We start from the raw sequence: 56,134 nt of genomic DNA, 5'->3' as shown, positions 1-56,134 counted from the left end.
GCCCTGCGGTGGGCGGCCAACCACAGGCAGATGGTGTGGGCGATGGACTCGGGAACATCCAAAGTGGCAGGATAGGACAGCACGCGGGGACCCCCTGGTAGCGGATTCATTGGTCAGAACACACTATCCCGGGCGGCCCCCGCGCGCACCACCCCCACCCCCCGCCCAATCCCCCCCGCACCACCGCGCCGATCCCCGCCAGTCCGGGGGCTTTCCTGGTGAGAAAGGCTCATTGTATGCAACGTTCTTTAATTCCTTCCAACTGCTCCGAGTCGACGCCGTAGCGGCGAACATCCAAAGGCGTCACCCGACGCACGGCCTCCAGCTGCTGGGCGAACATACCCGTCTCGAAGCCAGGGTCGCGCTCGGTGACAGCGTTCACCAGCTCCTCGTCAGTGAACTGCCCCCACCTGCGTATCGCGTCGACATCGAGGTAATCGCGCGGCTCACCGCGCGAATACAGCGCGGAAACCTTGCTGCCGACCGCGTCCTCCACACTCAACACCGGCCCAACTCCGAGAACCACCGGGGCGCTTCTGCGCCAGTCAACTCCCAGATCGACCTCCAACCGCGTCTCATCGGCGGCGCGCACCCGCAGTCTGGCGAACCATGTCGCTCGGCGGACCTCCCCGACCTCGTAACCGCGTTCCCTTAGATCCTTCGAGACTCGTTCGATGGCTCTCACGAACTCCACGGGATCCCGGGTCGTGGTGAACAGATCGACGTCCTCCGTGGGACGGTCGATCACACCGTGCTCACGGATGGCGCCGGAACCCGCCAGGGCGAAACCGAACCCGGCAATGCCCGACAGGGCGATACGGGTCACCTCACGCTGCGCATCACGCTTCTCACTCATGCGCCCGCCCTGTCTCGAAGACGCGGGAAACGGGTCTCCCACAATTCACGGGCGCGCCGCGGCAGGAGCAGTTCCGGCCACACCTCCACGAGACGATCGCGATTGAGGATGGCCGCCTGATCGGCGACCGCGCCCTCAGCCACCACCGCTCGGTAGACCAGGCCGACACCGCCCTTCTCATCAAGATCGATGCGACCGTCTCCCGGCGCCCACAGCAGCGTATGGGGCAGTTCGACGACGCCGCCCGAAGGTCCCCTGAGATCGTCCAGACTCTCGGGAACCTCGTAGGGTTTCACATCACGAATGAACATCCGACGCTCGGCCTGCACCGTGCACCGCGCATCCTCGCACCGATCACCGCCGGTACTCTCGACCATGGTGAGGACCTCCCCGGCACTCCGAATCTCATGATACCAAAACGGCATGGACGCAGGAGAAGCGGAAAGGCTCCCGAACCGCGTCTACTGCGTGGAGAGCTCGAACCGTGCTCCGGTTCCGGTGAGAAAGATCCCTCGCACCGTCTCGCGGCCCTGCCCGGGCGGGCGGGGGTGGGGACGCCCCGCCTCACCCGGCGCCCCTCACACGGTGCGGCGCAGGATGACCGAGTCCCAGCCCCCGAGCCGCTCGGGCGCGCCCGTGCCGGAGCCGGCCGCCTCGTCGGCGGGCAGCGAGGCCATCAGCACGCGCTCGGCGTCGGACCACTCCCCCAGGTCCAGCCCCTCATCGGCCAGGCGCGCGGCCAGCGGCGAGCCGGGGGCGAGGTCGAGCCCGTCCCGCCCCCAGCAGGCCAGGAGCAGGACCTGCTCGCGCCCGCCGTCGGGCTGCCGGTCCCCGCCGTCCTGACCGCGCCCGCCGTCGGCCCGGCCCCCGTCCCGGCCGCCCTGCAGGCTCTCGCGCAGGATCACCCAGGCGGCCGGGTCGTCGGCGGCCAGGAGCCGGAAGGAGCCGAGGGCGACGGCGTCGTCGTCGTGGCGCAGCGCAATAAGGGCGCGGTAGTGCTCGAAGACGGACCCGGGCGCGCCCACCTGGTCGGCGGCGTTGATCTCGGTGTAGTTGGGGGTCACGGGGATCCACGGCTCGCCGGTGGTGAAACCGGCGTTCGCGGTCGCGTCCCACTGCACGGGGGTGCGGGCGTTGTCCCGGGAGACGCGGGCCAGGGCCGCCAGGACCCGGGCGGGGTCGTCGCCGACGCCGGTGCGCTCGTGGAAGTGGTTGATGGACTCCAGGTCCCGGTAGTCCTCCAGGCCGCGGAAGACCGTGTTGGTCTGGCCGAGCTCCTCGCCCTGGTAGACGTAGGGCGTGCCCCGGTGCAGGTGGAGGATCGAGGCCAGCGTCTTGGCGCTGAGCACCCGCCAGGCCGGGTCGTCGTCGCCGAAGCGGGAGACGGCGCGGGGCTGATCGTGGTTGTCCCAGTAGGAGGAGTTCCAGCCGCGCTCGACGCCGTCGACCGGGGCCAGGCCCTCCTGCCAGCGGGCGAGGTTCTCCTTGAGGGCGACGAAAGGCACGGGCCGCGGGTCGAACTTGCCGCCGGGACCGGCGTCCAGGCCGGTGTGCTCGAACTGGAAGACCATGTCGAGCTCGGGGGCGTCGAGGTTCGTGTAGCGCTGAGCCTGGGCGAGGGTGACGTTCGCAGTCTCGCCGACCGTGAGGATGTGGCGGGAGCGGGGCGCGAAGACGGTCCGCCACATCTCGTGGAGGAACTCGTGGACGCGCGGGCCGTTGGCGACGGCGGAGAAGCCGTCGCCGAACAGGTCGCCGTCGCGCTTGACGCCGTCGACCAGCGGGTGGGTCTTGGAGATGAGGGAGATGACGTCCATGCGGAAGCCGTCGACGCCGCGGTCGAGCCAGCGGCCCATCATGGCGTGCACGGCGCGGCGGACGTCGTCGTTCTCCCAGTTGAGGTCGGGCTGCTTGGGGGAGAACAGGTGGAGGTAGAACTCGCCGGTGGCCTCGTCCCAGGCCCAGGCGGAGCCGGAGAAGGCCGAGCCCCAGTTGGTGGGCTCGGTGCCGGGGCTGCCGGGCTCCAGGCCGGGCACGTCGCGGGCCGGCCGCCAGATGTACCAGTCGCGCTTGGGGTCGTCCCGGCGGGAGCGGGAGGCGGCGAACCAGGGGTGCTCGTCGCTCGTGTGGTTGACCACCAGGTCCATGACCAGGCGCATGCCGCGCCCGTGCAGTGCGGCGATGAGCTCGTCGAGGTCGGCGAGCGACCCGAAGAGCGGGTCGACGTCCTCGTAGTCGGAGATGTCGTAGCCGTTGTCGTCCTGCGGGGAGCGGTAGACGGGGCTGAGCCACACGACGTCGACCCCGAGCCGGTCGAGGTGGTCGAGGCGGGCGGTGATGCCGGGGATGTCGCCCACGCCGTCGCCGTCGGTGTCCTGGAAGGAGCGCGGGTAGACCTGGTAGACGACGGCGCGGCGCCACCAGTCGGGGTCGTCGCCGACGTGGCGGGGGCTGGTGATGAGGGCGGGGCGGCTCATGGGAGGACCTTCCGGTGCGGTGCTGGTTGCGGTGGACGACGGCGGTGGTGGGCTCCGGCCGATCCCGCCCCGGCCGCCCCGGCCGGTCCGGGCGGCGGACTCGATTCGGCCTTGCGGCGCAGTGCGGCGCGACGGCGGGCGGGATGTGACCGGGGCGGGGCCGAGCCGGCCCCGCCCCGCGGATCTCACTTCTGCGACCCCCGCATGACGCCGGAGATGACCCAGCGCTGGGCGAAGACGTAGACGAGGAACATGGGGGCGATCGCCATGAGGTAGGAGGCGAAGGACACCGGGTAGTTCGTGTTGAACTGCCCCTGGAAGACGTACTGGGCCAGCGGCAGCGTCGCCTTGGTCTGGTCGGTGAGGATGACCAGCGGCAGCAGGAAGTCGTTCCAGGCCCACAGGCAGGTGAGGATCCCGACCGTGGCGTTCATGGGCGACAGCAGCGGGAAGATGATCCTCCAGAAGATCTGCCAGCGCGAGGCGCCGTCGATCGCCGCCGCCTCCTCGAGCTCCTCGGGGATCGCCTTGATGAAGGAGGTGTACATGAGGATGTTGAAGGCCAGGCCGTAGACGACGTAGAGCAGGATGAGGCCCGCCTCGTTGTCCAGGTGCAGCAGGGCGGTCTCCTTGACCACCGGCAGCATGATGATGGGGAAGGGCACGAACAGGGCCGCCACGAAGTAGTAGTACATGCGGCGGAACCAGGGCCGGTGCATATTGCGCCCCAGCGCGTAGGCGACCATCGAGTTGGTCAGCAGCGTGAAGACGGTGGCCCCCACGGTGATGATCGAGGTGGTCAGCAGCCGCTTGGGGTAGGAGGTCGTCTCCCAGGCGGTGCGGAAGTTGTCCAGGCTCCAGTGCTCGGGCAGCGCCCAGCCGGAGGCAGCCAGCTCCTCGGTGGTCTTGAAGGAGGTGACGACGGTGAAGTAGAGCGGCACCAGGATCGTCAGGCTCAGGACGACCGCCAGGGCGGTGCCCCACCAGTTGGTGCGGCCGAAGGTACCCCTGGAGTGACGGCGGACCCGGTAGACCTCGGGGGCGCCGGCGCCCAGGCGCGACGCGGGGGCGGTGGTGGTGGTCATCGCGGATCAGACCCTTTCCTGGCTCTGGGTGAAGCGGAGCTGGGCGAAGGACAGCAGCACCACGATGAGGAAGTAGATGATGCCGTTCGCCGTCTGGTAGGCGTACTCGCCGCCCTGGAAGCCGTTGGTGAAGATGAGGTAGGAGATGGACTGGGTCGCGGTGCCCGGGCCGCCGCTGGTCAGGGCGACGATCTGGTCGAACACGCCCAGGAAGCCCTTGAAGGACAGCACCATGTTGATGCCCATGTAGGGGATGATGAGCGGCAGGGTCATGGACCACAGTCGCCGCACGGGTCCGGCGCCGTCGAGCGCGGAGGCCTCGTAGATCTCATCGGGCACGGTCTGCAGCCCGGCCAGGTAGATGATCGTGTTGTAGGCGACCGCCTGCCACACTCCCACGAGCACGATGGCGAGCCAGGCCAGGTCCTCGTTGGCCAGCAGCGAGGTGCTCAGCCACTCCCACCCCAGGGCCTGGCCGATCGCCGGCAGGTTGTTGGTGAACAGGTAGCTGAAGATGTAGGAGACGACCAGCACCGGCAGGACGTAGGGGACGAAGAAGACCCCGCGCAGCAGGCTCTGCGCCTTGATCCTGGAGTTGAGCAGCAGCGCCAGGCCCAGGGCGATGAGGTTGGTCAGGAGCGAGGCGACGATCGCGTACTTGAAGGTGAACAGGTACGAGCCCCAGATGATGTCGTCGGTGAAGAGGTTCTTGTAGTTGGTCAGCCCGACGAAGTGCCAGTCGCCGTAGCCCTTGGAGTTGGTGAAGGTGTAGAAGAACCCGGTCAGCAGCGGGATCGTCAGCAGCACGGTGAAGACGGCGGCCGCGGGCACGGTCATCCAGATGAAGGCCGGGTCGATCCTCCTGCCCCGGCCGCCCCGGTCCTTCCGGCGGTCCGACGGCGTCGCGGCCCTGGCCCCGGAGTCGGTGGTCGTGGTGGTCATCATGCGTTCGCCTTTCTCACGCCGTCTCGTTGATGCGGCGGATGACCTTGTCCCACCGGCTGTCCAGGGTGGTGATGAGCTGGTCGAGGTCGCCGCTGAAGAAGTACTGCTGGAGGTAGGAGTTGAGCGTGATGGCCGGCGGGAAGTTGTGGTCCGAGTAGGTCGCCACGCGCCCGGAGTCGAAGTAGGGCTGGAGGCCCTCCAGCGCGGGGTCGGTGGTGGACAGCGCCGTCAGGGTCGGGTAGGCGACCTGCTCGTCGCAGTAGGACTTCATATTGGCCTCGCTCATGAGGTACTCGAAGAAGCGCAGGCTCTCCTCGGGGTGCGCCGGGTCCTTGCCCATGGTCAGGGCGACGTCGACGCCGGAGACGACCCTGGTGTCGGCGGCGGTGTCGGCCGGGGTGGCGAAGGTGCCCAGGTTGATGTCGGAGTTGTAGGAGCGGATGGCGGGGATGGCGTAGGTGCCGTGCCAGTACATGGCCCCCTTGCCCTGGGCGAAGCCCTGGTTGCCGTCGTTGTAGCCCAGGCCCGCCTTGTCGGGGTTGCCGTAGCCGTAGGCCTGGAGCATCTTCTCGAACACGGGGGTGAGCTCGGCGAAGGAGGTCCCCGAGGACAGGTCGGCGCGCTTGGCGTACCAGGCGGCGACGCCGTCGGTGAGGAAGGAGCCGGACAGGGAGGAGAAGGCCGGCGCGCCGGTCCAGTTGTCCTTGGTCGCCCAGTAGAAGGGGTTGATGCCCCGCCCGGTGAGCTCGTCGCAGATGCCGATGAGCTCGTTCCAGGTGGTGGGCGGCTCCAGGCCCGCCTCGGCGAAGATGTCCTTGTTGTAGATGATGCCCGAGCCGTTGTCGGCGAAGGCGAGGCCGTTGGTCTGCCCCTCCCCGCCCTGGCCGAGGGTGTTGAGGATGGAGGCGAAGGCGGGGTTGACGCCGTCGAGCAGGGCGGTCCGGCCGAAGTCGTAGAAGATGCTGGTCCTGGTCAGCGCCCCGTAGTTGTAGTCGCCGTTGATGGTGATGAGGTCCGGCATGTCGCCCTTGACCAGGCGGGCCCGCAGGGAGGTGATGTTGTTGGCCTGGAAGTTCTGGGTGACGACGATGTCGGGGTTGGCCTCGTTGAAGTCGGTGCAGATCCGGTCGAAGAGGTTGATGGCCTCGCTCTTGAACTGGAAGAGCTCGAGATGGACCTTGCCGTCGCCGGACGAGCATCCGGCGAGTCCGCCGGCGGCCGCGAGCGCCGCCGTCCCCGCCGCGGCGGCGAGGAAGGAGCGCCTGCTCAGTGCTGTCATGGAGGGACCTCCGTGCATCCTTGCTTGAGGTGGGTGAGTGGGGTCTGGTCGCGGTTCCGGGGGCCGGGGCCGCGACCCGAGATTATTTTGCTACAAAATAAACGACGTGACAAGCCCCCGCCGTCGGGCATGATGGCCCCATGCCCGCTCAGAACGCGCCGCCCGCGGGCGGGGGCCCGACGGCCCCCGCCTCCCCGTGGGCGGAGCTGAGCGGGACCCAGCGGGCGATCGTCCTCGCCCTCCTGCGCCACGGGCGCCTGTCGCGCCCGCAGATCATGAGCCTGGTCGGCATCTCGCCGGGGTCGGTCACGCGGCTGACCGCCCCCCTCGTCGAGCGGGGTCTGCTGGTCACCCGCCCCGAGCGGGCCTCGGGCGCGGGCCGGCCCCCCTCCCCCCTGGAGGTGCGGGCCGACGCCGAAAGCCTCGTGGGTGTCTCCGTGTCGGCGCGCACCCTCACGGCCGTGCTGACCGACCTGCGCCTGAACGTGCTGGAGACGGCTCGCCGCCCGCTGCCGGGCCACGACCCGCGGCGGGTGACGGACTTGCTGGCCGACGTCGTCGGCGAGCTGCTCGCCCGCCGCCCGGCGGCGCCCGCGCCCAGCTGCCTGGGCCTCAGTCTGGGGGGCACGAGCCGCGACGGACGCACCGTCGACGAGGCGGTCTTCCTCGGATGGCGCGGCGTGCCGCTGGCCGCGGCGATCGAGGCGCGCACCGGCCTGCCGACCAGGGTCGGCAACGACCTGACCGCCCTGACCCAGCACGAGGCGTGGTTCGGGGCGGGCCGGGACCATGGGCGCTTCGCACTGGTCACGGTGGGAGTGGGCGTGGGCTACGGGCTGGTCGTCGACGGCGGGGTGATCACCTCGCCCGACGCCGAGCTCGGCCTCCTGGGCACCATCCCGGTTCCCGACGGCGCCCGCCCGCCGGTCGCCTCCCCGGCCATGGACTGTCTGACGGACACCGCCCTGGAGCGGGCCTGGACGGCGGCGGGCGGCGGACGGGCGCGGGCCGGGGCGATCGTGCGGCGCGCGGCCGACGGCGACCGGGCGGCCGTGGCCGTGTGCGCCTCCTTCGCCCGGCGCCTGGGGCGCCTGATCGGAATGCTCGCCGCCTTCACCCTGCCGGAGGTCGTCGTCGTGGCCGGTGAGCGCGCGACGATCGCCTCGCTGTTCGAGGAGCAGGTGATGGTGGGCATCGCGGCGGTGCGGCGCGCGAGCGCGCAGAGCCCGACGATCGCGGTGCGCGAGCACGAGCGGGTCGACTGGGCGCGGGGCGCGGCCTGCCTGGCCCTGAGGTCCCGGGTCATGGGCGAGCTGTGACGGGCGCGCCGCCCCGCCGCCCGCCGGCGAAGACGGGCCCCAGAGCCCCCCACCGCTCCGCCCTGACCAGCACCGGCACCTCGCCGAGGGGGTAGTCCCGCTCGTGGACGGCGCCCCCGTCCACCCGCTCTCCGGTCCACGGATCGATCCAGCTCCCGGCGGGCGCGTAGGTCCTCCAGGGGCCGCGCCCCGGCTCGGTCACGGGGTTGACCACGATGTCGTCGCCCAGCAGGTACTCGGTCTCGTAGTCCCAGATCGCCGGGTCGGAGGTCTCGAAGAACAGGGCCCGCATGAGCGGCTTGCCGCCGCGCAGGGCCCGCGCGGCCTGCTCCACCAGGTAGGGGCGCAGGCCCTGGCGCACCGCGACGAGCTCTCGCGCGAGATCCACGAGCCGCGGGCAGGACCGGCGCTCGGCGACGTTCCAGGGCGTCCTGTCGCGGCACGGGGCGCGGTGCCCGTTGAACTCCGAGTGGTACTGCATCAGGGGCATGAAGACGGACGCGCCCCAGGCCCGCAGGTAGAGCTCGGCCTCGGGCACGTCGCCGGAGAACCCGGCGATGTCCCACCCCCAGTAGACGACGCCGCAGGCCGAGGCCGTCAGCCCTGCCCGGATCGCGGCCCGGAAGGCCTCCCAGGTCGAGTCCTCGTCGCCCGCCCAGAAGGCGCCGTGGGCCTGGGAGCCGGTGAATCCGGAGCGGGAGAAGGTGACGGGGGCCCGGCCCTCGCGGCGCAGGAGGTCCCCGTAGGCGCGCGCGTAGGCCACCGGGTAGAGGTTGGCCCCCGCCTCCCCGGCGCTGCCGTCGCCGAAGCGCAGGTCCCGCCCCCAGGCGTGCTCGCCGCCGTCGGTCTTGAACCCGTCGACGCCCACGTCCGCGACGAGGTAGCGCCGCCAGCTCGTCCACCACCGCGCCCCCTGCGCGGTGGTCAGGTCCGGCATGAGCGCGCCGGGGAACCACCAGCCGCGGTTGGCGTAGGGGCGCCCGTCCGCCCGGCGGACGACGTGCCCGGACTCCAGCAGGGCGTCGCGCTGGGCGGCGGCCGGCGCGCCCAGGCCCGGCTCGTCCTTCTGCAGGGGGACCTGCCACAGGATGACGCGCACGCCCCGGTCGTGGAGTTCGGCGACCATTCCAGCGGGGTCGGGCCAGGCGCCGTCGGCCGGGAACTCGAAGTGCTCGTAGGAGTAGGGCCGGGAGGGGTCCCCGCGGTAGCGCGAGTCGCGGAAGATGCAGAACCCCTCCTCGTCGCTCCACGCCTCGATGACCACCACCGACACGGGGATCCCCTCCCGCTCGTGGCGCTCGACCTGCTCCATGACCCTGTCGCGGGTGTTCCACTCGTTGCCGGAGGCCCACAGCCCGAAGACCCACTCGGGCAGCTCCTCGCCGCGCCCCGTGCGCGCCGTGTAGGCCGCCAGGACCTCCTGGGGGGAGCCGTCCCACACGGGCGCCTCCACCTCGGGGCACGGCTCGGCCCGCCCCAGGTCGATCTCGACGATGAGCGCGTCGGGGTCGTCGGAGGCGATGGCCAGGCGGGTGCGGCCCGCGGCGGCCACGTGGAACCCCCATCCCGCCGCGCCGACGACGTGGGCGAAGGGCACGGGGAAGTAGGTGAAGGGCGTGCGCCACTGCCCCTTGTACTGCTCGAAGACGCGCAGGTCGACGTCGTGCCCGCGCTGGTCGATCGCGTCGTAGCGCTCCCCGAGCCCGACGACGTGCTCGCCGCGCTCCAGCCGCATGGCGAAGCGCACGCCGTGGGTGCCGGCCGACGAGGTCAGCCAGGCGATCGAGTCCCCGAGCGCCCGGCGGCACCGCAGCCGCCCCGCCTCCCCCCGGGCGGGGCCGGGCGTCCACCGCGCCGACTCCACCGGGAACCAGTCGGTGCGCGACTCCCGCCCGGAGGGATCGGTGACGAGGAAGCGGTAGCGCCACGGCCCCTCGGGCGCCCGGGGGATCGTCGCCGTCCAGCCGGTCGGGCCGACGGCGGCCGCCTGCGCGGAGGCGAGGTGCCCCTCTGCCCCGATGACCGGCCCCGCGGCGTCGGAGGGCGCCAGGGCGAGGCGCTCGCGCGCGCCGGCGCGCGTCTCGATCTCGACGACGGCCCCGGCCGGCGGGCGCCCCGGGACGATCCCGAGCCTGACGGGCTCCCCCGCGATCGGCAGCAGGGGGACGCGCTCCTCGTCGCCGTGGTCGTAGGGGTGGCCCCTGCCCTCGGGCACGTGGAGCGGGTCGGGTGCGGTCATGGCGCTGCTCCTTCACGGGTCGTCGCGGGGGCGGGCGGGGCCCCGAGGGTCTCGCCGGGGATCCAGGTCACGGGCAGGATCGTCCCGCGGGGGGCCAGCTCGTCCGCCGCAATGGCCCCGACGAGGTAGTCCACGGCCGTCGTGGCCTTGTCCCTCACCGACTGGCGCACGGTCGTCAGCCGCGGGACGGCGAACGCGGACATCTCCAGGCCGTCGAAGCCGACGACGGACACGTCCCCGGGGACGTCGAGGCCGCACTGCCTCAGCCCGGCGACGATCCCCAGCGCCAGGATGTCGCCGGAGGCGAAGACGGCCGTGATCTCCCTGCGCCCCTCCGCCAGGCGGTGGGCGAGGGCCTGCCCCTGCCCGAAGTCGACCTCCGCGAGGAAGACGTTGCGCCGCTCGAGGGTCGCGCCGTGCTCGGCGAGCCCCCGCCTGAGGCCGTCGAGCCTGGCGCGCACCACTCCCGGCCTGGCGGTGGAGGGGCCGGCGAAGGCGATGTTCCGATGCCCGGCCGCGGCCAGCTTCTCGCCGGCGATCCGCGCGCCGCCGACGTCGTCGATATTGACGTGGGAGACCTCGCCCAGGTCCTCGTACGCGTCGACGAACACCGACGGCGCGGCGACGCGGCGCGCGAAGTCGCGGGGGGCCATGGCGGTGGTCGCCATGACGACCGCCCCGGACACGTTCCAGGAGCGCAGCTGGGAGACCGTCTCCGCCACCCGCGTGGCGCCGCACAGCATGAGCGCGAAGCCGGCGCCGCGGGCCCGCTCCTCGCAGGCGCCCACGAAGAGCGACTCGTAGGGCGAGTCCAGGGCCGCGCGGCCCGGGACGGCGCCGTAGACCAGGGCGATGATCCGCGAGGAGCAGGACGCCAGGGAGCGGGCCGAGGCGTTGGGGACGTAGCCGATCTCCTCGACGGCGGCCCGCACCTTCTCGACGGTCGCCGCGGAGACCCTGCCCTCCCTCCCGTTGATGACGTTGGACACGGTCATGGCGCTGACCCCGGCGAGCCGGGCGACGTCCCGAAGCGTGGCCATGTCGTTCCTCCCGGGTCCGGCTGCGGTGTTGACCATCTTACAGACAGAGGTGTACCGTTAAACTAGGTTTAGCGCAACACCTTGTGCTGGACCGGCACCTCCGCCTCAGACACAGGAGTCCCCATGGCACCCGCCCCGCACCCCTCCCGCCGCTCGTTCCTCCTCGGCGCCGCCTCCCTCGCCGCCCTGATCCCGCTCGCCTCCTGCTCGGGCGGCTCGGGCGGCCCCACCAAGGACACGACGGCGGACAAGGGCCTGCCCGTCCAGGGGACCACCCTGACCTACGACCCCAACACCCTGGTCAACAACGGCGAGCCCATCACCCTGGAGTGGTGGCTGTGGGACGGCGAGGAGCAGTTCACCGCCTTCGCCGACGCCTACCGGAAGATCCACCCCAACGTCGAGATCAAGATCGTCAACCAGCCCTGGGACGACTACTGGACCAAGCTGCCCCTCGCCCTCCAGGGGGACAAGGGCCCCGCGATCTTCAACATCCACAACTCCCACCACGAGAACATCCTGCCGTACTGCGCCGCCTACGACATCGACCTGGATGCGGCCCGCACGGACTTCGTCGGCGTGAACGGGCACGTCATCGACGGCCGGGTGTACTACCTGGACTACGGCCTCATGACGGGGCTCATCTACTACAACAAGGCCATGTGGTCCGCCGCGGGGCTGACGGAGGCGGACATCCCCAAGACCTGGGAGGAGTTCCGCGCGGTGGCCAAGAAGCTGACCATCAACGAGGGCGGCTCGCTGAGCCAGGCCGGCTTCAACTTCAACACCTCCGCCTACGTCCTCCTGCTCGGCAAGCACTACCAGTCGGGCGCCAACCTGTTCGACAAGGAGGGCAAGAAGGTCCAGCTCGACACCGACGTCGTCAAGGCCGACCTCGCCTTCCTCACCGACCTGTACGGCGTCGACAAGGTCGGCTCGCCCGACTTCGGCAGCGACTCCGACGAGGCCTTCGGCCAGGGGCTGTCCGCCATGACCTACAACTGGGGCCACTACTACGGCACCCTGAAGGACAAGTACCCCTCCATCGACTTCGGCACCTTCCAGACGCCGGTCGGCGCCGCGGGCGCCGCGCCCTACGCCTACGACCGCTGCAACGGCGAGTCCACCCCGGGCATCAACAAGAACGCCCCGGCCGGAGCCCAGGAGGCCGCCCAGGACTTCCTGAAGTTCTTCCTCACCAGCGACGAGCTGCTCAAGAACCTGTGCCTGCGCTACAGCCTGTTCCCCGCGTCGGCCTCCCTGGCGGACAACGACGAGATCGCCGCCCACCCCGTCATGAAGGCGCTGGGCTCGATCGACCGCTACATCTGGCCGGGCCCCATGCCCGCCACCGTGGAGGACAACGCGAAGACCGCCGTCGCCGACGTCCTGTACAACGGCGCCGCGGCGCCCGCGGCGCTCTCCGCGGCGCAGTCCGCGATCGACGCCGACCTGGCCAAGACCTCCTTCGTGTCGGTGGAGGGCGACTACGCCCACGCCGACGAGGCCAAGTAGAGCGGCCGAGCCGAGCAGAAGCAGCCGAGTAGAACAGGAGTCCGGCGGTGGGCGGCCCCGACCGCCCACCGCCCCGATCATGAGCACCACCACCATCCCCACCGGGGGCGGAGACCCCGCCACCAGACCCAGGACCCCCGCCGCGGGCGGAGCCCCCGCCGCCGGCCGCAGGCGCGCGTACGCCGGCGAGCGATCGCTGCGCAACGGCGTCGTGGCGCTGATCGTCATCTTCAACGCCGTCCTGCTCGTCTACCCGATCGTCCAGGCCCTCCTGGGCTCCTTCCACCAGTGGAACCCCCTCAACGGCACCTACCGGTGGGTCGGCCTGGAGAACTACTCCGACCTCGCGGCGGACCCGACGTTCTGGACGTCCCTGACCAACACGGCCTACTTCTCGGTCGTCGTCATCGCGCTGCGGGTCGTCCTCGGCCTGGCGCTGGCCTACGCGATCTGGTCCCGGGTCACGCGGCACAAGACCTTCTTCCGCGCCGTCTTCTACATGCCGACCGTCACCCCCATGGTGGCCATCGCCTACGTGTGGAAGCTCATGTACAACCCGCAGATCGGCGTCTTCCACAGCCTCCTGGGGATCGACCTCAACTGGCTGCACAACTCCCGCTGGGCCCTGCCCGCCGTCATGGCCATGACCGTCTGGAAGGACTTCGGCTACGCCGTCATCCTCTTCCTGTCGGCCCTGCACTCCCTGCCCGAGGACGCCCTGGAGGCGGCGAGCGTGGACGGGGCGTCGGCGTGGCAGAGGTTCCGCTACGTCATCAACCCGCTGCTGCGGCCCATGACGGTCTTCGTCGTCATCACCTCCCTCATCAGCTACGTGCAGGCCTACGTCCAGATCCTCATCATGACCGAGGGCGGGCCCGGCAAGTCCACCTACCTCATCTCCTACATCATCTTCGACGAGGCCTTCCAGAAGTACGACTTCGGCTACGCCTCGGCGATCGCCTTCGTGCTCCTGGTCATCACCGCGGCCCTCACCGCGCTGTCCTTCTCCGTGTCCTACCGCCGCAGCGGGGGTGCACGATGAGCCGGCGCATTCAGACCATCGTCCTGGAGGGCGTCCTGGCGGTGCTGGGGATCACCACGGTGTTCCCCTTCGTGTGGATGCTCTTCTCGGCCTTCAAGCCCAACCGGGAGATCGTCAGCCTCCGCCAGTCCCTCCTCCCGCAGGAGTGGACCCTGGAGAACTTCACCGGATTGCAGGACAAGTTCGACTTCCTCCGCTTCTTCCTCAACAGCCTCGGGGTCGCCCTGGTCATCACCGCGGTGACCATCTACACCAGCTGCCTGTGCGGCTACGTCCTGGCCAAGTACCGCTTCCGGGGGCGCAACGCCGTCTTCGGCTTCATCCTGGGCACCATGATGATCCCCTGGGCCGTGACCATCATCCCGCGCTACAGCATGTTCGCGTCCTGGGGGCTGCGCGACCACTACATCGCGCTGATCCTGCCGGCCGCCCTGTCCGGGTTCGGCATCTTCATGTTCCGCCAGTCGATGAGCGACATCCCCGACGCCATCCTCGAGGCGGCCCGCATCGACGGCGCCGGCGAGATCTACATCTTCCACCGCATCGTGCTGCCCATGAGCCGCAACCCCATCTCGGCCCTGGCCATCTTCCAGTTCCTGTGGTCCTGGGAGGACTACCTGTGGCCCTACCTCATGATGGACAGCGAGGACAAGCAGGTCCTGGCCGTGGGTCTGACCACCTTCAACGGCCGCTACGGAACCGACTACGGTGGTCTTTTCGCCGCCACGACGATCTCCGTCATCCCGGTCCTCGTCGTCTACCTCATCTTCCAGAAGCGCTTCATCGCAGGCGCCGCCGCCGCCGCAGTCAAGGGCTGATCCATGACCTCACCGCTGTCCCCCGCCCCCGCCGGGCTCCGCCCCGCCCCGGCCCGCCCCGACGCCGTCGTCACGGCGGACGGAGCCCGCTTCACCGTCCTGACCGACCGGCTCATCCGCATGGAGCACTCGCGCACCGGCGACTTCGTCGACGCCGCCACCCAGCTGGTGGTCTCGCGCGACCTGGGCCCGGCGCCCGACTTCGAGGTGCGCCGCGGGGAGGACCGGGTCGAGATCCTCACCGCCCACCTCCACCTGACCTACCAGCCCTCCCGGGGCTTCTCCCGCTCGGGCCTGACCGTGAGCCTGCGCACCGCCGTCATCAGCCCCCACGGCGGCGCCTGGCGCCACGGCGATACCTGGGACCCCGAGGAGACCTACCCCACCAACCTCGGCGGCACCCGCCGCACCCTGGACGAGGTCGACGGGCGGGCCCGCCTGGACCCCGGCCTGCTCGCCACCCACGGCATCGCCGTCGTCGACGACTCCGCCTCGCTCCTGCTCCAGCGCGACGAATGGGTCCGCCCGCGCCCCGGCGCCGACCCCGTGGACGGGCGCACGCCGGACGAGGACCTGTACCTGTTCGGGTACGGCCAGGACTACCGGGGGGCGCTGCGCGACTTCTTCGCCCTGACCGGCCCCACGCCCCTCATCCCGCGCGCGCTGCTGGGCAACTGGTGGAGCCGCTTCCACAAGTACTCCCAGACCTCCTACCTGGCTCTCATAGACCGGTTCGCGGCCGAGGAGCTGCCCTTCTCCGTGGCCGTGATCGACATGGACTGGCACCTGGTGGACATCGACCCGGCGATCGGCAACGGCTGGACCGGCTACACCTGGAACACCGACCTGTTCCCCGATCCGGAGCGCTTCCTGGCCGCCCTGCACTCCCGCGGCCTGCAGGTCGCCCTCAACCTGCACCCCGCCGCGGGCATCCGCCGCCACGAGGCCGCCTACGAGCCCATGATGCGCCGGCTCGGCCTGGACCCCGCCTCCGGCGACGAGATCCCCTTCAACATCGGGGACAAGGACTTCACCGCCGCCTACCTCGACCACGCCCACCACCCCCTGGAGGAGCAGGGCGTGGACTTCTGGTGGCTGGACTGGCAGCAGGGCGGCGTCACCGACATCCCGGGGCTGGACCCGCTGTGGATGCTCAACCACGTCCACTACCTCGACTCCGGGCGCGAGCGCACCCGCACCGGGGCCGACGGCCGGGTCGAGCGCTACCGCCGTCGGCCCATCACCTTCTCCCGCTTCGCCGACGCCTCCAGTCACCGCACGCCCATCGGCTTCTCCGGGGACACGGTGATCACCTGGGACTCCCTGCGCTTCCAGCCCGAATTCACCGCCACCGCCGCCAATATCGGCTACTACTGGTGGTCCAACGACATCGGCGGGCACATGTTCGGCCGTTGCGACGACGAGATGGCGGCCCGCTGGGTCCAGCTGGGCTGCTTCTCCCCCATCAACCGGCTCCACTCGACGGACTCGGTGTTCAACTCCAAGGAGCCGTGGCGCTTCTCCCGCGACGCCCGGGCCACCATGAACGCCCACCTGCGGCTGCGCCACCGGCTCGTGCCCTACCTGTACACGTGGGCGCGCCGGGCCCGCACCGAGGGCGTCGGCCCCGTCCGACCGCTCTACCACGACTTCCCCACGCAGATGGGCGCCTACGCCCACCGCACCCAGTTCCTCTTCGGCGACCTCGTGATCGTCCCCGTCGTCCACCCCGCGGACCCGGTCAGCACCCTGGCGCGCGAGGACGCGTGGCTGCCCCGGGGCACCTGGTTCGACGTCGTCACCGGCCGTCGCTACGAGTGCCCCGACGCCGCCGGGCGCGACCTGACCCTCTCGCGCCCGCTGGACCGCCTGCCGGTCCTGGCGCGCGCGGGCGCCGTCGTCGTCGGCGCTGAGGACCTGGGCGAGGCGGCCGGGGACAATCCGCGCCGCCTGTCCGTCATCGTCGTGCCGGGGGCCGACGGCGAGTTCGTCCTGGAGGAGGACGACGGCTCGCCCGACCCGGGCGAGGACGCCATCGTGCGCACCCGCTTCGCCCTCGCCTGGGACGAGGCGGGCGGGGCCTGCGACGGGGCCGGGGGCCGAGCCGGGGGCACGGCCCGCCTGACCATTGAGCAGACCGGGCCCGACGGCGTCGTCCCCGCCGAAAGGGAGATCACCGTCCACCTGCTGTGCGTGGACGACGCGTCGCTGCGGGCCGACCGGGTCGGGATCGGCAGCGGGGCCGGTGGGCGGGAGCCGGTGGTGACGGCGCGCGCGGCCGACGGCTTCGCGCTGGGCCCCGGCGTCGACATCGCCCTGGGCGCCGTCCGACCGGCCGACGGCGTCGAGCTGGTGCTCACCGGGGTGCGCACGCGGCCGCCGTCGTTGAAGGAGGAGGCTCTGCCCATCCTCGAGGCGGCGCAGATCGCCTACAGCGCCAAGGACCGGGCGTGGGGGGTGATCGCCTCCGGGGCCACCGGCGGGGCGCTGCTGGGCGGGTTGCGGGCGGCGGGACTGCCCGACGAGATTCTGGCCGCCTTCGCCGAGATCGGGTGAAACGGCTCCGGTGGGGGCGGCGGGGCCGGCTCGGCCGTCGTGCCGGCGCGTCAGCCGCCGTTCGGGCCCACCGGCCCGGACGCCGGGCGGTCGCGAACCCCGACCCACCCGACCTGCCGGGCGGCGCCCGGGGCCGAAGTCGGTCACCCGCGGGTCCCGACCCGCCCAAGCCGGCCCCCGGCGGACACGTGCGCTCCGGGCCTGCATCACCGCGGAGCCCGACCCGCCCCCATGGGCCACACGCGCCTCACCGGACACGGATTCCCCTCCCGGAAGCGGGGTCTGAAGCGCAAAATGGCGCCCTGGGAGGATCGTTCCGCCCCGCACCCGGCATCGGACTCACAAGAACCGCGGAATCACGCGGAAGTCGCCGAACGCACCCGACGTGCCGGCGCGAACGATCCTCCCAGGGCGCCAAATCTCCTCCGAAGACGCATCAGGACCGTCCCCGCGACCTCCGCTGCGGACAACGAGCACGGAAAGCGCGTGTCGGAACCTCGGGTCGTCCCCGTGACACCCGCCGCGAGCCGGCGTGGCGCGGGACCGGCGGGCCCCGCACGATATTCCGCGAGCACGTCACTTAACCCGCGAGAACGTCTGCTAGAGGTACGTGCTCGCGGGTTAAGTGACGATCTCGCGGATTAAGTGACGTGCTCGAACAACGATCCCGTACGCCGCATCCCCGGGCGCGGACGGCGACTCGGAGAAGGCGACTCCCGCGTACTTTTACGGGTGCACGACCGCGCCGTGCGCACGGGGAATGACATCATTGAGCCTTTCTCACCAGGAAGCCCTCAGGACTGGCCGGGATCGGCGTGATGGTGCGGGTGGGGCTCCTGGGGCGGTCCGGGGCGGGGACGTGTCCAAATCTGTTGCGAAGGCGCCCCGGGCCGGTAAGAACTCGCAATAGACGTCAGAATCGGGAGACGAAAATTCGCCTCCATAGAAACCGTCATCATATTCGATATTCTTGAAATAGAAGTTGACGTAAAAACCGCTCATCTTTTCTAGCTCACCCAGCAATGAATGCCTTCCGGAACTCATCCTCACTTACCCTCATTTGCTGGACGAACGCATCATAGTTTTGTGCATCAAGCGGAATTTTCAACCCGTGCTTGGTGACGCTGACGTCACCTCGTGCCGTGACGTTCGCCTCATAGGTGGATCCCTTGTTCATCCAAAGGAGCAGGTCGTCGGTTCCGGTCGCCTCTGGATACAAGTAATAACCGGCCTTGGCATCGAACCGGAACATGTAGGCAAGCACCTGCAGATAATCGCGGTTTCCGATGTTGTCGATTGGCTTGTACTTGGCATCGGCAATAATTCTCGTCTCGTTATTCCTGCTGATGAAATCCGGGTAGATCAACCCGATATTCCCGTCAAAGAGCCTCTGTGCTCCCTTGCCGCCCTTGTTCATCGGATGGTAGAAGGCATCTTCAATCAGGGAATTGACGTATTCCTCCCATAGCCACGCTCCGTCGAACAGGATGCCGTATATCTGCCGCAAGCCCGAACCTATCTGATGCTTCTGGTGCTGAAGAATCAAAAGGCACAGCCTCTGGAGTGCGAAATATTCTCGGAAGTATGCATGTCGTATGGAGTTCTTCTTGTTCGCCTCTACTATCTTCTGGCGATCATACAGCTCGTAGGAAGGGGTCGCCTCGATGACGAGCTTCACTTCGTCTTTCACTCTGGTGAGTAGATGACCGCCGTATGGCTTTCTCTTAATGAACTCGATCGTATGGCGCACCAGCTCCATCAAGATATTGTCGTAGGAGAATTCTCTTTGGCTGTATGCGACATTCCCGGTAAAGGGCGTGTTCAGCTCGATATGCCTTGCGATGTCGACGGTTCCCTTCACATTTCCGTCGTTATACCAGTTGCGGACATATCTCTTGAAGAGCCCTTTTCTCATGGCCGTCTTCAAATAGTACGGGAAGAGAAAGAGCAGGAAATTGAAAAGACGGTTGTTCTGGTCTGCGTCAGATTCTAAATCCACGATGTTGGGAAAGTCCAGCACGCGGTCGAGGAGGTATTCGAAAAAGTAGTCCTCCTCTTCAGAACTGAACCGGGATTCGATGATCAGCCGCTCGTTTCCGCAGCCGAGAAAGCCCATCACGTTCCCTGCCCGGTAAGAGCCATTGACGCTTTGGAGGATCATCTGATCTTTCGTTAGATCCTCCGCTTCGACGATGAATTCGGGGAACACAAACACACCCTCGCGCTCCAGTTGCTCGAGTGTCTTATCAGCAATCCGGCGCGTAAGGACTTCGATGCTTGAGAAAGCGTATTTCTTTACTTGTGTGTTGTCCTTAATTTTGAGCAGCTTCATCGGCATCTCCGTCGGTCGGCTTATGGTACCCATAGGCCTTAGCAAGCCGATTCATAATGCTTTCCTCGTCATACATCCCCTGAATGTATTCCTGAAGCAGCGGGTGCAAATAGTCCGTCCAGAGCTGGTCGAACGTCAGCGTCTTCAGCTTCAGGAAATAGGAAGCACCGATCTGGTAATTCTCGTTAAGATCCTCGACGGCGGCAATCTCTCTGTTCAGCGCCGACATGCGCCTGATTGCCTCTGCCTCAAGCTCCTCATCCTCCAGATTTGCCAGCATTTCAAGCCGCTCGTCTGCCCTCAGCTCAACAAAACGGAAACGGCGTCTCATGGCAAAATCGAAGTTGTCGACAGAGCGATCAATGTCATTCATCGTGCCGATTATGTAGACGTTCTCTGGGATGTAGAACTTCTCGTCTGGATCGGCGTGGAGGTTCGCATACTGCGTCGAGATCTCTCCGGCGCGACCGCGATATCCCGGATCGATGGCGAAGAACAGTTCGCCGAAAATTTTAGAAATCTCACCGCGATTGATCTCGTCGATGATGAATATGTATTTCTTCAATTCGGTCTGCTCGGTCTTTCCCTTTGCGCTGGACGCCTTCTTCGACTTGATCGCTTTGTAAATGGCGAAATCATAGGAATAAGCCTGTGTAGCGAAGGTCTTACCGAAAAACGCGGTGATGTCTTTAATCTTCGTGAATTTAACGTCAGACTCAAGCATCCGCCGAATCTCGTCAACGTTCAGCGCCAGCTTATTAACTGTGGCATTTCCGGGTATCGAAATATTGATATGGCTTTCGTCCACACTCGTGATAGTGAACTCGTTACCATTTATGGTCTTGAATGTGTCAACACCGAGCTCGATGCCGGAGAAGAAATCTGTCATGGATTCTTGAACAGATACTTCTCTCTCGATAGCCTCTTCTGATTTCTGGGAGTCCTCGTAGTTCTTGCGGGCACGGGCAATGAACTTCTTGAAGATGCCATCCTGCAGCTCGAAGCCCATCGTCCCGTCATCATTCACTTTGGGGCGCAGTCCCTCCACGAAATTGGAGTAGTCATAGCTCGGGTGGAACTGGACGAACTCGACTTGCTTTCTCTGTTCTTCGGAGAGCTGGGTGAACTTTTCATAGTATCCGTTGCTGATGATATCGGCGGCTATTTCCTTAGCAAGGTATGACTTGCCCGTGCCCGGAGCGCCCCGGAAAATCAAATTCTTCGACTCTATCAGCATGGACGAGAAGGGATTCTGATATCCCTTGAACTGCTGAACAAGCTCCTCCTGAGCAGCCGCCTCTGCTGTGGCTTCCTGCTCTTCCTGCTCGTCCTTTTTACGATAAGTCAGGATCATCTTATCGCCCGGTTCGCCGAATCGCTTCAGACACTCTTGAACGAAGATGATGGTCGAGAATACATTCCAGCAATACAGCACGAACTGTCTGCCGTTGTCGTAACTGTAGGTGAGGTACTCTATGGTCTTACGATGCTGCCTGAATTCCTCCACGCTCGTGTAAATGCCGCAGATTGTTTCGCTGGAGGGATTGTACTTGCATACAGGAAAACTCTCCCGACCTTCAACCGAAAGGGATGCAATCTGCTTCTCGAAAACCTGACATGCAATTCGGGGCATGGTCTGATTGGAATTGCGTCTTTCGCCTTTGCTGTAGGTGCGCTTAATAACCTCACCGTCAGATTTCTGGAGATAAGCATTCAACGGCTTGTAGTTGTCACCAAGGGAGAGGTTGTCCATCGTGAAGCGTTCGTCTGTAGAGGTCACGCTATCGGCTGTGATTGTCATCTCGAACTTTTCTTGCTTGACCTCGATATTGAAGCCCTGCCCCTGCAGGTAGGACTTCGCCTCGACGGCATTAAATCCCTCAGTGTCGACTTCTTCTCCCGTAGCTATATGTGCAGCAACGGCAATCACATATTTCGGCGGGTATTTCTTCCCATCCTCAGTAACAAGTTCATATTTCGTGCTCTGATTATGGAAAGGCGCACCCTTTTCATCGATGTATTTCAGAGCATCGGCAATGTTTTGTTCACTAATCTTTGGGATAGCCATGCTACGCCTCCTTCCATATTTCTCTTCTGGTTCCAGATATTTTCTCCATGCTGTAGTGTCTCTTTCGCGGTAATCTCCCGATTACGGAGTCCCCGTGTTATTTAAGCCATCGGACTGCCTTTTGACACTCGGGAATCTCCTCAGCAGAATCGCTCCGAGTGATTCATTTCCTTCCTATTGAGTCAATTCATGCACGATGACATAGAAGGTTATTCAGTGGACGTCTGCGCACATTTCCGGGAATCGATATTATGATGACCGGTTCCCATTGAGGCATGATGGCTGGCGAACAACGTCAACAACCTCGTGAGGAACGGGCTATCGTCATGGAGTATACCACGGGGCTGCCTACCGCCAAGTTCGCCGATTTGCTCACCCTCATCCGCCTGCGCGAGGAGTGGGTCGAGAGGTATCCGCCGAGCCTGGGGCTGAGGACTCGCTGAGGGCGGTGCTGATCTACATGCGTCACAATGTGATACAGGCGGTGATCGGAGAGCAGCTGGGTGTGTCCCAGTCCACGATCTCGCGGGCCATCGGGGCCGTGACCGATGCGATCGTGGCCCTGAAGGACGTGCTGCTCACGGCCGAGGAGGTGCCCCAGGGGTGCGATTACGTGGTGGACGGCACTCTCTTCCCCTGCTGGAGTTGGCGCAATCACCGCGAATTGTGGTCGGGCAAACACAAGACGACCGGCGTGAACGTCCAGATCCTGATCCTGCCGGACGGCCGCCTGGTGCAGGCTTCCGATCCTTATCCGGGGTCCATGCACGGCGTGGCCGCCCCAGGCTCCTCCGGACTGCTCGAGGGAATCGACCCCTCCAGGTGGATCGCCGACAAGGGCCATATCGGAAGGGGAATGATCACGCCCCATAAGAAGCCCCCCAACGACGAACTGAGCGAGGCGGCGAAAGAGGCCAACAAGAGCATCAACCGGATCCGCCGGGCCGAAAGAGCGGGACATCGCCCACATCAAGGCCTGGAGAATCCTCCACACCGACTACCGGCGCCCCCTGACACATTCGAGCAGACCATCACCGCCGCACTCTCACTCTATATTCCTTCAAAACCGCCCCCTGAATAACCTTCCCGGGCGCCGAGACGTGCACTTCGCACTCGAAAGTGCAGTTCCAACCGTCGTTCTCGAGTGCAAAACGCACATCTCGAGGGCGAAATGCACCTCTTGAGAGCAGAATGCACATCTCGACGAGCACAGGATCGACCCGCCTCCCACTATCTCGGACGGCCCCGCCCACGCCGCCCCGCACCGGTCCCGGTCCGCGGACCACGACTCCCGGCGAGAAAGGCTCATTGCGCCCCTCTCGTCCCGAGGGGGCGCGGGGCGGGGCCGCGCGCTCGGCCAGCACATCCGGGTCGACGGTCTCGTCCCGAGGGGGCGCGGGGCGGGGGATCAAAACCACGCGCCAGCCACCTTTTTCGTCACCGGACCTCCCACCACCGATCCGCCCGAGCCCGCGGGAGTCGCAAGCGGCGACGCTCCGCCCAGCGAGGAGGAGAATGAGGGGCGTGAGCAGCACCCCGTACTCCCGCCCGCCGCTGGCCGGGCGCGTCGTCGTCGTGACCGGCGTGAGCAGGCGCGCCGGCATCGGCCACGCCATCGCCTGCCGGGCCGCCGACCTCGGCGCCTCACTCGTCTGCCACCACTACTCCCTGCACGACGCCGAGCAGCCCTGGGGCGCCGACTGCGTGGAGGCGACCCTGGACTCCGTGCGCGCTCACCTGACGCCCGGCGCGCGCCTGACCGGCATCGAGGCCGACTTCCGCGATCCGACGGCGCCCCGGGCCGTCATCGAGCACGCCGTCGCCGAGCTCGGACGCGTCGACGCCCTCGTGTGCAACCAGGCCTCCTCCGGGCGCGACGGCGGCCTGGAGGAGATCACGGCCGCGGACCTGGACCACCACTGGGCCGTCGACGCCCGCGCCGGCCTCCTCTTCGTCCAGGCCTACGCCGAGCGCTTCCGCCCCGACCCGGACCGGGATGCCCCCGCCCTGGCCGGCTCGGCGGTTCTCATGACCTCCGGCCAGGGCCTGGGGCCGATGCCGCGCGAGATCGCCTACTGCACGGCCAAGGCGGCCCTGGCGGGGATCACACCCTCGCTGGCCGCGGGACTCGCCGAACGGGGCATCCGCCTCAACACGGTCAACCCCGGCCCGGTGGACACCGGTTACATGGACGCCCCGACGCTGCGCGCGGTCGATGCCATGTTCCCCTCGGGCCGCACGGCCCGGCCGCAGGACCCGGCCCGGCTCATCTGCTGGCTCCTGACCGACGACGCCTCCTGGGTCACCGGCCAGGTCATCTCCACCGAGGGAGGATTCCGGCGCTGAGCCGCCCGTGAGAAGGATGATGAACAACACCACCGCGCCCGCCGCCCCGGCCCCCGTCCCCGCTCCCGAGCCGACCGGAGCCGCGCCGACCGGGACCGGATCAACCGGGGCCGCGCCCGCCGCCCCGGGGACGATCGAGGGCATGACCTTCCGGCCCGACGGCCGCTTCTGGATCGTCTACGCCTGCCTCATGACGGTCCAGTTCCTCGCCGCCATGTACCACACGGTCGTGGCGACGGCCCTGCCCACCATCATCGGCGACCTCGGCGGGGTCGCCCACATGTCGTGGGCCGTCACCGCCTACACCCTGGGCCAGACCCTCGCCATGCCCGTGTACGGCAAGGTCGGCGACGCCCTGGGCCGCAAGCCCCTCTACCTGCTGGCGATCGCCCTGTTCGTGGGCGGCTCCGCGCTGTGCGGGACGGCCGCCGGCATGCTCGGCTTCACCGTCTTCCGCTTCCTCCAGGGCCTGGGTGGAGCCGGCCTCATGATCTGCTCCCAGGCCATCGCCGGCGATCTCATCCCGCCGCGGGTGCGCGGGAAGTACCTGGCCCCCATGGGCGCCATGTTCGGCATCGCGGCGATCCTGGGCCCGCTGCTGGGCGGCTGGCTCACGGACTGGCTCGGCTGGCGCTCCATCTTCTGGTTCTTCCTGCCCTTCGGCGCCTTCGCCTGGATCGCCGTCGCCCTGGCGCTGACCATGCCGCGCCGCCGGGTGCGGCTGAGCATCGACTGGGCGGGGCTGGCCCTGGCCGGCGTCGGCGCCACCGGCATCGTCCTGCTGGCCACCTGGGGCGGAACGGCCTACCCGTGGAGCCATCCGCTCATCGTGTGCCTGCTCGTGGTCACGACCGGCTCGTGGGCGGCGCTGGTCCCGGTGGAAAGGCGCGTGCGGGACCCGCTCATACCCCCGCGGATCCTGGCCGACCGCACCTTCGTCGTCGCCACGATCGTCTCGGTGCTCATGTGCGCCTGCCTGTTCGGCATGAACGGCTACCTGCCCACCTACCTGCAGATGGTCCACGGCGTGAGCGCCACGGTCTCCGGGCTGGTCCTCGTGCCCGGGGCGGCCGCCATGTTCGCCGGCTCCCTCGTCTCCGGGTGGCTGGTCAGCCGCACGGGCCGCTACCGGATCTACCCGGTCGTCGGCTCTCTGCTGGCCGCCGCCGGCATGGCGGTCCTGGGCGCCGTCCCCGCGGGGGCGTCGGTGTGGTGGTTCGGGGTCGGCGTCTTCGTCCTCCAGCTGGGGGTGGGCATGTTCCTCCAGCTGAGCGTTCTGATCATCCAGAACGCCCTGCCCGCGCGGATGCTGGGGACGGCGACGAGCACGAACAACTTCTTCCGGGAGATCGGGGTGTCCATCGGCAATACGGTGGTGGGCGTGCTGTTCACCGGCCGTCTGACCGTCTCGCTGCTGGGCATGGGGATGAGCGAGGACGCGGCCGCCTCCATCACGCCGGCCGTCCTGCGGGACCTGGACGGGACGACCCGCGCCGCCGTCGTCGGCGCCTACCAGCACGCCCTGGCGCCCGTCCTGCTCGGCCTGGTCCCGGTCCTGCTCGTCGCCGCCGTGGCGGCGCTGGCGTTCAAGCCGATCCCGCTGTCGGTGAAGACGGGCCTGGAGCAGATCGAGGACGAACTCGCGGCGCAAGATGGGCGGCGGAGCGGGCGGGCCGACGGCGCTGACGGCGCCGACGACGCCGGTGCCGGGGGCGCCGGGAGCCCCGGGGACGCGCCGTCGTCGGCCCGCCGAGAGCGCCCGAGCCGATAGCCTCGGTCCATGAGCCAGACCGAATCCGCCGCCGACTCCTCCAGCGCTCCCCCCGCCGCCGACTCCTCCGGCACCGGCGTCCAGCCCGCCGAGCGCTTCGCCGCCGCCCAGCGCTATTTCGCGGGCGACCCGCGCTCCAACCGCGAGCGCATGCTCGCCCGTGACTGGTACGTCGCCAACGACCCCGACAACGCCCGCATCGCCGCCCGCGCCCGACGCGAACTGGGCCGCTACGAGCGGGCCTTCGCCGAGGGCGAGCCCGACGCCCAGGCCCACCTGCGCGCCGCGATCCCGCACCTGGGGGCCGGTGCGATCCTCCTGCCGCCGGTGCGCGTGGACTACGGGGAGAACATCATTGTCGGCGAGGGCAGCTTCGCCAACTACGGGCTCACCGCCCTGGACGTCGCCACCATCACCATCGGGGTGCACTGCCAGTTCGGCCCGAACGTCCAGCTGCTCACCCCGATCCACCCCCTGGAGCCGACGCCGCGCAGGGCCGGGCTGGAGAGCGCCGACCCCATTGTCATCGGGGACAACGTGTGGCTGGGCGGCGGCGTCATCGTCTGCCCGGGCGTGACGATCGGCGACGACTGCGTCATCGGCGCGGGCGCCGTCGTCACCCGCGACATCCCGGCCCGTTCCCTGGCCGTGGGCTCCCCCGCCCGGGTCATCCGCACGCTGGACGACTCCACCTTCGTCCCCCGGCGCCGGTCGTAGAGTCCGGGGCGGCCCCGACCGCCGGCACCATCACCTCTCCAAAGGAGCCACCGCCGTGAACCCCGAAGCCTTCTCCGATTTGGCCTCCGCCCGGCACTCCGTGCGCGACTTCCGGCCCGACCCGGTGCCGGGCGAGGTCCTCGACGCGATCCTCGACGACGCCCGCCAGGCCCCGAGCTGGTCGAACACCCGGCCCTTCATGGTGGCGCTGGCCACCGGGGAGCGGGCGGACCGCCTGCGCGCCGCCTACGTCGCCGAGTTCGACGCGACCCTCCCGGTCCAGCACAAGGAGCGCGGCGCCATGGCCCGCCTGGTCCTGAGCGGCAGGGCGCCCGACGGCGACTACCGCACCTGGGCGCCCTATCCCGCGGAGCTGCTGCCCCACTCCCAGGCCGTCGGCGGCCGGCTGTACGCGCACATGGGCATCGCCCGGCAGGACCGCCAGGCCCGCGACGCGGCCGCCCGGCGCAATTGCGAGGCCTTCGGCGCGCCGGTCATCGGCTTCGTCCTGATCCACAAGAGATTCATGCCCTTCGCCGCGCTCGACGCCGGGCTCATGCTCCAAACCCTGTTCCTGTCCGCCAAGGCCCGCGGCGTCGACTCCTGCCCCCTCGGGGTCCTGGCCACCTGGCGCCGCCCCTTCGACGCCGAGTTCGAGGCGCCGGCCGACTACGGTCTCATCACGGGCTTCGCCCTGGGCTACGCCTCCGACGCCCCGGTCAACGACTTCCGGGCCGAGCGGCGGGCCGTGCGCCTGGTGCCGGCCCGGTCGTGAACCGGGCGGGGCGGGCCCGACCAGGTCCGGCTCGCGACCCCGATGGCCCCGTGAGCCGGGCGGATCGTCACCGGCCTCCGCTGTCCGCGGTGCTCGACGCCGCTCGTCGTCGTCCGCCAGCGTCCGACGGCGCGGCGCCCGCCCGCACCCGCCGCCGTCACCGCCGCTCGACGGCGTCGCCGTCCGCCGGCGCCGGACGCCGCCATCGCGGCGCCAGCAGCATTCCCCGGCGTCGGGCCGCCAGGAGGATCACCGCGGCCGCCGTCGCGCACACGACCACGGTGACGACGGAGCCCTCCACGCCCATGTGGCCGCCGGTGAGCCAGTCGGGCCCGTGGAAGGTCGCTTCGAACAGGCCCCGTTTGATCATTCCGGTTCCCGAGACGTCGGAGCCGAAGACGCCGCCCTGGATGAAGTTCCAGGACGCGTGCACCCCGATGGCCAGCCACAGGCGCCGGGTGAGCAGGTAGCAGGCCCCGAGCAGCGGCGCGGCCGTGAGGGCGATGATGAGGCAGCCGGACAGGGTCGCTCCGGGGTTGGTCAGGTGCAGCAGACCGAAGATGACGGAGATGGTTCCGAGCGCCCACCAGCTGCCCAGTCTGGTCTCGATGAGTCGCTGGAGGAATCCGCGGAACATCATCTCCTCGTTGAATCCTCCGAGGACTCCGGCCAGCAGGCCGACGACGATGCCCTCCGACCAGCCGACCCCGGTAATGCGGTAGGCCCCCGCCAGGGCGAGGACTGCGAAGACGGCGCAGATGAGCGCGCCGCCCAGCGCTAGCCCCGCGGCGAGTTCGCGCAGTGCGCCGGGGCCGCCCATCTCGGGCGCTTCACGGCAACCGATTCGTCGGACGATGAGGCGGTACCCCGCCACGACCGTGATCACGCACGTCGCCGAGACGAGGAGCGCGGTCGTCAGGTAGGCCATGGGTTGCGGCATGACGGATGTCAGCAGGTGCGTGCCGCCCCGCGCCACGACGATGATCAGGGTCTGGGTGAGGAGGAAGAGTCCCGCTCCGGCGAGCCCCTGGAGCCAGGGGCGTCGCTCGCGCGAGCCCGGAGCGGCGGGCTCCGCGGAAACGGCGGGGGCGGCGGAGTCCGCAGGAGCGGCGGGCTCCGCGGAAACGGCGGGGGCGGCGGAGTCCGCGGGAACGGAGGGAGGACGAGGATGCTGTGCCATGCGGCAATGACACCATGAGCCGCCCCGCCCCTCCATGGGGCCAGCACCAGGGACCGGGGCGGAGCCGGTGGGGCAAGGTGGAGCCGGCACCACCCCGGGCGCCGCGGACACCGTCTACTGCGCCCCTTCACCCTCCGCCACGCTCCTTTTTCTCGTACAGTGAAGGGTCAAGAGGCGTAGCAGAGACAAAAGGGCGTAGCGGACGCCTCGGCCAGGTCCGAGCCGGCGCGGACCCCTCAGATCCTGGCGATCGGCGCCAGGCGCAGTATGAGGCGCTTGGTGTTCTTCGCGCCGTCAACGGTGAAGGTGACGCGGGCGACGGTCGAGCGCCCCGTGCCCTCCAGGGCGACGACGTCCCCCTCGCCGTAGGCGTCGTGGCGGACGCGGTCCCCGACCTTCAGGCCGGCGACGGCGGCGGGCAGCGCCCCGCCGTCGGCCCCATCGGCCCCGGCGCTCGAGCCGTCGAGCCGCGTGGGCCTGCCCCGCTTGGCCATGCGCTCGGCCCGCCGCGCCTCGAAGCGGTCCTTGGGGGTCTCGACCCGGCCGAGCCGCCCCGTGCGCTTCGGGCGGCCCGAGCCGATCGCCGGGGCGAAGTCATCGTCGTCGGCCCCGCCGCGGCCCTCGGCCCTGTCGCGTCCGGCCCCGTCGCGGCTCGCGAAGCCGCCCCGACGCCCGGTTCCGCCCCGGCCCCCGCCGTAGCCGGACCGTGCGCGCCCTCCGGAGAAGCCGCCCTCGCCCCAGCCGGCCCCCCAGCCCGTCCCGCCGCCGCGCAGGGCCTCCATGGAGGAGGCCAGGCGCTTCCAGTCCATGACCTCGGCGGGGATGTCGTCGAGGAAGCGGGAGGCGGGCATGGCGCTGGCGGCCCCCCAGGCCGAGCGCACCGCGGCGCGCGTGACGTAGAGGCGCTCGCGCGCCCGGGTCAGGGCCACGTAGGCCAGGCGCCGCTCCTCGGCGAGATCGGTCTCGTCGGCCATGGCATGCGAGTGCGGGAAGATGCCGTCCTCCAGGCCGGTGACGAAGACGACCGGGAACTCCAGCCCCTTGGCGGTGTGGACAGTCATGAGGGTGACCCGCCCCTGGTCCTCGGCCTCGCGCGCCGCCTCCTCGTCCAGGTCGGCCGCCGGGGGGAGCTGGTCGGCGTCGGCCACGAGGCTGACCCGCTCCAGGAAATCGGCGAGCGCGCCGTCGGGGTTGGCGTCCTGGAAGTCGGCGGCCACCGAGTGCAGCTCGGCGAGGTTCTCCACGCGCGCGGCGTCCTGCGGGTCGTCGCTGGCGCGCAGCTCGGCGAGGTACCCGGAGGCGTCCAGGGCGGAGTCGAGGATGTCGGCGACGCCGTCGCCGGCGGCGAGCTGGTGGCGCAGCCCGACGAGCAGTTCGTGGAAGCGGGTCACCTGAGTGCGGGCGCGGGTGGTCAGGCCCTCGACGGCGGGCGGCTCATCGCCGTCGGCCCCCTGATCGCGGGCCTCGCCGGAGGCGGCCCCGCCAGCCCCGCCTGCGCCCTCACCGGTCGTTCCACCGGCCCCGCCCGCGCCCTCGCCGGTCGTCCCGGCGGCCCCGCCCGCACCGGCCCCGGCGCCGCCGCGGGGGCGCTCCTCCCCGGCGGCGTCGGCGATCGCGACCCCGAAGGAGACGCCGTAGCGGGCGGCGTGCCGGACCAGGGCCGCCTCCGCCTTGTCCCCCAGGCCCCGCTTGGGGACGTTGAGGATGCGGCGCAGGGACACGTCGTCGTCGGGATTGTCGACGGCGCGCAGGTAGGCGATGGCGTCCTTGACCTCGCGCCGCTCGTAGAAGCGGGTGCCGCCGACGACCTTGTAGGGCTGGCCGGAGCGCAGGAAGGCCTCCTCCAGGGCGCGCGACTGGGCGTTGGTGCGGTAGAAGACGGCCACGTCGCGGGGGCGCACGCCGGCCTCGTCGGCGAGGCGGTCGATCTCGGCGGAGATCCAGCGGGCCTCGTCGTGCTCGGAGTCGGCCACGTAGCCGGTGATGGGGGCGCCCGCCCCGGACTCGGTGAACAGCCGCTTCTCGCGGCGCCCGGAATTGCGGGCGATGACGGCGTTGGCGGCGTCGAGGATGTTCTGGGTGGAGCGGTAGTTCTGCTCCAGCAGAATGGTGCGCGCCGTCGGGTAGTCCTTCTCGAACTCTTCGATATTGCGGATGGTGGCGCCGCGGAAGGCGTAGATGGACTGGTCGGAGTCGCCGACGACGGTCAGCTCGCCGGGCGGCAGGGGGCTGCCGGCCCCGGAGGTGCCCGGGCCGCCGACGAGCTCGCGCACGAGCACGTACTGGGCGTGGTTGGTGTCCTGGTACTCGTCGACCAGGATGTGGCGGAAGCGGCGCCGGTACATCTCCGCCACGGCCGGGCGGGTCTGGAGGAGCCGGACCGCGCGCATGATGAGGTCGTCGAAGTCCAGGGCGTTGGCGGCGCCCAGGCGCGCCTGGTAGGCGCGGTAGACCTCGGCCAGGTGGCGCTCGAACGGGTTGGAGGTCACGGCGCGCTCGGCGAAGTCCTCGGGGGTGACGAGCTCGTTCTTCAGGTCGGAGATGCGGTGCGCGAAGGCCTTGGGGGTGAAGCGCTTGGAGTCGATGCCCAGCTCGCGCACGACGAGGGTGATCAGGCGGGTGGAGTCGGCGGCGTCGTAGATGGAGAAGGTCGAGCGCAGCCCGGCGGCCTCGTGCTCGCGGCGCAGGATGCGCACGCAGGCGGAGTGGAAGGTGGACACCCACATGCGCTCGCCGACCGGGCCGATGAGCGCGGCGACCCTCTCGCGCATCTCGGCGGCGGCCTTGTTGGTGAAGGTGATGGCCAGGATCTCCCCGGGGCGGGCGCGGCGCGTGGCGATGAGGTGGGCGATGCGGCGGGTCAGGACCCGGGTCTTGCCGGACCCGGCGCCGGCGATGATGAGCAGGGGCGAGCCGGAGTGGATGACGGCCCGCCCCTGGGCGGGGTTGAGGTCGCGGATCAGCTCGTCCGGGTCGACGGCGGTGGGGGCTGCGCCGTAGGGGGCCGACGGCGCACCGGCGGCTTCGGCCCGGGTCCGGGCGATGAGGGCCGCGGTCTCGGCCTGGCGGTCCTCCCAGGTGGGGGCGACGGCGGCCCTGTCCTCGGCGCTGGGCGCCCAGTCGTCCTCCGGGCCGTAGTCGGGCTCGCCCCCGGGCTCGTCGGGGGCGTCGACGTCGGCGAGGGAGTCCTCCCAGCCGTCGTCGGCCGGGGCAAGGGCGGGCAGGACGGTCTCAGCGGCCGGCGCGCGGCCGGCGCCGTCCGACCCGGGTGCGGACAGGGCGCCGAAGAGTGGGTTCATCGCATTCATCGTGGGGTCAAGAGTAGTGGACGGGGACGCGCCCTCACGCGCCCGAGCTCGGTGCAGGGGCCGGGCGGCCCAGTTCCCCCACCCCGAGGAGCAGCCGACGCCCGCCCGGTCATCCGGTCTGCCGCGCCACGGCTACGGCGCCGCCCAGCCCACCCGCTCCGGGCCCCGCCGGCGCCCGCGCGATCGTCCGGCGCGCTCCGGGTTCAGGCGCTCCGACCGAGTTCGTTCTCAACGGCGCGCCGGATCCACGAGGAAACGGATCGGTCGTCGGCATCGGCGCGTTCCCTGATCCTTTGGAGAACCTCGGGGGAGAACCTCACGGGGACCGGCGCAGAGAGTCTCCTCGACCGCCTCCGAGGGGGCCCCTGCGGCACCTGGTTGGCGGCCTGGGCGAAGAAGTCGTACTCCTGCTCCGCAGCCGCGGGGTCAATACTCATGTCGATCCTTTCTGCAGACAACGGTCGTGTCGGTCGGGTCGTCCTCGGCGCGTCCCGTCCCGGGGAAGTCGAGGATGCGGTCCGGGACCCGGCGCACCTCCGCCTGAGCCCCGCCTCCGGGGAGTCGGCCTGCCCGCTGGCCGCCGCGTCACCGACGCCGTGCCTGAGTCCCGCCCCCGGGGGAGTCGTTTCGGTGATGTCACCTGGGCTCGCATTGTGCCAGGTGGGATCGCGCGGATCGAGCGCAGATGGATTTCGTCGCGCTGGGCTCGCACGGCGCGAGGTGGGGTGGATTCCGTTGAGCTGACCTGGCATTACGCAAGCCGGGCCCGGCCCGCGCCGGCCCCGGCCGCCCCGGGATTGGTCCGGGAACCGGCCCGAGGTCGTCGCGGACCCGATCCCGATCCCGTCCCGCCCCGGCCGACCGCGAGCACGTCACCTAACCCGCGAGCACGTACCCCTGGCAGACGTTCTCGCGGGTTACCCGGCGATCTCGCGGGTCGGGTGACGATCTCGCGGGTTACCCGGCGATCTCGCGGCCCGGACGGCGTCCCGCTGGCGGACCCGGACAGTCCCGACGACGAGCCTATGGCCCGCACCGACTCCGGGCCAGCGCGGACCGAATGGCTGACCAGCCCGACGGCGAGGACGGCGAGGCGCCGACTCCAGGGGCGTGGCGCCGCCCTTCTGGCCGGGCATGGGCAGAGAGCCGAAGAAGGAGTCCATCGCGCTGCGCCCAGCCTGTACTGGCGCGCGGCGCCGCCCTTCACAGGTGCTTGAGGGCCTCTCGACGGCTGAGTGGCGACAGGCGCGGGTGGCTGTCGACGAAGCGGCGGACCCAGACGGGTGCGGTGCGGGCGTAGTCCCGCAGGGCCCAGCCGATGGCCTTGCGGATGAAGAACTCCGGGTCCTCCTGGTTGGCCTCGATGACGTCGCTCAGCAGGCCCGGGTCGGTACGGTCCTTGTGCTGGAGCTGGCAGATGATCGCGCTGCGCCTGACCCACAGGTCCTCGTCGCGTGCCCAGCGGCGCAGGTGCTCGTCCTCGTCGGGATGCGCGAGCAGCACCGCCCCGACGGCGTGGCTCGTCTCGTCCACGAGGTCCCACCAGGCACCGGTGCAAAGGAAGTGCCGGTAGAGGTCCAGGGCCTCGACCCGCTCGACGTGCTCACCTCCAAGGCGGGCACGGACGACAGCGAGCACGGCGAGACGCTCCTCACGCCGCTCGGCCTCGTCCCACAGGCGGCGCAGCGTCGTCTCCCAGGTGGCGGCCCCCTCCCACAGCCACGGGTGGCGCCGCGCCAGGTCAACGGCCAGGCGGCGGGTCTGAGGGACGCCGACGCCGTACATCGGCATCTGCGACTTGAGATAGCGCCGGGCCTGCTCGGCGCGCTGCGGGTCACCGGCCTGCGCCAGCCCGGCGCGCAACTCCTCCTGGAAGGTGTCGACGGCCGCCGTGGGCTCAGCTCTCATGCGCCCAGTATCGCAGTCCCCGTGCCCGAGCGGGTGCCGCGGACGGTTGTCGGCGGCAGCCCCTCGGGGCGCCCGGCGCCCCCGCCTGCGGCCGGGCGTGGAAGGCTTGCCCCCATGAGCAGCCGGTCCGACACCGTGATTCGCAAGACCGACGAGTTCGCCGGGGCGACCCGTCTGGAGGCCCAGGGGCTTGAGTGGCTGGCCGCGGCCATGACCGACGGCGGCACGCACGTCGTGCCGGTCACAGTCGGCGACGGCTGGATCGAGGAGCCCCGGCTGAGCACCGGCCGGGTGACGCCCGGGACCGCTCGGGCCCTCGGCCGGGCCCTCGCGGTGACGCATGCCGCGGGCGCGCCCGCATTCGGCGCGGCCCCTCCCGGCTGGGACGGGCGCACCCGTATGGGGCGCTCGAACATCCGCCTGCGCCCGCACGCGCCGGAGGCACCGGAGGACGAGCCCCGCCCCTGGGGCCGCTTCTACGCCGAGGACCGGATCGCGCCCTACATCGGCCCGGGCCGGGACGCGGGCTCACTGACCCGCCGTGAGGCCGGGCTCATCGAGCGGGTGTGCGCTCGTCTGGCCGACGGCGACTTCGACGCCCCGCAGCCCGAGCTCACCCGCCGCTGCGCCCAGGAGCGCGGGGACCGTGTTGCGGTGGCTCGCACCCACGGGGACCTGTGGACCGGTAACGTCCTGTGGGTGCCGGCCGCAGAGGCGGCCTCCTGGGCTCCCCAGGGGGCCGGATGCGGACCCGGCGACGCTGACCGCGGCGCTCGCTCGGGGGCGGGCGACGAGGTTGTCGGCGTGCTCATCGACCCCATGGCCCAGGGCGCGCACGCGGAGACGGACCTGGCGGCGCTGAGCGTCTTCGGCCAGCCCCACCTGGAGCAGATCTACGCCGGCTACAACGAGGTGTCCGCCTTGGCGGACGGCTGGCAGGAGCGGGTCGCGCTGCACCAGCTGCACATGGTCATGATCCACGTCTACCTGTTCGGCGGCGGCTACGGGGCTCAGGCGGCCGCTCTCGCGCGCCGTTACGCCTGAGGCCGCCTTCGGGGCGGGCTCACCGGACCACCCGGCCGTGGACGGATCCCCCGGGCCCCACGAGAACGACCGCGCCCTCTCGCTGCACCACCTGCCAACGCGACCTTTTCACCTTGGAGATCCACCCGTGGCAGCCTCTCTGGACTCGCGTCGCTCGCAGCTCCACGATAGAGACGTGTATTCCGAGACGGTCCTGAGTGAGCAGCGCACGCTCTGGCGATCGGTGGGCGGCAGCGCTGCCATCATTCCCGCTGACGGATGCGTCGACCTCATCGTCCGCAGCGGGCAAGTGCTCCTGTGCGGCCCGCAGACTCGTGTCATCCGCGCTCCTGCCGACGTCGTTCACCCCACTGTCGGTTTGAGGCTGGAGGCGGGCACCGCTCGCGGGAGCCTGCCCGTGGCACTCAGCGAGCTGAGGAACCGAGTAGTGGAGCTGCGCACCGCGTTGGGGTCGGAGGCGGCTGTCCTGTACGACCTGATGATGCGAGCGAGCAGCGCTTCCCGGCCGGACCTCGTGCTCTCTGCGCTGCTTGTCGACCAGGCGGAGCCGTGGGTGACGACGACGCGCCGACTCGCTCGGAGCGGAGCATCAGCCCGAGAGGCCGCCCGGGCCCTGGACTGGTCGGAACGCACGCTTCGCAGACGAATGCTGAAGAACTTCGGCTACGGGTACGCCACTTTGGTACGTGTCGAGCGAGCGCACCGGGCGCGCTCGCTCCTCCAGCGGGGACTTTCACCAGCCGACGTCTCAGCGATGACGGGTTATGCGGATCAGTCGCATCTGACCCGTGAGTTCGCGCGCATGGTCGGGGTGACACCGGCTCAGTTCTCCGAGGCCGCGAAGAGATCGACGCTATTGCCATCAGGGTCGAGTACCGTGGCGTAGCGCTGACCCCAGGGGGCGTCCCACGGCTTCGTGCGACCTTCGTATCCCGCTCCGGTGAGCCTGGCGTAGGCGTCATCCACGGCGTTCACCGTCCCCTGGTCAAAGGCCAGGGCGATGCGATGGCCTCCCGAGGGCGACTCATAACCGGGGTCGAGACTGCGAATGAGATCGATGGTGTCCCATGCCAGAACGGTGCCGTCCTCGAGCCTGGTATCGACATGCGACTCGTCGCTCCCATCAGGAACGGGCTCGCCAAGCAGACGGTAGAAGGCGAGCGAGGCGGACATATCGCGAGTCACGATGCCGATGAATCCGAGTCGTAGTGCCATAGCCCCACCGTATGCCGTCTACATCACCGCGTCTTGAACAAAACGGCCTCTCCCGAGGACGTGACCGACCCGGCTCGGCCTGGTGAGGCTCCCTGCCCGCCTGATGAGGCCGCATCCGCTCACACCGCAGAGTCTCAACGCCGTCGGCTCCGCCGGCAGGGCTTACCGCACGGCCCGCAGGAAGCGGTCGCGGCCGGTGAGGTCCTGCCCGGTGGAGGCCTCACGGAACCCGACGGCCAGGGCCGCCTCGCGCAGGGCCCGTCCCTGTCCGGCGTCGTGCTCCATGACGAGCAGCCCGTCGTCGTGCAGCAGCGCGGCCGCCCGGCGCACGAGGGCCACGGGCAGATCCAGACCGTCATCCCCACCGCCGAACAGCGCCAGGCGGGGGTCGTACGACACGGTCTCGACGTCCTCGAGCGCACCCGCCGGCACGTAGGGCGGGTTGGTGACGACGACGTCGACGCTCCCATTCAGATCGGCGAGCGTGGAGGGGGCGGCGGCGTCGGCCTGGACGACGCGCACCCGTCCGGGCGCGTGCCACTCGCAGGTGTCGACAGCGGCGGCGCAGGCCTCGTCGGCCAACTCGACGGCGATCACGCGGGCGGCGGGAACCTCGGCGGCGACGGCGGCCGCGATGGCACCGCTGCCGGTGCACAGGTCGACGACGAGCGGACCGCCGGCCACTCTCCCGCGCTCACGCGCCAGGACGGCCTCAATGGCGACACCGGCCACGACCTCGGTCTCGGGACGCACGATGAAGACGCCGGGGCGGCACTCGAGCTCGAGGCCGCGGAAGAACATGCGTCCCGTGATGCGCTGCAGCGGCTCACGCGCCTCACGCCGTCGGAGGGCCTGGGCGTAGGCGGCGGTGAAGGCGGCGTCGGCGCCGTCGGCCAGCGGCAGTGGGCGGCCCAGCAGCCACTCGGCCAGTGCACGGGCGTCATGCTCCGGGGAGGCGACGCCGGCGACCTTCAGCCTCTCCCCCGACTCGCGCACGAGCCGGCGCAGCGCGTAGCGGTCGAGGGCGCCGTCGCCCTTCACGCCCGCCCGACCGCGGCCAGGCGCGCGGCCTCGTCCATCTCGATGGCGCTGGCGATGACGGGTCCGAGATCGCCGTCGAGCACCGCGTCCAGGTTGTAGGCCTTGTAGCCGGTGCGGTGGTCGGCGATGCGATTCTCGGGGAAGTTGTAGGTGCGGATCCGCTCGGAGCGGTCCACCGTGCGCACCTGACTGCGGCGCGCCTGCGCCTCGGCCTCGGCGGCGGCGGCCGCCCGCTCGGCCAGGAGCCGGGCCCGCAGGACCCGCATGGCCGCTTCCTTGTTCTGCAGCTGGGACTTCTCGTTCTGCATGGACACGACGATGCCGGTGGGCAGGTGGGTGATGCGCACGGCCGAGTCGGTGGTGTTGACGGACTGTCCGCCGGGCCCCGAGGAGCGGAAGACGTCGATGCGCAGGTCGGCGGCGTCGATCTGGAGCTCGCCGGGGTCGTCGGCCTCGGGCATGACCAGCACGCCGGCGGCGGAGGTGTGGATGCGCCCGGCCGACTCGGTGACGGGCACGCGCTGGACGCGGTGGACGCCGCCCTCGTACTTCAGGTGCGCCCACACCCCGTCCTGGGGCTGCGCGGACCCGCGGGTCTTAATGGCCAGGCGCACGTCCTTGTAGCCGCCCAGCTCGGAGTCGGTGGCGCCCAGGACCTCGACGGCCCAGCCCATGCGCTCGGCGTAGCGGGTGTACATGCGGGCCAGGTCGGAGGCGAACAGGGCCGATTCCTCGCCGCCCTCGCCGGCCTTGACCTCGATAATGACGTCGCGGGCGTCGTCGGGGTCGCGCGGGACGAGGACCTCGCGCAAGCGATCGGCGGCGTCGGCCTCGGCCTCACGCAAGCCGGGCAGCTCGGCGGCGAAGTCGGGGTCGTCGTCGGCCAGCTCGACGGCGTCGGCCAGGTCCGCGCTCGCCGTCTCCCAGGCGCGGTGGGCGGTCACGACCCGGCCGAGCTCGGCGTAGCGGCGCCCGAGGCGGCGCAGGACCCCGGGGTCGGAGGCGACGGCGGGATCGGCCATGTCCCGCTCGATGGCGGCGTACTCCTCCAGGAGGGGCCGGACGGCGGAGAAGTCCTCACTCATGAGCATCCTGTGGGGTATTCGGGGGGTGTAGCGGTTTCAACCGATTCGCCGGCCGCTCGAACCGCCTCCGGCGGCGGCTTCGACCGTTCCCGGCGCCGGAGGGCGGAAGGAGCCGGACGCGACGACGCCGACGGCGGCCACATGGGGCCTTCCGTCGGCGTCGGGCGGGTCATCTACTTCTTGCGCTTACCGTAGCGGGCCTCGAAGCGAGCCACGCGGCCACCGGTGTCGAGAATCTTCTGCTTGCCCGTGTAGAACGGGTGGCAGGACGAGCACACGTCGACCCGGATCTCACCGGAGGTGACGGTCGAACGCGTCTCGAAGGTGTTGCCGCAGGTGCACGTGACCGTGGTGGGCACGTAATCGGGGTGGATCCCCTGCTTCATGGTGTCTCCTTAAGCCATCAGAGGGCCCCGGGTCCCGCGCCGGTGCCGCGCAGGTGAACCGGAAACCGGTCGGCGATTATGCCACGGCGAATCGACGACTCACAACGACGCCGTCGGTGAGACCGCACACCTCGCTCCGCAACGTCATCGGGCCCGGAAGAACCGTGTTGGTCCTCCCGGGCCCGATGACGACCGGTGGGTCAGGTGCTCGTCGCCCTCGCGGCTCTCGCCTCAGGCGCGACGACGGCGCGTGGTGCGCAGAACGATGGCTCCCCCGGCCACGAGGAACGCGGCCACCAGGCCGATGGCCAGGGCCGCCGTACCCGTGTGGGCCAGCTCGGGAGTCCCCGCCGGCGCAGGGGCCGCAGCCGGAGCGGCGGGCTCGGGCGCCGCAGCCGCGGGAGCAGCGGGCGCAGCCGCGGGAGCAGCGGGCGCAGCCGCGGGCTCGACCGGCTCGGCGGCGGGCTCAACGCCCTCCGCGGGCTCGGTCATCGCAACCGGCTCGCCGGCCGCGGTCCCGGACGGGTCGCCTCCGCACTTCGCCTTCTCGTGGCACTCCGCCATCACGTTCGCGGAGCCCTCGAAGTCCCAGTCGTAGTGAGCGACCGTATCACCGTTCGCATTGACGATGACGAAGTCATAACCCCGATACAGGGTTCCGACGTTCGCGGTCATGAGGTACTGGAGCACGCGGACGTCTCCGGCCTTGCCCGACGCCGGCAGTTCGCCAATAAGCACCTGGTCGTCCCAGACCTGGAGGGTGTAGGAGCCATCGACCTCGATCTTGACCGTGAGCGTCAGGAGGCAGCCGTCGCGGGTGACGCCGAGGATCACGGCGCCATGGAGCAGGGCCGGGTCAATGCCAACCTGGTCGCTGATGTCGATCAGTTCACCGTCCTTGGGGTTAGCGGGCGCGGCGGCGGGCTGAGGTGCGGGAGCCGCCGCGGGCGCAGGCGCCGCGGGGGCGGCGGGCGCAGGCGCCGCGGGAGCGGCGGGCTCGGCCGCAGGCGCAGCAGGTGCAGCGGGCTCAGCCGCGGGGGCGGCGGGCTCAGGCTCGGCAGCCGCCGGGTCGGTCACCTCGGGCTCGGTCACCTCGGCCGGCGCCGCCGGGTCGGTCACCTCGGGCTCGGTCACCTCGGCCGGCGCCGCGGGCTCAACCACCTCGGGCTCGGTCACCTCGGCCGGCGCCGCGGGCTCAACCACCTCGGGCTCGGTCACCTCGGCCGGCGCCGCGGGCTCAACCACCTCGGGCTCGGCCACCTCGGCCGGCGCCGCGGGCTCAGCGGGCGCCTCGGCCTCAGCGGCGGGCGCAATGACGTCGGCGGGATCCGCCGCCTCTTCCGCGGATGCCGGCGCCATGATGCAACCGACGAGAAGAGCGGCAGTCGCACCGGCGATAAAGGTTCGTCGCATAATGACTGTCCTTCGTTCTGGGGTCAGAAGCAGATCCAGATGTCTGCGTCTTCACGGTAACAGGGAATCTCATAACCCCACAAGAATAAGAACTGAGACTGAACGCGTTCTCCCCCTCCACAACGGACCAAGGTCCCAAATTTCGTCTTTTGTCGACGCGTCTTAGCAATGGTATTGCAAGGTCCGTGCTCATTTAAGCGGATCCAGGATCCGGCGCCGTGTTCGAATTGCCGACGGACGAATCCCGACCGGGAGAAGCGCGTCCGAAGGGGTCCGAGCAGGATCGGCGACCAGGATTCTGATCCGATTCAATCGCCACTGACCCGCCATCTCGATCCCCGCACGACCCGGGGATAAGCCCGCCAGAATAACGTTTCCCCGGGGGCGTCGAGGTTCCGGCCTTGAATGCGAGACGCCTCTCGACGCGCGCCGGCGGACCCCGTCGATGCGGTTCCTTTCAAGTGATCGCGCGTGCGCGAGAGCGAATGATCGAGAGGCCGCGAGGAGACCCACCGGGATGCCGGCGAGCCAATGATCGACCAACCCGGTCCTCGATATCGTCGGTGCGCTGACGGAGGTGCGGGTCGGCGGCGCCGGCCCCGATCGGAACCCGTACGCCCCGCGCGCCCCACCGGCCTCAGGTTCCTCGCCCTCCGACCCCGCTCAAGACGAGAACCGGTCTCGCCCGAAGCGAAAATGGCGCTCCGGGAGGAGCGTTCCGCCCCGCACCCCACCGCACCGCGGTCAGAACCGCGCAATCATGCGAACGTCTTCGAGCGCATCCGAGATGCCGGCCCGAACGATCCTCCCAGAACGCCACAATGCGGAGCGGCGCACGAGGAGCACCGGGCGGGCCGGCCCCGCCGGCGGACTCTCAGGCGAGCTTGGAGTCGTCGTCGGCGTCGGCCAACGAGGAGCCCGACGGCGTCGTCTTGGAGATGACCATGAGGAACTCGGCGTTGGACTGGGTCTCCTTGAGCTTGCCCAGCACCAGTTCCAGGGCCTGCTGCTGCTCCAGCCCGGTGAACAGGCGGCGCAGGCGCCACATGATCTTGAGCTGGGCGGGATCGATGAGCAGCTCCTCACGGCGGGTGGAGGAGGCGGCCACGTCCACGGCCGGGAAGATGCGCTTCTCCGCCAGCTGGCGCGACAGGCGCAGCTCCATATTGCCGGTGCCCTTGAACTCCTCGAAGATGACCTCGTCCATCTTCGAGCCGGTCTCCACCAGGGCCGTGGCCAGAATCGTGAGCGACCCGCCGTTCTCGATATTGCGGGCGGCGCCGAAGAAGCGCTTGGGCGGATACAGGGCGGAGGCGTCCACGCCGCCGGACAGGATGCGCCCCGACGCCGGCGCGGCCAGGTTGTAGGCGCGTCCGAGCCTGGTGATGGAGTCCAGCAGCACGACGACGTCCTGACCGAGCTCGACCAGGCGCTTGGCCCGCTCGATGGCGAGCTCGGCGACGGTCGTGTGGTCCGAGGCGGGGCGGTCGAAGGTCGAGGCGATGACCTCGCCCTTGACCGTGCGCTGCATGTCCGTGACCTCCTCGGGGCGCTCGTCGACGAGCACGACCATGAGGTGGGCCTCGGGGTTGTTGACGGCGATCGCGTTGGCGATCTGCTGCAGGACGATCGTCTTGCCGGCCTTGGGCGGGGAGACGATGAGTCCGCGCTGGCCCTTGCCGATGGGGGCGACCAGGTCGATCACCCGCGGGGTCAGGGCCTTCGGCGTGGTCTCCAGGCGCAGCTGCTCCTGCGGGTAGAGCGGGACGAGCTTGGTGAACTCAGGGCGGCGCCGGGCCCGCTCGGGCTCCATGCCGTTGACGGCCTCGACGCTCACCAGCGGGTTGTACTTCACGCGCCCGGCACGGTTGTTGCGGCGGTTGTTGCGGCCGCCGCCCCCGGGGTTGGCGGTCTCCCCGCCCTCGCGGACCCAGCCGGTGATGGCGTCGCCGGCGCGCAGGCCCGACTCCTTGATCTGCTGGCCTGAGACGTAGACGTCCTTGGGGCCGGGCAGGTAGCCGGAGGTGCGCAGGTAGGCGTGGTTGGCGTCGGCCACGTCGAGGATGCCGGCCACGGGCAGGAGGACCTCGTCCTCGCGAGCGGCGCGGGAGGAGCCGGAGCCCTCGCCCTGGGCGTCGCGGTCGCGGTCGCGGCGCTTGCGGCCCCGACGGCGGCGTCCGCCGCGGCCCTCGTCCTCGTCCCAGGACTCGCGGCCCTCGCGGCCCTCGGTGGCCTCGTCGCGGCGCTTGCGCTCACTGGGCTCGACGGCGGGGGTGCCGGTGGCGTCGGCGAGATCGCGCATGAGGGCGGCCTTGGCGTCGAGGTGGTCCTCGGAGGAGTTCGGCTGGTCCGCGCGGGCCTGCCGCTCGGGGGAGCCGCCGGCGGCCTGGGCCCGGCGGCGCGACCGGCGCGAGCCCTCCGCGGGGCCCCGCTCCTCGCGCTCGGGGCGGTCCGCGCGCTCACGGCGCTCCCAGCGGGACGGGTCGGCGGACTGAGCCGGCTCCTCCGCCGCGCGCTCGGCGCGGGCGGGGGGCAGGTCGAGTTCGAGGGCGGGGGCCTCGACGTGCTTCGGGGCGCCGGCCTGAGCGGTGGCGCGGCGCCGGCGCGGCCGAGCCCCCGCGGCCGAGTCGGGCTCGGCCTGGGCGGGGGCGCCGTCGGCGGGAGCGGCGGGGCCCGTCTCGGGCCCGGGCTCGGAGCCGGCGACGGGTACGGCGTCGTCGACGATCTGGGGCGCCGCGGCACGATCATTATGACGAATCGCGGTGATGAGTTCGCTCTTGCGCATGCGGGAGATCCCCTTGAGACCCATGGAGGCGGCGAGCTGTTGGAGCTCCGCCATGCGCATGGTGGACAGCGAGGCGGGGGCGCTGGAGGTCTCGGTCACGAGTGTCCTTCTGGTGTGGGTGTTGCCGGGACCGCCGGGTGGCGGAGTGCGCGGCAGGTGTGGGACGTCCCCGGAGCCGATCACGGGGAGGAGTCGTGCACCGCGGGGTCCGGGGGCGGCGACCCGTCGGCCCGATGGCTGGTGCTGCGACGGCGGTGCGGTTCGATCCGCAAGGCTGTCGCGTACACTCTAGCAGCGGTCGCGCCTCGCCGGTAATCCCAATCCGTGGCCTGCCTCTCATGATCCCTCCCCCGGCCCCGCGCGGGCGGCGGGCGGCCGGCGGCACGAGGGCGGGGAACGGGCGGGAACGGGCGGCGGGACAAGGAGATCGCCGTCGGATCCCGAGCCGACGCCGGGAGGGGCAGCCGTCGCGGAGAGCGAAATAGTGTAGCAGAGCGAACACGTGTTGAAGGTCTACTCCATATAACGATTGCATCTCGGTTATGATAGGGGCGACCCGAGGACGGGGATCGCGAGACCGGATCCGCGCGCCTCGTGCTCGATGTCGGTGCTCGGCCGCTCCGCCGGCGCCGCCAGCGATGAGCCCCGTCCCGTCACAACTAGAAGAACGGGAAGAACGGGAAGCATGCCTACCAACACCCCCACGGGAGCGGTCCGCGAGGTCGGCGTCGATGAGATCTTCTTCTCGACCACGGACGCCAAGGGCGTCATCGAGCGGTCGAATGATGTTTTCGTGCGCCTGTCCCGATCCGAGCGCGAGCAGCTGATCGAGGTGCCGCACAACCTCGTCCGGCATCCCGAGATGCCGGACGGCGCCTTCCACGCCATGTGGGCGACGCTTCAAAAAGGCCAGCCCTTCGCCGCCTACGTGCGCAATCTCGCCGCCAACGGCTCCGAGTACGACGTCTTCACCACCGTCACGCCCCTGCGCTCGGGCGGCTACCTCTCCGTGCGCACCCGGCCGGTGTGCGAGGAGCTGTTCTCCAAGGCCTACGAGATCTACGACGACGCCCGCGCCACGGAGGACCAGGCGAAGGCCGACGGCGCCGACCGCCGTCAGGCCGCCGAGCAGGGCGCCGCCCGGATCCTCGACCTGCTGGACAAGGCGGGGCTGCCCGACTACGAGGCCTTCCAGAACACGGTGCTGCCGGCGGAGGTGGCCGGGCGGGAGGAGCTGAGCGCGGGGCTGCCCTCGCGGCCCGACGCCGACGGGCCGCTGGCCCAGATGCTGCGGGCCGTCACCGCCTTCAGCGCCGGGCTGGACGAGTGGATGACGCAGCTCGACGAGCTGGCCCACCTCGGTGTTCAGCTCCGCCGGGCCGGCGAGCGCCTGTCCCAGGCGGTCGACTCCCCCGCCCTGTCGGCGCAGACCGTCTCCGCCCTGGACCAGGACGACCCGCGCGTCGCCCAGCTCTCCCAGCTGCTCAATCTGTGGTTGGAGATGCAGGGCATCGTGGGCACCCAGGCGACCCGGCTGCACGATGTACTGGCCCAGATGGAGTCCGTCATAGGCCGCACCCGCTTCAGGATCGCCCTGGCCCGGCTCCACGCGACCGCCACCGCGTCCTTCATCGTCGAGATCATCGATGGCGCCGATGGCGCCGCGGACGACGACCTCTCCCAGGGGGCGATCACGGATCTGCTCGACGCGCTCGAGGACGGGGTGACGGATCTGGAGGTCCAGGTCCGCGAGCATCAGCGGCTCACCGAGGACACGACGACGGCGATCGCGCAGGCCCAGCGGATCCTGACGATCCCCCGCCAGCTCCTCATGCTGTGGACCGCCAGCCCGCAGGCCTCGGATCCCGACCTGCCCGAGGCCGCCCAGGAGCTGTCCCGCACGGCCGAGCACACGGTGTCGACCTCCGGCTCGACGCTGGAGGACCTGGGCCAGCTGGCGGCGCGCTGCCGGGAGCTCGACGTCGACGAGCCGACCCGGGAGCTGCGCGAGCACCTGACGGCTCTGCGCGAGGCCCTGCGCTCGACCGCGCACGCCGACTGACCGCGCGTCCCCGTTCCGCCCCGCCCGCCCCCTCGCCGGGACGACCGCGGACTCGACACCGGGACCGGCCGGCCGCGCACGCCGAGTCATCCACAGGATGTGCGTTCTCCGCCGGTTCCGCGTGACTTCTCCGCCGGTTGCCGGTGAAGGGGCGGGCGGTCAGTCGGCCGGCAGCAGGCGCGCGCCCGCGAGGTCGATGCCGGGGCTCAGCACCGTCCAGCCGTGGCGCTCCAGGGCCAGGCGCATCTGCGGCGCCATGTCCGCCAGAACCAGGACCGTCGGGCCCGCGCCGGAGATGACCGCCGGGTAGCCCTGGGCGCGCAGGGAGTCCATGACCGCCATGGAGGCCGGCAGCACCCTGCGCCGGTACTCCTGGTGCAGGCGGTCCTCCGTGCCCGCCATGAGCAGGTCCGGCCTGCCGGCCAGGGCCAGCATGAGCACGGCCGCCCGCGAGGTGTTGAACAGGGCGTCGGCCCTCGGAACCGAGTCGGGCAGGACCTTGCGGGCCTCCTCCGTGCTCAGGCGCGTCGTCTCCGGCGGCACCAGAAGACTGACCGGCAGCTCGGCGTCCACCGGCATGGGCGCCATCCGGGGGGCGCCGTCGGCCTGCGTCCAGGCGACGGTGGCGCCGCCGAAGACGGCGGGGGCGACATTGTCCGGATGCCCCTCGAATTCGGTGGCCCGGGCGAAGACGAGGTCGTCGTCGAGCGCCTCGGGATCGGAGATCAGGCCCCGGGCGAGCATGAGCCCGGCGACGACGGCCGAGGCGGACGAGCCCAGGCCGCCCCCGTGCGGGATCCGGTTGACGCAGCGCATCTCGAAACCGGCCTGCGGGGCGCCGACGGCCTCCAGGCCGTCCCGCAGGGCGCGCACGACCAGGTTGTCGTCATCGGTCGGCACCGTGCCCGCCCCCACCCCCTCGATCTCGACCCGCGTCGGGCCGGTCACGGGGCGCACCTCGACCTCGTCGTAGTAGCGGAAGGCCATGCCGAAGGAGTCGAAGCCGGGCCCCATATTGGCCGTGGTCGCGGGCACGCGCACCGCGGCGGACTCGTACGCCAGGCGCATGCTTCACTCGCCCTCCACGCGCCGCACGGAGACCACGCCCAGGACGCGCTCCTCCTTGCGCAGGGCCTCGACGGCGGCGTCGAGGTGGAAGACGGCGGCCGGGTGGGTGACGATCGTGACGATCGCCTGCTCGGCCCCCACGTACTCGTTCTGGCGCACGGAGTTGATGGACACGTCGTTGACGGCGAAGGCGCCCGCGAGCGCGGCCAGGGAGCCGGGCTTGTCGTCCACGCGCAGCTGGATCTGGTAGCGGGTGATGGCGGACTCGGGCCCCAGGATCGGCAGGTCGGCGTAGCAGGACTCGCGGGGGGCCCGCCCGCCGTGGACGCGGTGGGCGGCGGCGGCGACGACGTCGGACAGGACCGCGGAGGCGGTGGGGGCGCCGCCCGCGCCCTGCCCGTAGAACATGAGGCGCCCGGCCGACTCGGCCTCGACCAGGACGGCGTTGAAGGCGCCGTGGACGGAGGCGAGCGGGTGGTCGGTGGGGACGAGGGCGGGGTGGACGCGCACGGAGATGCCGCGGGCGTGGTCGTCGTCGCGGCGCTGGGCGATGGCCAGGAGCTTGATCTCGCAGCCGGAGGCGTGGGCCTCGCGGATGTCGCGGGCGGTGATGGAGCGGATGCCCTCGACGGTGACGTCGTCGAGGCCGACGCGGGTGTGGAAGGCGAGGGAGGCGATGATGGCGGCCTTGGCGGCGGCGTCGAGGCCGTCGACGTCGGCGGTGGGGTCGGCCTCGGCGTAGCCGAGCTCCTGGGCGCAGGCGAGGGCCTCCTCGAAGGACAGGCCCTTGGCGCTCATCTCGTCGAGGATGTAGTTGGTGGTGCCGTTGACGATGCCGAGCACGCTGGTGACCCGGTCCCCGGCCATGGATTCGCGCAGGGCGTAGACCACGGGGATGGCGCCGGCGACGGCGGCCTCGTAGTAGAAGTCGGTGTCGGCGGCCTCGGCGGCCGCGTAGAGCTCGGGCCCGTGGGCGGCGATGAGGGCCTTGTTGCCGGTGATGACGCTGGCGCCCGCCTTGAAGGCCGCCAGGATGAGGGTGCGGGCCGGTTCGATGCCGCCGATGAGCTCGATGACCAGGTCGTTGGAGGTGGCCACGGCGATGGCGTCGGTGGTCAGGAGCTCGCGCGGGACGGCGGGTTCGCGCGGGGCGTCGAGGTCGCGCACCGCGATGCCGGTGATCTCCAGGCGGGCGCCGGAGCGGGCGGCGAACTCGGGGCCCTGCTCGCCCAGGAGCCGGATGACCTGGGTGCCGACGGTGCCGGCGCCCAGAACGCCGACGCGCAGTACCGGTGCGGCGTCGGGATGGGCGGGGGCCTGCGGGTGCTGCTCAGTCACGGTGAACCACCTTGGAGGATGAGGCATGTCGAGGAACGACGACGTCGGGGCCCAGCATAGGGCCGCGGCGCGCATATCGGTCGGATGTCCCGTCGCATCGCGGTCCTTCGCGTCGGCGGCGCGGGGCCGCCGGCGTCGGGGCCGGGGCCTCCGTCGCCGGGACCGGGCCGGACGGGGGTCTTCGGCATTGGGGCCGGGGCCGGTCCTCGGCGGGGAGATGACGCGACTTGCACGTAATGAGAACAAATCTTATCTTGTGCCAGTCTTGCCTAACTCATCGGCGCCCCGGGGCGCCCTCGACCCTTGGGAGCAGCCGTGGATCATACCGCCAGTCGCACAGTCGAGCCCGAACCGGCCGGCTCCGAGCCTGACAGCCGCCCGGCCGGCTCCGAGCCCGCGCCCGCTGACTCCGCGCCGGCCGAGCCCGACGGCCGTCCGGCCTCCGCCGGCCCGGCCGAGCCCGTCATCCGCTCCTCGGCCCGCGGGAGCCTGCGCGACTCCATCCTGGGGACCCGCAACCTCATGACCGTGGCCGCCCTCGGCGTCGTGGGCGCGATCATGATCGTCCCGCTGACCTACCTGTCCCTCGCCGTGGCGATCAACCCGCGGGGCATTCTCATCATGTGCGCCCTCATGGGCGCCTGGATCATCCCCTACCTCCTGCCCGGCGTCATTGTGAACAAGCCCGGCGTCTTCATCATCAGCGGGTTCGTCATGGGCGTTATCGCGGCCTTCCTCACCCCGCAGGGCCCCACGGCGATCCTCGGCAGCGTCATCGGCTCCCTGTACGTGGGCGCGCCGGTGGCGGTCCTGCGCTACCGGCACTGGGCCTGGTGGGTCTACGCCCTCTCCGGCGTCATCTTCGGCGGGCTCAACGCGGCCGCCTACGGCAAGGGGTTCGGCGTGGCCCTGACCGGCGGCCAGGTGACCCTGGGCGTCGTGCTCGCGATCGCATCGTGCTGGGCGGGCGCGGGGGTCTGCCTGCTGCTCAAGCGGGCCCTGGCGCGAACCGGCGCGGGCGTCTCCCGGTGACGGCACCGGCACCCGCCGGGCGGACCCGGGAGGCCGGGACGGACGCCGTCGGGCCTCTCGCCCGCCTGGACCGGGTCAGCGTGCGCTACGCCGGCACCGGGACGTGGGTGCCGCAGGGCGTGACGCTCGACCTGCCCGCCAGCACCACGACGCTCCTGCTGGGCCCCTCGGGCTGCGGGAAGTCCACCGTCACGCTCACCCTCAACGGGCTCGTGCCCCACTCGGTGCCCTCCGACTACCGCGGCAGCGTCCTGGTGGGCGGGCAGGAGGTGGCCGACGCCGATATCGCCCACCTGGCCCGCACCGTGGCCATGGTCATGCAGGACCCCGACTCCCAGGTGGTCACCACGCGGGTCCTGGACGAGGTCTGCTACGCCCTGGAGAACCTGCGGGTGCCGGCCGACCGGATCGAGCCGCGGGCCATGGGCGCCCTGGAGGCGGTGGGCATGGCCCGCTTCGCCCGGACGAACCCCTGGGAGCTCAGCGGCGGGCAGCGTCAGCGGGTGGTGCTGGCCGCGGCCCTGGCCGTCGAACCGGCGCTGCTCGTGCTCGACGAGCCCACCGCCAACCTCGACCCGGCCGGTTCGGCCGACTTCTACGCGCTCCTGCCCGTCCTCAAGGAGCGGGGCACGGCCGTGCTCGTCGTCGAGCACGACCTGGACGAGCTCATCGGCGCCATCGACCACGTCATCGCCCTGGACGCCGACGGCGCCACCATCGCCGTCGGGCCCCCGGACGAGGTCTTCGGCGCCCACGGCCGGGCCCTGGCCGCGGCGGGCATCCGCCTGCCCACGGCCGTGCGCCTGCACCAGCGCCTGGCCGCGCGCGGCCTGCTCGAGGGCGCGCCGCTCCAGGGCGGCGACGGCGCGCCGCGCGTCCCGTTGACGCTCGACGACGCCGCCCGCGAGCTCGCCGCCTCCCGCCTGGGACAGGGCTCGGCCGCCCCGCCGGATCGAGGCGCCGGCAAGGGGCCCGACGAAGACGGATCCGCAGCGGCAGGACCGCGTCGCGACGAACCCGGGGCGGCGGGGGCGCGCAACCGCGGGCCCGGCGCCGCGGACTCCCCCGGGGAGGGCGCCCGCGACCGGGGCGCGCAGCCGGTCCTGGTCGCCCGGGGCCTGAGGGTGCCGCGCGGGCGGGGGCGGCATCGCCACGAGGTGCTCCACGACGTGTCGCTGACCGTGGAGCGCGGCCAGATCCTCGCCGTCGTCGGCGTCAACGGCTCGGGCAAGTCCACGCTCCTGCGGGCCCTGGCCGGACTGGAGCGGTGGACGGCCGGGGAGGTGAGCGTGGCCGGGCGACGGCGCCGTCCCGGCCGCACCGGGCGGGCGGTCACGCTCGTCATGCAGAACCCGGAGCACCAGTTCCTCGAGCGCACCGTGCATGACGAGCTCGCCCACGGCATGCGCCTGGAGGGCGACGAGGAGGACGCCGTGGAGCGGGCCGTGGCCGGGATGCTCGCGCGCTTCGACCTGGTCGACCGGGCGGGGGCCAACCCCTTCCTGCTGTCGGGGGGCCAGCAGCGGCGCCTGTCCGTGGCCTCCGTGCTCGGCGAGCACCGCGAGGCGATCTGCCTGGACGAACCGACCTTCGGCCAGGACCGCCGCAGCGCGGAGGCCCTCATGGCCCGCCTCCACGACGTCGCCGCCGACGGCGCGGGCCTGGTCATCGCCACCCACGACATGGAGCTGGCCGCCGAGCACGCCGACCGCGTCCTGGTCCTGGCGGCCGGGCGGGTCCTGGCCGAGGGCCCGGCCCGCGAGGTCCTCGCCGACGCCCCGCTGCTGGAGCGGGCCGGTCTGCGCCCGCCGGCTCTGGTCACGCTGACCCGCGCCGCCGCGGCCCTGAGGGCGACGGTCCCCGCCTGCGCGTCCTGGAAGGAGCTCGTATGAGCGATGCACCCGCCGTCCCGCCCGCCGAGGAGCGCGGCCCGGGTCTGGCCGCCCCGCTGGCCCTCGATCCGCTGTCACCCTTCGCGGCGATCATGCCGATCGTCGTCGCCATCGCCATCATGACCACCCCGACCCCGGCGCTGTGGACGCTCGGGGCGGCCCTCGTCCTCCTCGTCCTGGCGGATCTGCGGCGCGGTCCGCTCCTGGCCGCCGCCGTCCTGGCCCTCGCCGCGCTCATCGGCGCGCTCCTGGCCCTGTCCACCCCCGTTGAGCGGGTGGGGGCCTCCCCCGTCGTCGCCGACGTGCTCGGCGCGGACCTCCAGCGCAACCAGGTGCTCGCCGGAGCGAGGCTGGGGGGCAAACTCGGGGCGGCCCTGTCCCTGTTCCTGCTCACCGGTCTGCTCGCCGGGCCGCAGGACCTGCTGCGGGCGATGGTGGCCCACCTGCGCGTGCCCTACCGCGTCGCCTACGCGGGCGTGGCCGCCCTCGGCTTCCGCGAGCGCTTCGCCATCGAGTACCGCGTCATCCGGGAGGCGCACGACCTGCGCGGCACGCGGGCCCCGCTGCCCCTCCTGCGCCCCCTGGTGCGGCGGTGGACGGCGGTGCCCGCGCTCATGGCCGGGGCGGTGCGCCACGCCGAGCGGGTGTCCATGTCGATGGATGCGCGCGGCTTCGGCGCCTACCGCCACCGGACCGAGCGCTCGACGCCGCGCTGGCGGTGGCGCGACACGCTCCTCATCCTGGTCTGCTGGGCGCTGGCCGCCGCCATTGTCGTGCGCTTCGGCGGCGACGGCCTCGTCCTCCACGACGTCTGACGCGCCCGCCCGCCCTGACGCGCCTATCGCCCGCGGACCGCCCTCCTATAAGGTGAGCCTCACCTGGCCTTCGCGGGCCGGGGTCCCCCGTCCCCCACCGGAAGTCCGCCATGACTGGAGCAGTGATATCGCAAGCGGCCGCATCCGGTGCGCCGACCACGGCCGACGCACCGGGCGCGGGCGGCGCGGAGCCGTCCGGCGCGCCGGACCCGATCGGCCTCAAGGGGCTGCTGGCCCCGGTCCTGCCGGCGATCGGCCTGGCCTTCGCCTGCGGCGCGGTCGGCGCGGCCCTGGGCCTCCTGCCGGCGATCGGCGTGACCGCGCTGGCGCAGCGGGCCCTGGCCGGCACGCTCACCGCCGCCGCGGCGTGGGGCTGGGTGGCCGCCATCGCCGTCGGCCTCATGGGCGGGCACATGATCTACCTGTGGGGCACCGGCTACGCCCACCGGGTCGAGCTGCGCTTCCGCACGGACCTGCGCCGCCGCATCGCCGTGCAGCTGGCGCGCCTGCCGCTGGGATGGCACACGGAGGAATCCTCCGGGCGGGTGCGCTCGACCATCACCGAGGACACCGCCAAGGTCCACACCCTCATCGCGCACTTCGGCTCCGACCTGGGCCTGGCGGTCGGGGCGCCCGTGGGCGGCCTGATCTACCTGCTGACCCGCTCCTGGCCGTTCGCCCTGGTGCTGCTGGCGTGGCTGGTCGTGACCGTCTCCATCACCGGGGCGCTGTCCGCCCGCACCATGGAGCAGATGACCGAGGCCTTCACCGAGTCGGAGAAGCAGCTGGCCGGCGCCGCCGTGGAGATGGTGGACGGCATCGCCGCCGTCAAGGCCTTCGGCCTGGGAGAGCGGCTCTTCGGCCGCTTCTCGACGGCGCTGGAGCGCTACACGCGGGCCTCCTACGAGTGGATGCGGGGTCCCGGGCGCCCCATGGCGGTGCTCAGCGCCCTCATGAGCCCCGCCTTCATGCTCGTGCCCATTATGGTGACCGGCTGGGTCATGGCGGGGCGCGGCATGATCGAGCCCGTCGGGGTGCTGCCCTTCCTGCTGGTCGGGGTCGGCCTGCCGTCGGGCGTGATGAACCTGGCCTCCCTGAGCAATAATCTCATCGAGGCGCAGGACGCCGCCCGGCGCATCGGGGAGCTGCTGGCCGAGCCGGTCCTGCCCGAGCCGCCCGCCCCCGTCCCGGTGGGGCGTGACGCCGACGGCGGCGTGGGCGTCGTCTTCGATCACGTCTCCTTCCGCTACCGGGCGGGCGATCCGCTCGTCCTCGACGACGTGCACCTGGAGCTGCGGCCCGGGACGGTCACCGCCATCGTCGGCCCCTCGGGCGGCGGCAAGTCCACCCTCGTGCGCCTGGCCGCCCGCTTCTGGGACGTGGAGTCCGGCGGCGTGCGCCTGGGCGGAACGGACGTGCGCGACGCCTCCAGCCAGGACCTGCTCTCCTGCACGGCCATCGTCTTGCAGGAGGGCGGGATCCTCGCCGACACCGCCGAGGAGAACATCCGCCTGGCCCGCCCCGGCGCCACCCGCGAGGAGGTGGAGGCCGCCGCCCGGGCCGCCCGCATCCACGAGCGGATCCTGGCCCTGCCCCGCGGCTACGACACCGTCCTGGGCGCCGCCGGCGCCCGCCTGTCCGGCGGGGAGCGCCAGCGCATCGCCATCGCCCGCGCCTTCCTCGCCGATGCCCCGGTCCTCCTGCTCGACGAGGCCACCGCCCACGCCGACCCGCACTCCGAGCGCGAGATCCAGGAGGCGCTGGCCGCCCTCGCCGCGGACCGCACCGTCCTGGTCATCGCCCACCGCCTGGCCACCGTTGTCGACGCCGATTCCATCGTCGTGCTCGACGGCGGGCGCGTCGTCCAGACCGGCACGCACCGCGAGCTGCTCGCCGCCGGCGGGCTGTACCGCACCCTGTGGGAGGCGCAGCAATGATCGCCAGACTCGACCGCTACCTGGGCGGGCACTCGCACCTGAGGGGGCTCATGGCGGCCCACGGGCTCGCCGGGCTGCTGCAGGGCGCCGCCCTGGGACTGCTCGTCCCCTTCCTGAGGGCCTTCCTGTCCGGCGAGCGGGGGGCCGCCGGCGCCTGGCTGGTGCGGATCGTCGTCGCCGCCTGCGCCTCCGCGCTCATCAGCGCCGCCGCCACGGTGCGCTCCTATCGGATCGGGGCCGACGACGTGTGCGGCGGACTCATCCGCGCCGTCGGGCAGAGGATCCAGCAGCTGCCGCTGGGCTGGTTCGACTCGGCCGCCACCGGCCGGGTCTCCGCGGCCACGTCCACCAGCATCCACGCCCTGTCCCACCTGCCCTCGCTGGTGCTGCCGCAGATCGCCTCCATGACCGGGTCGGCGGCGGCGATCGCCGCCGTGGCCCTGTGGCAGGAGCCGCGCATGGGGCTGGCCATGATCATCACCCTGCCCGGGTGCGCGTGGGCGCTGCGGCGGCTGCGGCGCGCGGTCGTCGGGGAGCACCGCCACCACGAGGAGTCCACGCGGCGCCTGGCCTCGCGGGTGCTGGAGTTCTCCCGCCTCCAGCCCGTCCTGCGGGCGACCGGAGCCTGCCGCGACGGCTGGGGGCCACTGGAGTCCGACCTGGAGGAGGACCGCCGGGCGGCGGGCCGGGCCATGGGCGCCAAGGGCCCGGCGGGCATCGCCTTCCACACCCTCGTGGAGGCGGGCATGGTGCTGGCCGTGGCCGTGGGGGCGTCGCTGCTGCTGGGCGCCCGCGTCGATCCGGCGGTCTTCGTGGCCCTGTCCCTCATGGCGGTGCGCTTCGCGGACCCGGTGGGCATGCTCGCCTTCTACGTGGACCCCGTGCACGAGGCGGGCGTGGCCCTGGAGTCCATCGGCTCCATCCTGGACGCGCCGGTCATGGACGAGCCCGCCCCCGGGGAGGAGTCGGTGCCGGAGGCGCCCTACGACGTCGTCCTCGACCGCGTGTCCTTCGGCTACACGCCCGGACGGGAGGTCATTCACGGCGCGTCCCTGTCCTTCCCCGCCGGCGGCGTGACGGCGCTCGTGGGGCCGTCGGGCTCGGGCAAGTCGACGATCGCGCGACTCGTGGCCCGCTTCTGGGACGTGGACGCCGGGAGCGTGAGCGTGGGCGGGGTCGATGTGCGCTCGGCGCGGATCGATGCGCTCATGGAGCGGGTCGCCATGGTCTTCCAGGACGTCTACCTGTTCGATACGACGATCGAGGAGAACGTGCGCATCGGGCGGCCGGGGGCGAGCGCGCAGGAGATCCGCGAGGCGGCCGGGCGGGCGGGGCTCGCCGAGGTGGTCGAGCGCCTGCCCCGCGGCTGGGACACGCGGGTGGGCGAGGGCGGCTCGGCCCTGTCGGGCGGGGAGCGCCAGCGCGTGGCCATCGCCCGCGCCTTCCTCAAGGACGCGCCCGTGCTGCTGCTCGACGAGGCGACCAGCGCGCTCGACGGCGCGAACGAGGCCGCGGTGACGCGGGCCATGGAGGAGCTGAGCGCGGGGCGCACCGTCGTGGTCATCGCGCACCGGCTGTCCACGATCCGCCGGGCCGACCGCATCGTCGTGCTCGTGGACGGGGCCGTCGAGGCGACCGGCTCGCACGCCGAGCTCTATGCGGCGGGCGGCACCTACCGGCGCTTCTGGGACGACCAGGAGGCCATCGCCCGGTGGCGGCTCGTGGGTCCTCCGGCGAAGAACGAGGAGGCGCCGGAGGCGAGCGGGCGAGCGTGAGGAGCCGGGGCGGGCCGGTTGCGCCGAGGGGGAACGGGATCCGACCCTTTGTAGAACAAGTAGGACAACGGTAAACTCATGTCATGAATGCACAGCCCATTGTCCCGCCGCCCGTTCCGACGACACCGCACGACCCCGAGCCCGCCCCCGCCGAGGGCCCTGACGGAACCGTGAGCCTGCGGGAGCTCAACCAGCGTTCGGGACGGGTGGTCGGCGCTGTCATCGAGTCCGGCCGGCCCGTCGTGATCACTGACCGAGGCCGCCCGGTGGCGCAGATCGTGCCGATCCGCGCCGACGAAACGCCGTACGAGCGCCTTCTGCGCGAGGGCAGGATTCGCAGGGCGACGCGACCCTCAGGGTGGGAGGAGTGGCGACGACCGCGTCGTCGGGCCCCCGAAGGCGTTGACCTCATGGCCGCCCTCATGGAGGAGCGCGAGGAGGAGCGATGATCTATGTCGACAGCTCGGTCCCACTGCTCGCACTCATGGAGCAGACCGGCGGAAGCGAGGCGGCGGCGGCCCTGGACGAGCACCGGGGTGAGGCGCTGCGGAAAGTTTCCTCCGCGCTTCTGGATGTTGAGGTGTCACGCGCACTGCGACGCGAGGGCCTGGATCCGGCATTGGCGGACGCCCTGCTGGACTCGATCGACCTCGTAGTGATCGACGACGAGGTGGTTCAGCGGGCGAAGGCGCTCACGGGAGAACTCAAGTCCCTCGATGCGATCCATCTGGCGACGGCGCTCATGCTGGACCATCCGCGCGACCCGGTCGTACTCCTCACCCACGCCGCGCGCCTGGCCGAAGCCGCCCGCGCCCATGGTCTGGAGGTCATCGACCCCGCTGCCTGACCGGGCGCCGTCGTGAACAGATCGGTCCAACTGGCGGAACGGCACGATTTGATGCCGTGCAACGGCGTCGGAGCCCTGTCGTCCGGCCGCAGCGGTGCGCGCCGGGGCGGGGTCCGCGATCGGATCTATAAATCAACGTGCGGCAGGAGCCCGGATTGATCGCGCCGTCGCAGGGCCCTGACCAGGCGCACGGTCAGCGTCGACCAGCCGGTGAGGCCGAACAGGATCGCCACCACCCCCCTCGCCTGGAGCGGGAGATGGATGCTGACCACGAGGATCAGGCCCAGCAGGGCGCAGGTGGCCACGGCCCAGGCGGCCGCCGCGTTGCTCTCCAGAACGGTGTGCCGCCCCTCGGTCGGGGCGGCCTCCCGGCCCCAGGCCGGGGGAGGGATCTCCAGTGATGATCGTGCGATGTCCATGGGGCGAGTGTAAGGAGACTCTCACCCATCGAGTAGGTCCAAAGGGCAGTATTTTCACATTGCTAGCTCCTCCTGAAGAAGGAGGGACGTCCTGGACGGCTCTGACCACCGGCTTACGTGCGTCTTGCACGCAACGGGAGATCTTGGGCGGCGCGAGCGGGTCAGGTCTCGGAGGATCCGCTGTCGAGGATTTTGGCAATACGGTCTCGTTCGGCGCGCAGGGACTCGGCGCGCTCCGCGTCGCCCAGCTGCTCGACGACGCCGGCGAGATTGCTGAGAGAAATGACGAGATCACGGAGGGATTCGGGCGTCCCCAACGAATCCGCGAGATCCCGGGCAAGATCCAGGGACTCCTCATAGGCCCGCCCCGCCGCACCCCAATCACCACGAGCCTCCGCCACCCG

At 70.8% G+C, this 56,134-nt stretch carries 44 protein-coding genes; 20 read left to right on the top strand and 24 right to left on the bottom strand.

Going from position 1 to position 56,134, the window contains the following annotated elements; genetic code table 11:
* Positions 1-229 precede the first annotated feature (229 nt).
* From G446_RS0107840 to G446_RS0107815, 6 genes are all read right to left on the bottom strand, one after another.
* Positions 230-856, bottom strand: coding sequence for a nucleotidyl transferase AbiEii/AbiGii toxin family protein (locus G446_RS0107840; protein ID WP_051285767.1), 627 nt, complete (start codon positions 854-856; stop codon positions 230-232).
* On the bottom strand, positions 853-1,233 hold the full coding sequence (locus G446_RS0107835; RefSeq protein WP_211228265.1) for a transcriptional regulator: 381 nt from the start codon (positions 1,231-1,233) through the stop codon (positions 853-855). The genes G446_RS0107840 and G446_RS0107835 overlap by 4 nt, the downstream gene beginning before the upstream one ends.
* Positions 1,234-1,434: 201 nt before the next feature.
* Positions 1,435-3,333, bottom strand: coding sequence for an alpha-glucosidase (locus G446_RS0107830; protein ID WP_026409742.1), 1,899 nt, complete (start codon positions 3,331-3,333; stop codon positions 1,435-1,437).
* Between the two features lie 185 nt (positions 3,334-3,518).
* Positions 3,519-4,418, bottom strand: coding sequence for a carbohydrate ABC transporter permease (locus G446_RS0107825; RefSeq protein WP_026409741.1), 900 nt, complete (start codon positions 4,416-4,418; stop codon positions 3,519-3,521).
* Between the two features lie 6 nt (positions 4,419-4,424).
* Entirely contained in the window at positions 4,425-5,363 is a 939-nt protein-coding gene (locus G446_RS0107820) for a carbohydrate ABC transporter permease (RefSeq protein ID WP_026409740.1), read from the bottom strand.
* A gap of 13 nt (positions 5,364-5,376) precedes the next feature.
* Positions 5,377-6,642, bottom strand: a complete 1,266-nt coding sequence (locus G446_RS0107815; RefSeq protein WP_026409739.1) for an ABC transporter substrate-binding protein — start codon at positions 6,640-6,642, stop codon at positions 5,377-5,379.
* 140 nt (positions 6,643-6,782) lie between these two features.
* On the opposite strand from G446_RS0107815, the gene G446_RS0107810 reads away from it, so the two are divergent.
* The gene (locus G446_RS0107810) at positions 6,783-7,961 is read left to right on the top strand and encodes an ROK family transcriptional regulator (RefSeq protein WP_084779083.1); all 1,179 of its coding nucleotides are present in this window, start codon (positions 6,783-6,785) and stop codon (positions 7,959-7,961) included.
* On the opposite strand, the gene G446_RS16695 is transcribed toward G446_RS0107810, so the two are convergent.
* Both G446_RS16695 and G446_RS16690 read right to left on the bottom strand, forming a co-directional pair.
* On the bottom strand, positions 7,945-10,200 hold the full coding sequence (locus tag G446_RS16695; RefSeq protein ID WP_051285766.1) for a TIM-barrel domain-containing protein: 2,256 nt from the start codon (positions 10,198-10,200) through the stop codon (positions 7,945-7,947). The genes G446_RS0107810 and G446_RS16695 overlap by 17 nt on opposite strands.
* Entirely contained in the window at positions 10,197-11,240 is a 1,044-nt protein-coding gene (locus G446_RS16690) for a LacI family DNA-binding transcriptional regulator (protein ID WP_051285765.1), read from the bottom strand. The genes G446_RS16695 and G446_RS16690 overlap by 4 nt, the downstream gene beginning before the upstream one ends.
* Positions 11,241-11,363: 123 nt before the next feature.
* Between G446_RS16690 and G446_RS0107795 the strand changes: the two genes are divergently transcribed.
* From G446_RS0107795 to G446_RS0107780, 4 genes are all read left to right on the top strand, one after another.
* Entirely contained in the window at positions 11,364-12,755 is a 1,392-nt protein-coding gene (locus tag G446_RS0107795; protein WP_026409737.1) for an ABC transporter substrate-binding protein, read from the top strand.
* A 79-nt stretch (positions 12,756-12,834) separates the two neighbouring features.
* Positions 12,835-13,797 carry a carbohydrate ABC transporter permease gene (locus G446_RS16685; protein WP_084779081.1) on the top strand — a complete coding sequence of 321 codons (963 nt, stop codon included), beginning with the start codon at positions 12,835-12,837 and terminating at the stop codon, positions 13,795-13,797.
* Entirely contained in the window at positions 13,794-14,615 is an 822-nt protein-coding gene (locus G446_RS0107785; RefSeq protein ID WP_026409736.1) for a carbohydrate ABC transporter permease, read from the top strand. Before G446_RS16685 ends, G446_RS0107785 begins: the two co-directional genes overlap by 4 nt.
* A 3-nt stretch (positions 14,616-14,618) precedes the next feature.
* Entirely contained in the window at positions 14,619-17,171 is a 2,553-nt protein-coding gene (locus tag G446_RS0107780) for a glycoside hydrolase family 31 protein (RefSeq protein ID WP_026409735.1), read from the top strand.
* A gap of 1,012 nt (positions 17,172-18,183) precedes the next feature.
* Here G446_RS0107780 and G446_RS0107775 read toward each other — a convergent pair.
* Positions 18,184-19,503 carry a 5-methylcytosine restriction system specificity protein McrC gene (locus G446_RS0107775; RefSeq protein WP_026409734.1) on the bottom strand — a complete coding sequence of 440 codons (1,320 nt, stop codon included), beginning with the start codon at positions 19,501-19,503 and terminating at the stop codon, positions 18,184-18,186.
* Positions 19,484-21,571, bottom strand: coding sequence for an McrB family protein (locus tag G446_RS0107770; protein WP_034469677.1), 2,088 nt, complete (start codon positions 21,569-21,571; stop codon positions 19,484-19,486). The genes G446_RS0107775 and G446_RS0107770 overlap by 20 nt, the downstream gene beginning before the upstream one ends.
* A gap of 448 nt (positions 21,572-22,019) precedes the next feature.
* On the opposite strand from G446_RS0107770, the gene G446_RS16680 reads away from it, so the two are divergent.
* The 5 genes from G446_RS16680 (at position 22,020) to G446_RS0107745 (ending at position 27,180) form a co-directional block, all read left to right on the top strand.
* Positions 22,020-22,652: a transposase family protein gene (locus tag G446_RS16680; RefSeq protein WP_245574627.1), complete on the top strand. Its 633-nt coding sequence runs from the start codon at positions 22,020-22,022 to the stop codon at positions 22,650-22,652.
* A 443-nt stretch (positions 22,653-23,095) separates the two neighbouring features.
* The gene (locus G446_RS0107760) at positions 23,096-23,917 is read left to right on the top strand and encodes an SDR family oxidoreductase (RefSeq protein ID WP_026409732.1); all 822 of its coding nucleotides are present in this window, start codon (positions 23,096-23,098) and stop codon (positions 23,915-23,917) included.
* A gap of 19 nt (positions 23,918-23,936) precedes the next feature.
* On the top strand, positions 23,937-25,688 hold the full coding sequence (locus G446_RS0107755) for an MDR family MFS transporter (RefSeq protein ID WP_084779085.1): 1,752 nt from the start codon (positions 23,937-23,939) through the stop codon (positions 25,686-25,688).
* 150 nt (positions 25,689-25,838) lie between these two features.
* The gene (locus tag G446_RS16675) at positions 25,839-26,405 is read left to right on the top strand and encodes a sugar O-acetyltransferase (protein WP_034469693.1); all 567 of its coding nucleotides are present in this window, start codon (positions 25,839-25,841) and stop codon (positions 26,403-26,405) included.
* Between the two features lie 55 nt (positions 26,406-26,460).
* Positions 26,461-27,180, top strand: a complete 720-nt coding sequence (locus tag G446_RS0107745; protein WP_026409730.1) for a nitroreductase — start codon at positions 26,461-26,463, stop codon at positions 27,178-27,180.
* 157 nt (positions 27,181-27,337) lie between these two features.
* On the opposite strand, the gene G446_RS16670 is transcribed toward G446_RS0107745, so the two are convergent.
* The 4 genes from G446_RS16670 to G446_RS0107725 all read right to left on the bottom strand — a co-directional run bounded on the left by G446_RS16670 (position 27,338) and on the right by G446_RS0107725 (position 33,576).
* The gene (locus tag G446_RS16670; protein ID WP_084779079.1) at positions 27,338-28,360 is read right to left on the bottom strand and encodes a CPBP family intramembrane glutamic endopeptidase; all 1,023 of its coding nucleotides are present in this window, start codon (positions 28,358-28,360) and stop codon (positions 27,338-27,340) included.
* A 236-nt stretch (positions 28,361-28,596) separates the two neighbouring features.
* Positions 28,597-31,668 carry a UvrD-helicase domain-containing protein gene (locus G446_RS0107735; RefSeq protein ID WP_026409729.1) on the bottom strand — a complete coding sequence of 1,024 codons (3,072 nt, stop codon included), beginning with the start codon at positions 31,666-31,668 and terminating at the stop codon, positions 28,597-28,599.
* A 203-nt stretch (positions 31,669-31,871) separates the two neighbouring features.
* A complete protein-coding gene (locus G446_RS0107730) occupies positions 31,872-32,105 on the bottom strand; it encodes a YlcI/YnfO family protein (RefSeq protein ID WP_026409728.1) in 234 nt (77 codons plus the stop codon).
* Positions 32,106-32,871: 766 nt separating this feature from the next.
* Positions 32,872-33,576 carry a DNA alkylation repair protein gene (locus G446_RS0107725; protein WP_051285763.1) on the bottom strand — a complete coding sequence of 235 codons (705 nt, stop codon included), beginning with the start codon at positions 33,574-33,576 and terminating at the stop codon, positions 32,872-32,874.
* Between the two features lie 114 nt (positions 33,577-33,690).
* Between G446_RS0107725 and G446_RS0107720 the strand changes: the two genes are divergently transcribed.
* Both G446_RS0107720 and G446_RS21430 read left to right on the top strand, forming a co-directional pair.
* A complete protein-coding gene (locus G446_RS0107720; protein WP_026409726.1) occupies positions 33,691-34,620 on the top strand; it encodes a fructosamine kinase family protein in 930 nt (309 codons plus the stop codon).
* 478 nt (positions 34,621-35,098) lie between these two features.
* Positions 35,099-35,506 carry a helix-turn-helix transcriptional regulator gene (locus G446_RS21430; RefSeq protein WP_342664147.1) on the top strand — a complete coding sequence of 136 codons (408 nt, stop codon included), beginning with the start codon at positions 35,099-35,101 and terminating at the stop codon, positions 35,504-35,506.
* On the opposite strand, the gene G446_RS0107710 is transcribed toward G446_RS21430, so the two are convergent.
* The 6 genes from G446_RS0107710 to rho form a co-directional block, all read right to left on the bottom strand.
* Positions 35,443-35,835, bottom strand: a complete 393-nt coding sequence (locus tag G446_RS0107710) for a VOC family protein (RefSeq protein ID WP_026409724.1) — start codon at positions 35,833-35,835, stop codon at positions 35,443-35,445. The genes G446_RS21430 and G446_RS0107710 overlap by 64 nt on opposite strands.
* Positions 35,836-35,997: 162 nt before the next feature.
* Positions 35,998-36,876 carry a N5-glutamine methyltransferase family protein gene (locus G446_RS0107705; protein WP_026409723.1) on the bottom strand — a complete coding sequence of 293 codons (879 nt, stop codon included), beginning with the start codon at positions 36,874-36,876 and terminating at the stop codon, positions 35,998-36,000.
* Positions 36,873-37,961 carry a peptide chain release factor 1 gene (prfA, locus tag G446_RS0107700; protein ID WP_026409722.1) on the bottom strand — a complete coding sequence of 363 codons (1,089 nt, stop codon included), beginning with the start codon at positions 37,959-37,961 and terminating at the stop codon, positions 36,873-36,875. Before prfA ends, G446_RS0107705 begins: the two co-directional genes overlap by 4 nt.
* Positions 37,962-38,134: 173 nt before the next feature.
* Entirely contained in the window at positions 38,135-38,347 is a 213-nt protein-coding gene (gene rpmE / locus G446_RS0107695; RefSeq protein WP_026409721.1) for a 50S ribosomal protein L31, read from the bottom strand.
* Positions 38,348-38,578: 231 nt separating this feature from the next.
* Positions 38,579-39,706 carry a hypothetical protein gene (locus G446_RS20600; protein WP_211228263.1) on the bottom strand — a complete coding sequence of 376 codons (1,128 nt, stop codon included), beginning with the start codon at positions 39,704-39,706 and terminating at the stop codon, positions 38,579-38,581.
* A 928-nt stretch (positions 39,707-40,634) separates the two neighbouring features.
* Positions 40,635-42,644: a transcription termination factor Rho gene (gene rho / locus G446_RS0107685; protein ID WP_026409720.1), complete on the bottom strand. Its 2,010-nt coding sequence runs from the start codon at positions 42,642-42,644 to the stop codon at positions 40,635-40,637.
* Between the two features lie 586 nt (positions 42,645-43,230).
* Here rho and G446_RS16660 point away from each other — a divergent pair.
* The gene (locus G446_RS16660) at positions 43,231-44,607 is read left to right on the top strand and encodes a PAS domain-containing protein (RefSeq protein ID WP_034469674.1); all 1,377 of its coding nucleotides are present in this window, start codon (positions 43,231-43,233) and stop codon (positions 44,605-44,607) included.
* 159 nt (positions 44,608-44,766) lie between these two features.
* On the opposite strand, the gene thrB is transcribed toward G446_RS16660, so the two are convergent.
* Both thrB and G446_RS0107670 read right to left on the bottom strand, forming a co-directional pair.
* The gene (gene thrB / locus G446_RS0107675) at positions 44,767-45,675 is read right to left on the bottom strand and encodes a homoserine kinase (RefSeq protein WP_026409719.1); all 909 of its coding nucleotides are present in this window, start codon (positions 45,673-45,675) and stop codon (positions 44,767-44,769) included.
* A 3-nt stretch (positions 45,676-45,678) separates the two neighbouring features.
* Positions 45,679-47,013, bottom strand: coding sequence for a homoserine dehydrogenase (locus tag G446_RS0107670; protein WP_051285761.1), 1,335 nt, complete (start codon positions 47,011-47,013; stop codon positions 45,679-45,681).
* A gap of 315 nt (positions 47,014-47,328) precedes the next feature.
* On the opposite strand from G446_RS0107670, the gene G446_RS0107665 reads away from it, so the two are divergent.
* From G446_RS0107665 to G446_RS0107635, 7 genes are all read left to right on the top strand, one after another.
* Positions 47,329-48,045 carry an ECF transporter S component gene (locus tag G446_RS0107665; RefSeq protein ID WP_051285760.1) on the top strand — a complete coding sequence of 239 codons (717 nt, stop codon included), beginning with the start codon at positions 47,329-47,331 and terminating at the stop codon, positions 48,043-48,045.
* Positions 48,042-49,937: an ABC transporter ATP-binding protein gene (locus G446_RS16655; RefSeq protein WP_051285759.1), complete on the top strand. Its 1,896-nt coding sequence runs from the start codon at positions 48,042-48,044 to the stop codon at positions 49,935-49,937. The genes G446_RS0107665 and G446_RS16655 overlap by 4 nt, the downstream gene beginning before the upstream one ends.
* The gene (locus G446_RS16650; RefSeq protein WP_051285758.1) at positions 49,934-50,752 is read left to right on the top strand and encodes an energy-coupling factor transporter transmembrane component T; all 819 of its coding nucleotides are present in this window, start codon (positions 49,934-49,936) and stop codon (positions 50,750-50,752) included. The genes G446_RS16655 and G446_RS16650 overlap by 4 nt, the downstream gene beginning before the upstream one ends.
* A gap of 122 nt (positions 50,753-50,874) precedes the next feature.
* The gene (locus G446_RS0107650) at positions 50,875-52,689 is read left to right on the top strand and encodes an ABC transporter ATP-binding protein (RefSeq protein WP_169721276.1); all 1,815 of its coding nucleotides are present in this window, start codon (positions 50,875-50,877) and stop codon (positions 52,687-52,689) included.
* Positions 52,686-54,464: an ABC transporter ATP-binding protein gene (locus G446_RS21320; RefSeq protein ID WP_051285757.1), complete on the top strand. Its 1,779-nt coding sequence runs from the start codon at positions 52,686-52,688 to the stop codon at positions 54,462-54,464. Before G446_RS0107650 ends, G446_RS21320 begins: the two co-directional genes overlap by 4 nt.
* Before the next feature lie 83 nt (positions 54,465-54,547).
* Positions 54,548-54,913: a type II toxin-antitoxin system Phd/YefM family antitoxin gene (locus tag G446_RS0107640; protein ID WP_083470766.1), complete on the top strand. Its 366-nt coding sequence runs from the start codon at positions 54,548-54,550 to the stop codon at positions 54,911-54,913.
* Positions 54,910-55,311, top strand: a complete 402-nt coding sequence (locus G446_RS0107635; RefSeq protein ID WP_026409714.1) for a PIN domain-containing protein — start codon at positions 54,910-54,912, stop codon at positions 55,309-55,311. Before G446_RS0107640 ends, G446_RS0107635 begins: the two co-directional genes overlap by 4 nt.
* A 125-nt stretch (positions 55,312-55,436) precedes the next feature.
* On the opposite strand, the gene G446_RS0107630 is transcribed toward G446_RS0107635, so the two are convergent.
* Together G446_RS0107630 and G446_RS20310 are read right to left on the bottom strand one after the other, a co-directional pair.
* Positions 55,437-55,730, bottom strand: coding sequence for a hypothetical protein (locus G446_RS0107630; RefSeq protein WP_026409713.1), 294 nt, complete (start codon positions 55,728-55,730; stop codon positions 55,437-55,439).
* Positions 55,731-55,891: 161 nt separating this feature from the next.
* Positions 55,892-56,134: hypothetical protein (locus G446_RS20310; RefSeq protein WP_034469670.1), on the bottom strand; the 243-nt coding region annotated here is incomplete at its 5' end.

It is taken from the genome of Actinomyces dentalis DSM 19115, assembly GCF_000429225.1.
GTDB classification, from domain to species: Bacteria; Actinomycetota; Actinomycetes; order Actinomycetales; family Actinomycetaceae; genus Actinomyces; species Actinomyces dentalis.
The sequence above is the reverse complement of the archived record's forward strand: the minus strand, read 5'-3'. Positions and strand labels throughout refer to the sequence as shown.

Coding starts and splice junctions, on each gene's coding strand:
- G446_RS16650 (WP_051285758.1), top strand. CDS start 49,934: ATGAGCGATGCACCCGCCGTCCCGCCCGCCGAGGAGCGCGGCCCGGGT.
- G446_RS0107795 (WP_026409737.1), top strand. CDS start 11,364: ATGGCACCCGCCCCGCACCCCTCCCGCCGCTCGTTCCTCCTCGGCGCC.
- G446_RS0107710 (WP_026409724.1), bottom strand. CDS start 35,835: ATGGCACTACGACTCGGATTCATCGGCATCGTGACTCGCGATATGTCC.
- thrB (WP_026409719.1), bottom strand. CDS start 45,675: ATGCGCCTGGCGTACGAGTCCGCCGCGGTGCGCGTGCCCGCGACCACG.
- prfA (WP_026409722.1), bottom strand. CDS start 37,961: ATGAGTGAGGACTTCTCCGCCGTCCGGCCCCTCCTGGAGGAGTACGCC.
- G446_RS0107640 (WP_083470766.1), top strand. CDS start 54,548: ATGAATGCACAGCCCATTGTCCCGCCGCCCGTTCCGACGACACCGCAC.
- G446_RS21320 (WP_051285757.1), top strand. CDS start 52,686: ATGATCGCCAGACTCGACCGCTACCTGGGCGGGCACTCGCACCTGAGG.
- G446_RS16685 (WP_084779081.1), top strand. CDS start 12,835: ATGAGCACCACCACCATCCCCACCGGGGGCGGAGACCCCGCCACCAGA.
- G446_RS16690 (WP_051285765.1), bottom strand. CDS start 11,240: ATGGCCACGCTTCGGGACGTCGCCCGGCTCGCCGGGGTCAGCGCCATG.
- G446_RS16675 (WP_034469693.1), top strand. CDS start 25,839: ATGCTCGCCCGTGACTGGTACGTCGCCAACGACCCCGACAACGCCCGC.
- G446_RS20600 (WP_211228263.1), bottom strand. CDS start 39,706: ATGGCGCCGGCATCCGCGGAAGAGGCGGCGGATCCCGCCGACGTCATT.
- G446_RS16670 (WP_084779079.1), bottom strand. CDS start 28,360: ATGGCACAGCATCCTCGTCCTCCCTCCGTTCCCGCGGACTCCGCCGCC.
- G446_RS0107785 (WP_026409736.1), top strand. CDS start 13,794: ATGAGCCGGCGCATTCAGACCATCGTCCTGGAGGGCGTCCTGGCGGTG.
- G446_RS0107780 (WP_026409735.1), top strand. CDS start 14,619: ATGACCTCACCGCTGTCCCCCGCCCCCGCCGGGCTCCGCCCCGCCCCG.
- G446_RS0107820 (WP_026409740.1), bottom strand. CDS start 5,363: ATGATGACCACCACGACCACCGACTCCGGGGCCAGGGCCGCGACGCCG.
- G446_RS0107720 (WP_026409726.1), top strand. CDS start 33,691: ATGAGCAGCCGGTCCGACACCGTGATTCGCAAGACCGACGAGTTCGCC.
- G446_RS0107835 (WP_211228265.1), bottom strand. CDS start 1,233: ATGGTCGAGAGTACCGGCGGTGATCGGTGCGAGGATGCGCGGTGCACG.
- G446_RS16695 (WP_051285766.1), bottom strand. CDS start 10,200: ATGACCGCACCCGACCCGCTCCACGTGCCCGAGGGCAGGGGCCACCCC.
- G446_RS0107770 (WP_034469677.1), bottom strand. CDS start 21,571: ATGGCTATCCCAAAGATTAGTGAACAAAACATTGCCGATGCTCTGAAA.
- G446_RS0107730 (WP_026409728.1), bottom strand. CDS start 32,105: ATGAGTATTGACCCCGCGGCTGCGGAGCAGGAGTACGACTTCTTCGCC.
- G446_RS0107735 (WP_026409729.1), bottom strand. CDS start 31,668: ATGAATGCGATGAACCCACTCTTCGGCGCCCTGTCCGCACCCGGGTCG.
- G446_RS0107725 (WP_051285763.1), bottom strand. CDS start 33,576: ATGAGAGCTGAGCCCACGGCGGCCGTCGACACCTTCCAGGAGGAGTTG.
- G446_RS21430 (WP_342664147.1), top strand. CDS start 35,099: ATGATGCGAGCGAGCAGCGCTTCCCGGCCGGACCTCGTGCTCTCTGCG.
- G446_RS0107830 (WP_026409742.1), bottom strand. CDS start 3,333: ATGAGCCGCCCCGCCCTCATCACCAGCCCCCGCCACGTCGGCGACGAC.
- G446_RS0107815 (WP_026409739.1), bottom strand. CDS start 6,642: ATGACAGCACTGAGCAGGCGCTCCTTCCTCGCCGCCGCGGCGGGGACG.
- G446_RS16660 (WP_034469674.1), top strand. CDS start 43,231: ATGCCTACCAACACCCCCACGGGAGCGGTCCGCGAGGTCGGCGTCGAT.
- G446_RS0107825 (WP_026409741.1), bottom strand. CDS start 4,418: ATGACCACCACCACCGCCCCCGCGTCGCGCCTGGGCGCCGGCGCCCCC.
- G446_RS0107635 (WP_026409714.1), top strand. CDS start 54,910: ATGATCTATGTCGACAGCTCGGTCCCACTGCTCGCACTCATGGAGCAG.
- G446_RS0107775 (WP_026409734.1), bottom strand. CDS start 19,503: ATGAAGCTGCTCAAAATTAAGGACAACACACAAGTAAAGAAATACGCT.
- G446_RS0107810 (WP_084779083.1), top strand. CDS start 6,783: ATGCCCGCTCAGAACGCGCCGCCCGCGGGCGGGGGCCCGACGGCCCCC.
- G446_RS0107755 (WP_084779085.1), top strand. CDS start 23,937: ATGAACAACACCACCGCGCCCGCCGCCCCGGCCCCCGTCCCCGCTCCC.
- G446_RS0107840 (WP_051285767.1), bottom strand. CDS start 856: ATGAGTGAGAAGCGTGATGCGCAGCGTGAGGTGACCCGTATCGCCCTG.
- rpmE (WP_026409721.1), bottom strand. CDS start 38,347: ATGAAGCAGGGGATCCACCCCGATTACGTGCCCACCACGGTCACGTGC.
- G446_RS0107630 (WP_026409713.1), bottom strand. CDS start 55,730: ATGGACATCGCACGATCATCACTGGAGATCCCTCCCCCGGCCTGGGGC.